A 57671-nucleotide genomic window follows, 5' to 3' on the forward strand; every position below is an offset into this window, starting at 1 on the left:
CAACTATTGTTATGTAAATTATTCCCACCAAGCAAATTCGCAAACAGGAAAAGCATTATGAAAATCTGGGATCTACCAACTCGACTTTATCACTGGCTTCAAGCCGCACTCTTTATTGGTCTTGCTGCGTCAGGGTTTAACGGACAAGGCCCTCATGTTTACTTAGGCCTCGCACTGTTCAGTCTGATTTTATGGCGCTTGGTTTGGGGAATCGTCGGCAGCGATACCAGTCGCTTTTCTCAATTTATTAGCTCCCCAAAATCGGCTTGGAATTACTTACGGGGAAAAGTACGACCAAAACCGGGCCATAATCCGTTAGGTGCGTGGATGGTGATAGGAATGATCACGACTCTGTTTGTCCAATGTATGACAGGGCTTGTTATTGCTGGTTTCTTTGATGCTATACCAGGCTCGGAACGCGTGATTACTGATGCAGTATTCGATGTGTTATGTACGGTGCATGGCATTGCAGCACGCATGTTAGTGGTCTTTGTGGTACTGCACTTGGTGGCCATTATCATCTACAAACTGCGTTCAAAACCGCTGGTTCTTGCCATGATCACAGGCAAACAAAGCCATTCAGCGTCAACGGATTATTTCAGAAATGGCAGTCAATTGGCTTTTTCATCAAATAGGAAAGCGTTGTTGGTGCTAATTGCATCGGTATTAGTTACGATGACAATAGTTGTGATATCACAGTAAAATTAGGTTGCGAAAGATGCCAGAAGAGTTTGATAGACAAAAAAGCTTTGGTTGGATGATCAATGTGATCGCCAATAAAGCGACCAAAGATTTCGACACGGAATTGAAGGAACATGGCTTAAGCATTGCACTATGGCCAACCATGATGTGTCTTTGGGAAGAAGAAGGTGTGACTCAGCGTGATATTGCTGCGAAATCCAAAGTCGAGAATTCAACAACGACACGTACATTAGACAAGTTAGAAAAGCTTGAACTGGTCGAACGCAGAGCCGATCCAAACAGTCGCCGTTCTTTCCGAATTTACTTAACGGATAAAGGTAAAGCACTTGAAGAACAACTCGTTCCTATCCCAGTTCGTTTAAACAAAGCGTTGATGAATGAGTTAGATGCTGAAGAACAGCAACAAATGCTCAAGCTACTTCAGAAAGTAGTCGCGGCAATCTGATATTACCGCGTTCACTGCTTAGCAAAGCTTATTACACTCTGAACGTGTATTGAAAAATAACCCACACTCGGCCTTACGCCGAGTGTTTTATTTTCGTCTCGACCATTTGATATAGCAAAACAGTGAAGCAATGATCACCGCCCCACCGAGCAGCTTCTGCATCTCAACACTTTCACCAAGCACACTGACACTCAGTAACAACGTCCACACAGGCTCAAGAATCATGATCAATGCCGCCACTTCCATATTCACGGAGTGCTGACCGACCGTTTGCAACAAGTAACGAATAGACGTTGCGATCACCGCAGAAACGATAAACCAGAAGACTAAGGTTTTGGTGATTTCGAACTCCGGCTGAGCTGTCATAGAAGCAAAGGCTAAACCACTCACACCCACCACAAACAGCTGCACACAGATTGATGCGATAGGTTTGATATTGGTAATCACACGCTTGTTCATCACAAAGTGAACAGACAACAACATCGATGCTAGCAAGAAGTAAATCTGACTCTGCTCAACATGCCAGCCATTGCCCAAAGTCAGCAACAGCATGCCAATAATCGCGATAGGGAAAGACATCCAAAACGCACGATTAGGTTTAACTCGAAACAAAATCCAAGACACAAAGGGGGCAATGATCATGGCTAAGCTCATGATGAATGCCCCTTCCGACAAGCTTTCTGTCACCGATACTGCAAACACCCATACCTGCAATGAGGCAGACAGCAGCAAACCCACTCCGCAAAGAGAAAGAACCTGCTTAAGCGAAAGCTTACGAATGTGATGAATACAAAACGGCAGAAGAATCAAACTCGCGACGAGGAATCGCACACCAATGAACACTGGCCCCGGCATTTCTAATACCACCAGCTTAGATGCAATCCATCCAATCCCAGCTAACAGGGTAGCAAATAGGAGGTAAAGCTCTCCGCGCATCGCTTTCATCATTTTACTTGGTCCAATAACAAAAAAAGCAACCCGACTCTGCAAGGTTGCTTTTTATAAACATTCAACAGGATCAAGATACTATCTCAATACTCTGCTTCAGGCAGCTGTTTTTAGCCTGCGTATTCTGGGTAATCAATTAAACCTTTTTCAGCACCGCCGAACAATGTGTTTGGATCGTGCGCCGCAAGTGGGTAACCATTTTGAATACGAGCTGGTAAATCTGGGTTAGCAACGAATGGACGACCAAAACCAACCATGTCAGTTACGCCTTCAGCAACCGCTTTTTCGCCACGCTCGCTATCGTATTTACCCGCATAAATCAGGACACCATCGTAAGCTTCACGAACTGCCGCTTTAAATGCTTTTGGCGTTTCAGGTGCATCGTCCCAATCGACTTCTGCAATGTGCAGGTAAACAATTTTGTATAGATTAAGTAGTGCTGCCGCCGCTGTGTAAGTCTCTACTGGCGTAGCATCAACGGTACCATTCAACGATGTGAACGGAGCAAGGCGTACACCAACACGGTCAGCGCCAATCGCTTCAACCATAGCTTCAACCACTTCGCCTAGGAAGCGTAAACGGTTTTCAATTGAACCACCGTATTCGTCAGTGCGGTTGTTTGCTTCAGAATCGATGAATTGGTTGATTAAGTAACCATTCGCGGCGTGAAGTTCAATACCATCAAAGCCTGCTTCAACCGCATTTAAAGCCGCTTGGCGATACTGTTCAACCACTTGTTTGATGTCTTCTTTCGTCATCTCACGAGGTTCAACCACATCTACAAAGCCCGGTTCATCAGTGCCGTTATCGATGAATACTTTTACGTTTTCTGCTTTAAGTGCAGAAGACGAGATTGGCTGTTCACCACCAATGTTGTCTGGGTGTGTGACACGGCCTACATGCCAAAGTTGAGCGAAGATAACGCCCTCTTTTTCATGTACGGCATCGGTGACTTTTTTCCAACCAGCAATCTGCTCATCAGAATAGATACCTGGAGTCCAAGCATAACCTTGGCCCATAGGTGAAATTTGTGTACCTTCCGCAATAATCAAACCTGCAGAAGCGCGTTGAGCGTAGTAAGCCGCCATCATGTCGTTTGCTGAATTACCAGGTTGCGTTGCGCGAGAACGCGTCATCGGTGGCATAACAATACGGTTTTTAAGCTCGATATTACCAAGTTGAATTGGTTGAAATAGTGCGTTTGTCATTGTTATATCCTCGATTAACCTAGTTGAATCAGTTCGATTTGGTAGCCGTCTGGGTCAGTAATGAAAGCAATGTGTGTTGAACCGCCTTTCACTGGTCCCGCTTCGCGAGTGACGTTGCCACCTAGCGATTTGATCTTGTCACATGCTGCGTAAATATCGTCTACACCCAATGCCAGATGACCAAACGCGCTGCCCATCTCGTACTCATTCGTATCCCAGTTGTACGTTAGCTCGATAGTCGTGCCGCCTTGTTCGTAGCCAACAAAAACCAATGTGTAGCGGTAGTCTTTGTTTTCATGGCGTTCAAGTTCCTTCATTCCCAATACCTTGGTGTAGAACTCGATAGACTTGTCTAAATCAGTAACTCGGATCATTGTGTGTAGGAATTTCATATTTCACCCTTATTAGCACCATAAGCATGGCGCCGTTATTATTTTGAGTGGAGGTTATCCACTAATCTCTGAGTGAAATAATACGATTCAGCGAGGAATTAAGGAAATTATCAAAAATTCTCAATATGATAATTTTTTATTATGAGCTTTATGACTAACACGAACTCAATGACACAAAAAAGGGAAGCCAATGCTTCCCTAGAATTAAACTCTCAATTAAAACCGCAAACGCCTATCTTTAAGCGCCTTCGACATTGCATCTGATGTACTGATGACTTGTTCTCTGAACCATTTATGAGCGGGGTCGCTGTTCTGCTTCTTCAACCAAATCAGGTAGTGAGACATCGGCTGATATTCAAAAGGCGGCTTGAACAGCTGCAAACTTAACTTTTCTTGGAACTGCACGGCCATGGATAAAGGCACCACAGTAATGTAATCAGATTGGCTACACAGCAAGATATTACTGAACAGTGAACGCCCATGAAATACGATTTTACGTTGGGACAGATCCAAAGAAGTGTAGTGATTTAAACTGCGAACTTTGCGTCGTGTTCTGTCTAATACAGCATGCTTTTCACTCAGGAACTGAACTTCGCTGATTTCACCTTGGATTCGCGGGTGATCAGCTCGACACACGATCACAAACTCGCCTTCATAAAGTGTTTCACTGACGATACTTGGGTGTTCAGGCACCACAATATCGATCATCGCATCGAACTCTTGCGTCAAAAGATCTTCGTAAATGCGCTCATCACTGTCTGGTTGATCAAACACTTCTAACGACAAATTTTGATTAGGAAGCGCCGCGAAACTATTGAGCAGCACCCACTGCAGATGTTCAGGCGCAGAGATCACAAACTTACGTTCAGAGGCTTGCTCATCAAAATTAGCCATCGACTGAAACACACCATTGAGTTCATTGATCGGCGCTTTAATTTGTTCATACAAGCTTTGCGCATAAGACGTAGGCGCAACACCTCTTCCTTTACGAACAAAAAGCTCTTGGCCAATCTCTTTCTTTAGGCGGGCTAACGCGGTACTGATGGTCGATTGGTTGGTACTGAGTTGATCCGCAGCCTTACTTAAACTGCCCTGCTCCATCACCGCAGAAAACACAGCAAGTAGGTTGAAGTTGGGGATGTCATTACTCATATATCATTACTCGTTAGGCGACCATGAGTACTATGCTATCGTAAAAGCGATAGAATGAAATAAGAATCCCTCGTTTAAAGTCCCAAATTGAGACACTAACATCCCGCGTAATTAGTTTCTTAATAGGTTTCTCCATGAAAAAACACTACCTTGCCATCACTATTGCGATGATGACGAGTAACGCGATGCTTTCAAACCCAGCATTGGCAGCGGCTCACCTTCTTCCTGAACTTGGTTCCCTCAACGCAAGTACCGCAGGCGCAGGATCGGCAGCGTTAGCTGAAAGTGCGTTAACCGCATGGACTAACCCTGCCGCTATGTCTCAGCTAGAAAACCCTGAACTCACCGTCAACCTGGCAGGCCTCTACACAGACATCAACTATTCAGACACAGACCCAAAAGAGCGGTTTGACAGTAACATTGATGCTGGTGGTTGGGCTCCGGTAGGAAGCTTCTACTTTGTCACCCCTATCAACGACAAATTTCACGCTGGCTTTGCTTTGGCTTCTCAAGGTGGTTCAGGGATCGATTATGGTGATAACTTTTCTGGGCAGCGTTTATTAAAGAATGTTGAATTCATGACTGTTCAACTGATGCCTTCGATATCTTACAAAGTGAATGAGCAGCTTTCGTTGGGTGCCTCAGTCAATGCGGAATACCTCACTGCAAACGGCGAGTTGAATCCTTTTATCGGCACTGGCGACATTGGTTCTGAACACTTATTCGAAGCAGACGCGGATGATTTCACGGTTGGCTACTCTCTTAGTGCCTTTTACCAACCGAACGAACAACACCGTTTTGGCTTTATCTACCGCTCTGAACTTGCTCATTACGGTGAAGGGGATCTTCAACATTCGGCTAGCGACACCAAGCATGATGTTTGGCTCGACTTTATCATGCCTCAACACATCCAAATTAGCGGCGTGCACGCCGTTAATAACCAATGGGACATGCTGTGGAGTGTGACTTGGTATGACCTATCAACTTGGACTGACCTCACGCTAGACATCAATGATAACTCAGTAAAAGTTGTCGACCGTAACTTTGACGATGTGTGGAACCTAGCCATAGGTACTCATTACCAAATCACCCCAACCTTGCGACTAGAAACAGGCATCAGCTACGAGACTTCGCCTCAAGATGACGCAACTCATCAATATATGGATCTTCCTGTAGGTGAAACCAAACGTATTGGCGCCGGTGCCACCTATGCGCTCAATAAGAACTGGGAACTGCGCGCTTACTACGATTACATCGATCTGGACGAGCCTGAGCTTAATTACTCGAAGGGGCAAGTTATCAATGTTCAAGGCGCTTATGACAACAGCGCACACTTCTTTGGTATGCAAGCGAACTACCGCTTCCTGTAAAGCGGTAGTCTCGACCTTTCGTCGATTATCTATGAGTCACGCACAGTGCCTGATTCATGGCCTCACTCGTGCACAACATCAAGGCCTAGCTATCCGCTAGGTCTTTCTCTATCTGTTCTTCAACTGCAATGTTTTATCCCCAATCAACATCGCATTTGATTGGGTTAGATTACACATTCAATAGAACATAAACAATACGATATTGTCTCGTTTATCATGACACTGTGTTCAGCGACATTGAGATATACATTTGAAGAATTAAAGCTACAATATTTCGAATCCAGCGCTCTACCGTAAACAGAAACCTATTTTTCCAGTATTCAAAAATCTATTATCAGTTATATGTCATCCATCATTCGTTTCTATTACTCCTTTTATTGTAAGAAGCGTGTAAAAAGATTAATTCCGCCAAATTGCTTATTGATGCTTTTATTAGTCATTTCATTGATCCAAACCAAGTTAATGAACAATGTTTTCTATCTGTATATGAGCCTTTTCAAATAAATCGACCTACCGATTTAGAGTTATAACTACTAATCGTAATTACGATATTATCAAATCGTAATTCTGGGTAGATACTGCTCAAAACTCTTCCTATTATCCTGCTAACAAATCAATTCTTAGCCCAAACAGAATGCTGACAAATGTTTTACAACACTATGTCAATTGCCATGGAAGATCCCCTCGACAGACGAGGTTTACACGTAAAGAAGACAGTAGCTAAAAGAACGAGCCTAATATTTCGTTCAACAGTGCATCGTCATTCAACCTGCGTTTCAGGCTAACAATAAGAATTGATTTGTAGAGGAGCATATTCGCTTCTTGATACCGAGAATCGGTTGTCTGGACTGAGCAATATCACTTTAAATATCATCTGTTACTTTTGTTTATTATGAGCACCAATCTACCCACATAATAGACATCTACTTTTTAAGATGTCATTAAAGGTGACTTCTAGGCTGCAAATTCTCTCTTCTTATTGATGTAGGTTGAGATATGAACTTTATAAAAATCGTTTTCCAGAAGATCTGGGCCGTTGCTATGGTCTTGATTAAATTCTGCCTGTTTATGGCGGTAATGTTTGCTGGTGCATGGGCTCTTGCACCGTTAGGCACTATCCATTCTAAAGACATCGACATGTCTCAATTCAACAACCATCCCAATGAAATGATGATGAACTTCTTCCAGATGGAGTCCTTCTCTGGTTACTTGTTCTCGGTGACCATTGCTGTGGTATTAGCCGGTGTTTACGGCATGTGGCAGTTGCATGAACTGGGTGTGCATAAAGCAAAAGAACACAAAAGCGCTCACGTACAAATCGTGTTTGCACTGTCACTTTGCGGGCTCTTCATCAGCAAAACATTCTGGGTTATCGCTTTGGTTATCGCATTGGCGAACTGGAAGCATATTGGTCAATCACTGAGTGATGTGATTCGCCGTGGTGTACAGCCTAAACAAGACGCGACCAATACAGAGACAGCCGCAGTACACGTATCACCTGAACAATCGGTAACAGAGCCGTCTCAAACACAACAGTCTCCAGTAGAACCGTCTTCAGAAGCTCAGCCTTCAAAAGAACAGGCTTCAGAAGAAAAGACTCCAACAAAACCATCCCCTACAGAAAAAGAGGTCGCATAATGAAAGAGATGATGATTCCATACATCCTAATTGTATGGTCACTGTTTGCGACAGGCGCACTTAAGAAGAACTTCAAAAACTACACGTGGGCTGCCATTGGCGGCGTAACAATCCTTGCGGTATTAGCGGTTATCTCTCGCTTGTGGGCACCCGTTGATTTAACGAACTCGACCACAGTAAAAGCACCACACGCGGTTATGTCACCTATCTTCGGCCAGCAGATCGACAAAGTGCTTGTTGATCACAACCAAATGGTTAAAGAAGGCGACATAATCTACACGCTCGTCGACATCGATTCTGCCGCAGACAAAGCAAAGATCGAATCTTCAATTGTTCAGAAAGAAGAAGAAATCAAGCAAATGACTCGGGACTTAGAGCGTGCTGAAACGTCACCTGAAATCTTCAATATGCGTGACGTAGAAAAGTACGACTCTGATCTTCGAGTGCTGCACGCTGAACTTGTTTCGTTAAAAGCCGATCTACAAAAAGTGAACTGGGCGCAAGAGAAGAAAACCATTAGAGCGGAATTTGACGGTCAGGTATCGATAGTGAATATTGCTGAAGGTTCTGTCATGGGTAACATGCACCTCTACAATACCAGCAAAAAGTTCCTTGAGATGCGCATTTCAGACCAAACTTATGGCTATGTTCAAGTAGGAGACTTCGCTGAGTTCTTCGTTGATGCCTACCCGGGGCACGTGTTCCGAGCAAAAGTACACAGCTTTAATGCCGGTACCGGTGAGTCGAGTATTTCTCCACTTCAGGGGCCACAAAGCGTCGGTCAACACGTAGTAAGAAATGGGAATGCTTTAGGTCGTACTATCGTACTTGAGATCATCGAACCAGAAGGTTACAACATCCCTATTGGTTCAACTGGCGCGGCTTGGATCTCGGCTGAGAAGCCGCATCCGTTCTGGGGCTTCATCGATGTAATCGGCGCAGCAACGGTTCGCCTACAATCTTACAAGTCTTACTTAGGTGCTTGGTAAGTACTCAGATTCTCGGTAAGTACTCAGGTTCTCGGTAAACACTTATATAACAGCCATTAGTTCCAAATTAAATGCCCTGAATTTCAGGGCATTTTTGTATCTGTCACAAGCCCCACTTACTAATTGATTTAGATCAAAATAAATCGCAAAAATAATCATTAGTTATCCAATCAATCGTAAAACCGATAGATTGAAATTCTGTTTGCGCGTAGATAGCGACCTCTCCCACCTCTATCATTTGGCTCAAGAAATCCAATTCCTGTATCCAAATATAAGGTCACTACCATGACTAATACATTCAAAAAAATGGCGCTCCCTGTTGCTATCGCGAGCGCTCTATTTGCTTCTGGTTTTGCATCTGCAACGCCAACTGTAGAAGCGACATCGAAAGTAGGCCAAGAACTTCAAACAGCAAATGCTGCGCAATACCAAAACATTGACCTTGATGCTCGCTACAAGAGCGAGGTTCTATTCGAACACAAGTCAAACATGTTCTGGGGCAAAGGCGAGCGCATCCAAGTTGTTTCGAAAACGGGCGACTCACTGGCTTACACAGAAGAATCTGATCACGTTCATCCAATCCTCACCAAGCACGGTCGTAAAATGGACCAAGCAATCATCAAAGTGGATGACAATATTTATCTTGGTTACGGCTTCGGTCTAGACACCCCTGTCATGATCGAAGGTACGGACGGCATCATCATTGTTGATCCAGGCGAGTCGGTAGAAATGGCTCAATCGGTTAAAGAACAGTTCCGTCAAATCACAGACAAGCCGGTTAAAGCCATCATCTATTCTCACAACCACATCGACCACATCTCTGGTGTGCGTGCATGGGTGACAGATGAAGAAGTAGCATCAGGCGAAGTAAAAATCATCGCTGAAGAAGGCCTAACCGCAGCAGTGGCTAACTGGTCTTCAAACCTAGGAACTCTATTTGGTCACCGTACTTCTTACACAGGTGCCAAGCACGTAGAAGAAGGTGAGCACGGCACAGTAAACGACGGCCTCGGTCCGCGCTTCATGCAAGGTGCTATCTCGTTCATTGAACCAAACCTGCTGGTACCAAGCCAAAGCCACATCGAAATCGAAATTGCTGGCGTTAAGATGCACATCGAGAACGTACCATCTGAAACTAAAGATGAGTTAGTGGTTTACTTCCCAGAGCAGAAAATCCTGCACGCGGCTGAAGTACTTCAAGGTGAGAACTTCCCTAACCTTCACACCATCCGTGGTACTAAATTCCGTGACCCATCAATGTGGTTCAAGGGCATCGACGTAATGCGTAAGTTCGACACTGAGATCATGATTAACTCTCACGGTCGTCCTGTTGAAGGTAAAGAAGCGGTATCTGACGTATTAACGGCTTATCGTGATGCGATTCAATACACGCATGACCAAACAATCCGTTACATGAACAAAGGTATGACGCCAGACGAGCTAGTTGAAGTGGTTAAACTTCCTAAGCACCTTGCTGAGCACCCTTGGTTAGGTGAGCACTACGGTACCGTTGCACACGCCGTTCGCCAGATTTACGTAGGTTACAACGGTTTCTTCGAAGCGGATCCATGGCAGCTAGAGCCAATGGCTTACGAGCAACGCGCTAAAGCATTCGTAGAGATCATGGGCGGTCGTGACAACATCATCGACACAGCAAAAGCGGCGATGAAAGCAGAGAACTACACCTTTGCAGCAGAGATTCTTTCTTACCCAATCACGGTAAATAAAGATGACATGGAAGCACGCTTACTGAAAGCACAAGCTTACAAAGCATGGTCTGCAGATCAAGTGAACATCAACTGGCGCAACTGGGCATTGAATGCTGCAGCTGAACTAGAAGGTACTCGTGATTTCTCTAACATGATCAGCTTCGCTTCTGTAGACGTACTAACTGCGCTACCAAGTAAGCAAATCTTCGATATGATGACGTCGACGCTAATCGCAGAAAACTCGTTAGACGTAAACATGATGCTAACGTACAACTTCTCTGATACTAACGAAGCATTCACTATCGAAATTCGCAACGGCATTGCTCAGTTACACGAAGAGGCAGTGAAAGGCGCAGATGTTCAAATCAACACCACTCGTGCAGTATTGAACCAAATCTTGATTGCGGGTCCAAACGCTCAACAAGTGATTGGTACCAACCTACAGTCTGGTGCATTCAAGTTCTCGAATGGCGACATCAAAGGCTTCGGTCAATTCATGAGCTACTTCGATAAGCCAATGACTCCAGAAGAGATCATGCTCATCGTTCGCTAATAGCGAGTTTGAACGGTCGCTCTTCGGCGATAGCTCTTCGACGATAGCGTGTTAGTAAACAATCAATAACACACTATCAACCAATACGTTGACCGCTTCACATGGACGACAAACAAATACAGGGACCCTTTGTGGTCCCTTTTTTTATCGTCAGGTTCGGCTGCTGGCGTCAGATTCTTAACCCTGTCATAGGTCTCGATAACCATTATGCTAAAACGATTTGCTCTGATTCTTTCGCTTACCTCTTCACTCACGTTTGCCTGCGGTCTTCACCAAGAGACAGGGTTTAGTTTAGTGACAGAGCCCGGTTCACTCGAGGTATTTGGCAACGTCATTACAGCCAGACAAGACGATGAATTCAACAACCTCAATAAGCCAGATCACTTTCGACTCTTTGCCATCAAGGCTGCGCTTGCGAAACCCCACCCAAGCAAAATTGAGTTCAACTTGTTCGAAGCAATCAAAGGTCATTACAGCCAAGTGAAACTTGAGAAGGGTGTCGATGTGTCAGGTAGAGACACTTTGCCTACTGAAGAAGATCTACTGTTAATTACTGAATTAGATGTGTTCGATGCGCTAGCAACTGGCACTATATCTTGGGATCACGCGACACTAAACGGCTTAGTGATCATCAATGGCCCACAAGATAAACGAGAGCAGCTTGAAGATTGGCTTAGTGATATTTTTGAAGGGTAATAGCTTAAAGCGGGACAGATAAAAAGTCGTCAAACCCTCGGACTTCAGAACATTGAGGGTTCAACGACAAACTTAAATCAAAAAAGCGTAGGCAACGGAATCAACTCCAGCCCCAGTACACCACTGATGCTCATCACCACCAGCAGAGAGACCTTGAAGACCGTCTTTGACCACTGGATGTAGTTAAGGCAATCGACTTTGCGGAATGTCACTTTAGTCCACATAAAACAGACTGCCGCCGACACCGCGAGGTATTCATAGCCCGCTTCTCCGAGTAGGAACAGCGCCAATGATACTGCGCCAAACGCCACAACATACGCTTTCATTTGTTGATGTGCTTTGTCGACGCCCTCTTTCACCGGTAACACTGGAATGCCTGCATCTCGATAATCTTGAAGGCGGAACATCGCGATCGCGTACGAGTGTGGCATTTGCCATAAACAGAACATCGCGAACAACAAAACCGCTTCCAAACTAATGTAATTAGTCACCGCCAAGTAGCCCACTAACGGCGGAACGGCTCCCGAAATACTGCCAACTAAAGTGCCGTAAACCGATGTACGCTTGTACCACATGGTGTAGAAAAAGACGTAAAACACATAGCCAAGCAACACCATGACCGCAGAGATCGGATTAGCGAACTGAAACAGCAGCGCTGTGCCTGCTAGCAGTAAAACCAAGGCATAGACGAACGCTACATCTGTATTGATGTTTCCTTGAACCAATTCTCGATTTTGTGTGCGCTTCATCTTTTGGTCGATGTCTCGATCAAAGATGTTGTTCACAATACAACCTGATGCAATCACAAGTCCCACACCCGCTAATGTTGTCAGTAACAACATCGCACTGGCTGGTTCTGTTTTTGCGGCGAGGAAGAACCCCGCCGCAACAGAAATCAGGTTGCCGAAAATGATGCCCGGTTTGGTGATAGACAGATATCTTTTCAGCATACCTTAGCCTACAACTTCATGTTGACGTTCATGTTGTAGATAATCCATACCGAGCCAGCGATAAGAATCAATACAACAATGGCGGTAAACATCAGTGACACCAAGTTCCAACGCCCATCGGAAGATTTCGCTTCCATATGTAAGAAGTACTTAAAGTGCACAAAAATTTGCACCAACGCGCAGCCGAACAAGATCACGTACGTTTCTGTGCTTGGTAATACATGCGCCCACACGATGTAGAACGGAATAATGGTGAGAATCAGTGACGCAATAAAGCCTTTCACATAATCCGTTGCACCACTGTCTAGATGCTGTTCCATTACATCACCCCCATTAAGTACACGATGGTAAATACACAAATCCAAACGATATCAAGGAAATGCCAGAACAGGCTTAAGCACTGGAAACGCATCGACATGTTGTCGTTCAAGCCTTTGGTTGAAAGCTGGTGATACGCCACCGCCATCCAAATCAGACCGAACGTTACGTGCAAACCGTGTGTGCCAACCAAGGTAAAGAACGCAGAAAGGAATGCGCTTTCTTGAGGGCCATAACCTTCTGCAATCAAATGATGGAACTCATACACTTCCATACAGATAAAGGCTAAGCCCAATGCGAAAGTCACTTTGATCCAGCGCTTCAGTCCGGTCACGTCTTTGCGCTTCATCGCAATCATGCCAAAACCGAAGGTGATACTACTGAACAGCAGCATCATGGTTTCGACAAACACGAACGGCAGTTCAAAGATGTCTTTACCTGTTGGCCCTGCGATAGACCCACTCTCAAGCACGGCATACGTTGCGAAAAGCGTGGCAAACAGGACACAGTCACTCATTAAGTAAACCCAGAAGCCAAACAACTTGTTGCCCGCAGCTTCGTGGTGATGATCATGCGAGTGTGCAAGATCATAAGTGTGTGACGGAGTATTAGCTTGCATACGTCGTCTCCAAATCATCTTTATTGTCGTTATTACCACTATCAGCATCACTGTCAGCGCTGTTACCACGACCAGAATGATCGCCTTTCACTGACTGTTTTTTCGCTTCTGCAAGCTGCGCACGTCGAGCCGCTTCAATCGCTTTGATCTCTTCAACTTCCACGTAGTAGTCCACATCGTCGTTGTAGCTGTGTTGAATACACGTCACCACGATGCCTACTAAGCTTGCAGCCGCTAGCCACCAGATGTACCAGATCATTGCGAAGCCAAATGCCAACGCCCATGCAGACACATAAATGCCTGTCGGTGTGTTCTTCGGCATGTGAATACGTTCGTATTCTTCTTCCTGAGTTGGATCAAACTCACCACTTTGCTTTTGATACCAGAACGAATCGATCTCATCGCCCTTAGGCAGTTTTGCAAAGTTGTAGAACGGTGGTGGTGACGATGTTGCCCATTCGAAGGTACGTCCGCCCCATGGGTCACCGGTTAGATCTCGGTTTTGGTCGCGGTCACGAACACTCACGTAAATCTGCACGAACTGACACACCACACCCATCGCAATCACGCCCGTACCTGCAGCCGCAACCGCCAGTAGTGGGAAGAACTCAGGGTTAATGTCTTGGCTCAAACGACGCGTCATGCCCATAAAACCTAGAGCGTAAAGCGGCAAGAACGCCATCAAGAAGCCGATGATCCAACAGTAGAACGCGCGTTTGCCCCAAAGCTCGTTCAGAGTGAAGCCGGTCGCTTTCGGGAACCAGTAACCAATCGCTGCAAAACAACCGAAGACAACGCCGCCGATGATCACGTTGTGGAAGTGAGCAATCAGGAATACAGAGTTATGCAGGATGAAATCCGCACCCGGAACCGCCATCAATACGCCCGTCATACCACCTACAGTAAAGGTGATTAGGAAACCGACCGTCCACATCATTGGTGTGGTAAAGCGGATACGACCTTTGTACATGGTGAATAGCCAGTTGAAGATCTTAACCCCGGTTGGGATAGAGATAATCATGGTCGCGATGCCGAAGAAGGCATTCACATTGGCGCCAGACCCCATGGTGAAGAAGTGATGCAGCCAAACCACAAACGCTAAAATAGTGATAGCCACCGTCGCCCATACCAGCGAGGTATAACCAAACAGTTTTTTACGAGAGAAGGTTGCAGTTACTTCAGAGAACACACCGAAGATAGGCAAAATTAGGATGTACACCTCAGGGTGTCCCCATGCCCAAATCAAGTTCACATACATCATCACGTTGCCACCAAGGTCATTGGTGAAGAAGTGCGTACCGATGTATCTATCCAAAGTCAGTAACGCGATGGTGACCGTTAGGATTGGGAAAGAGATGATGATCAGGATGTTGGCACACAGAGATGCCCAAGTGAACACTGGCATCTTCATCATTGGCATAGATGGAGTACGCATGCGCAAAATAGTCGCGAAGAAGTTCACACCCGTTAACGTGGTACCCACACCGGATATTTGCAGTGCCCATATCCAATAATCGACCCCGACTCCCGGGCTCGCCTCAATACCAGACAGCGGCGGATACGCCAACCAACCCGTTCGGCCAAACTCACCCAAGCCCAGTGACATGTTGGTTAGGATAATACCCACCACAAACAGCCAGAAGCTCAAGTTATTCAGATAAGGGAATGCAACATCACGAGCGCCAATTTGCAGCGGCACGATGATGTTCATCAAGCCGATAACCAGAGGCATCGCGACGAAGAAAATCATGATCACGCCGTGAGCCGTAAAGATCTGGTCGTAGTGATGTGGCGGTAAATAGCCAGTCTCACCAGCTGCAGAAAGCAATTGCTGACTGCGCATCATGACCGCATCGGCAAAGCCACGAACTAACATCACCATCGCGACCGCAATGTACATGAAGCCTAGTTTTTTGTGGTCTACAGACGTAAACCATTCATTCCATAGGTATTGCCACTTACCGGCTTTTGTTACCGCATACACCACTAAACTACCCACTAAAGCGATCATGGTTAAGGTGATCAAAATAATGGGTTCGTGGTAGGGAATTGAGTCTAGAGTTAATCTTCCAAACATGACGATTATCCTTGGGTTTCCGGCAGACAGTTCATTGAACCAGGGTGCTGGGTCACGACATCAGTGAATAAAAATGGTGGGATACTAGAAAACAGCGTCACAGGTTCAGCCACACTTGGCGCGGCCAATGAACGGAACTGCTCCCAATCTTCAATACGATCAGGACTTGCTTTCACTTTCTCCACCCAGTTTAAAAACGCCACTTGATCAGGCATGGCTGATGCGGTGAATTTCATTTGAGAGAACCCTTTACCACTGTAGTTCGATGCAAAACCTTTGAAGTCACCTTCGTGGTTCGCGATCAAATTCAGCTTGGTCACCATTCCTGGCATCGCGTAGATCTGCGAACCAAGACGCGGGATAAAGAACGCGTTCATGATGTTGTCTGAAGTTAGCTTAAACGTCACCGGTACATCTTTCGGGAACGCAACATAGTTAACCGTCGCAATGTTTTGCTCCGGATAGATGAACAGCCACTTCCAGTCCAGAGAGACCACTTCGATCACCATAGGCTTAACGTCACTCACCAGAGGCTTTGATGGCTCTAATTCGTGTGTTGTTCGCCAAGTGATGGTGGCTAGAATCGCGATGATGATGATTGGAATCGTCCATACCACCACTTCGATCTTGGTTGAGTGCGCCCAGTCAGGTGCATACTCTTCTGTGGTATTACTTTCGCGGTATCTATAGGCAAAGTAGATGGTCATCAGAATCACGGGGATGACGACGATCAGCATCAGCAACAGAGCCGTAATAATCAGCTCCTTTTCCTGAACGCCAACGCTACCTTTTGGGTCGAGCAATGCGGAGTTACATCCTTCGAGCATCAGGACGGTTCCCACCAAACCAATCCTCGACAGATTTGCTCTCGATAAAATGCGTTTATATCTTGAAGCTTCCATTAACTTTCTCGATGGTTATCCAGCCTCAGAACGAACGTCTGAGTACTGGTTGTCATGATCATTAGAATATTTATGTGTTGAGCATGTGAAACGCCGCATCTCAAAAAGCAATGCAATAAGGTTCGTTACTGCTGAGTTAAAACCACACAGAAAACATGACTTAATTGTTACATTTTGAAATACATTGTTACATTTGGCGCATTATGAAGAGTTGAAATTGAAAGCTCACCAAACAAACTTGGAAACTAACCTTCCATTTATGAAGACGAAAACTAAGAAGCAGTAAGCGATTAAGACACACATCAATTGCGTGCTACACGGATAGAGCCAGTACTGACAAGGGATTTAGAAAAAGTAGATAAACACTTGCTCACCACCAAAGCTCGGGGCAAATTCAAGGTACATTAGAAAGAACGAATAAATAGAAGTGTGACGCCCGTCAAGATTATGAATTCACATACCATTTACAAGGTATTCACTGATTAGATTATTCAAAACTTCCACTCATTCACCAACAAGATAATCAAGCATTCATCGATGCACTAATGTGACGAATTGAAAGAATATAATGACTAACAGAAAGGATAATTTGACTAATTGAGAGTGTAATAGCGGTGAAAAGACCAACAAAATGGTAGGAATTGGGATGAATTTATCGAGAATAACAACACCATAATCGAGCCAGATACGGCTCGATTATGGGCAGTTGAAGAGCAGTTAAATTGAAGAGACGTTAAATTAAAGATGCGTTAAATTGAAAAACAGTTATGCCGCTTGAGTTGCGATGGTTTTTCGCTGATTTCGAGTCATCAAGTGATAAATCACAGGTACAAAGTAGAACGAGATAAGGGTGGTTAATACTGTACCGCCGACAATCGCGACCGCAAATGGAGGCCAGAAACCGCCACCAGCAATAATCAACGGCATAAAGCCCCCAACGGTTGTAATCGTGGTCGAGCTGATATGGCGAGTACACGACATCACCGCCTCAACGACCGCATCAACATTCCCAGAGGAAGCCTCCTTGTCTAGCTTCAATTCGGTCAGAATGACAATGGCCGCGTTGATAGCTAAACCTGCAATGCCGAGCATGGCGATGATCACCGTAAAGCCGAACGGATAACCGAAAATCCACACCGACAACAACCCTAGCCCACCCGCCAACCCTGCTACCATGAAGATGATGCTGCTCATTCGGAACGAGTTGAATGACATCACCACCACCAGCACCATCAATACCACCACAACGGCGACATTCGAGATCAGGCTGTTGACTGAATTGTCTCGTTCAGCGGATTCACCACCAAAACCAATCGTGTAACCCGATGGCATCTGATAGTTTTCTAGGCGTTTTTGGAATTCATTGAGTACCGTTTGAGGCAAAACACCCGCTTCAATGTAGCCCTCAATGGTATTCACACGTTGCCCGTTACGACGAGTAATCGCGCCACGACTGGTGGTCAGTTCAAGCTCGGCCAGAGTCGAAACATTAATCCCCGTGGAATAAACATCTGAACTGATAGGCAGACGAATATTGCTTAAATGCGCTAAGTTCTCACGCGCCTCATCTGCCACACGAACACGGATTGGTACCGACTCACTGCCTTCAATCACAGAGCCACTTTCACGACCTGTCAGCGTAGTTTGCAGCATACCTGCGAACTGGTTCAATGAGATACCATTCAGCTTTGCGGTATCTTCATCGACCTTCAACCACACCTTCGGAGTACCTGGTTGCAGCGTTTCCCTTGTGTGCGTCACATGAGGAACACCCGCCAAAATCAATCGCACATCCTCACCAATCGCTTTCAACGTATCGAGGTTTTCACCATACACTCGCAGTTCAACGGGCGCGGTAAATGGAGGCCCTTGGTTAAGCTTACGTACCAAGATTTGTGCTTCCGGCACCTCTTCATCCAACACCTTTTGCAACTCAGGAATCAGCGCATTGGCTTGATCAAAGTTCTCTGTTTTCACCATAGCTTGCGAGAAGTACGGCGCATTATTTTGCCTTGCTTGCAGGTTGTAATAGAAAGATGGGAAGTTTGCACCCACGAGCCAATCGATACGCTCCACTTCAGGGTAACGATGAATGATATCGTCAATTTTTTCAGAGGTGTTTTTAGTGGCGTAAATGCTCGCTTGCGGCGGCATGTAAACCTGAATCTCAAACATGTCTCGGTCTGATGGCGGGAAGAATTGCTCAGTAAGCTGAGACATACTCCAGTAACCAGTAAACGGTACCAACAACACCAAAGCAATCGTGATGATTGGATGCGTGACACCAAAGCGGACAGAAGATGAGAACCAGCGCGTCAAAGCCGGGATTCTCAAACCCGTCATGTACCAATGGTGCTGCCCTTTCTTGTCGACATCACTGAGTTGTTTCGGCAGTAGCTTGGTCGCTAAGCCCGCAATTAAGGTGTGCGAGATGATGTAAGAGCCGATCAATGAGAAAGAAACGGTAATCGCAATACCACCGACAAATTCACCCGATGCTCCCGGCATCAAGATAATCGGGGCAAACGCCAACACGGTAGTTAAGGTTGAGCCTAATAACGGCACCCATAAATGCTTCAACGCATTCATGGTCGCTTCTGCTCGTTGTTGCCCTTTCAAACGATACGCCTGAATGGTATCGACCATCACCACCGCGTTATCAACCATGATCCCGAGCGCCACAATTAGGCCTGTCACCGACATTTGGTTAATCGGCACACCGGTCATTTTCATGATCGACAAGGTCAATAATGAGGTTAACGGCAGAGAAATTGCCACTAAGATCGCGGCACGCACACCTAAAGTGACAAACAGAACAATCAAGATCAGACCAAAACCGATCATCAAGCTTTTGCCTAAATCGTCTAAGCGAGTTTCGGTATAACCTTGCTGATTAAAGAGCACCGTCACCTTAACGTTACTTGGTAACTCTTGCTCAAATTTACCAATCAGAGCATTAGCTCGCGACGTCCAATTATCAACTCGCAGATCAGGATGCATTCTTGCCGCGACAATCACACCCGGCTCACCATCAATAATGGCAATCTGGTCTTGTGGGGTTTTCTCACCACGTTTCACAGAAGCAATGTCTTCCATGCGGATGATGTGACCGTTGCTGTCGGTGGCTATTGGCACCTGTTTAATACGTTCAATGGAATCAAGCTCAGACTTAATCTCTAAGCCAAAGCGAGAATAAGCACTGACCAATTCACCGGCAGAGTTTTTGGCGTCCGCCCCTTCTAGCGACTCAGCAATATTAGCACTTGATCGCCCTAACGCCGCTGCATCGGCCGTACGCAAACTGATTTGAATCTCTTCTTGTGGCATACCATATTCATCAACGAATTCGGTACCCGACAAAGTTCTTAGTCGCTTAGCGAGTTCTTTGGCATAACGCCCGAGTGTTAATCGGTCAGGCTCGCCTGAACCAGACCAGGTTAGAGATGCGATGGTTGTGAAAGCATAGGTATGGTCGCTATCGAGATCGGGAGAATGAGAGCCCGCAGGCAAAATGGATTCGATGTCAGATAACTTGTCGCGAGCTTGAGACCAAACCGGCTCAGGCTCGGTGATGGTGTCATTCAATTCTAAGGTGACAATAGACACGCCCGGCCTTGAGGTTGAGCTCACGAGTTTAACTTCACTCAGCTCACGCAGCTTGTTCTCGATAACCTCAGTAACTAAGGTTTCAACACGCTCGGCACTGGCGCCGGGGAAACTGGTAGTAATGTTCGCGTAACGGTTGATGATTACTGGATCTTCTGCACGTGGCAACGTCATGAACGCAGAAATACCACTCACCATCAGCAGTGCGGTCATTAAGATAAGCAGTCGAGTGTTGGAAATAGTCTCTATGATTTTCATGCTATTCCCTATTCAGCAGTAACGCTTGCTGGCTTCACGGTTTGTCCGGGAACTAAACGATGTAAACCACTGGCAATCACTTGTTCACCGTCTTCAATCGCCCCACTTACGTACGCTTGTTGATTGTTAGCAAACAACACCTGAACGCTTCGACGTTCGACCTTGTTGTCTTCACCAATCACAAAAATGTTCCACACACCGCGCAATCCATCAATCAAACCCGTTAATGGCACCCAGTAGCCTTGGTCATCAATCTGTTCGTCAAATTTCAGATAGGCAAGTTGCCCTTCTAATACCGCTGATTGTTCTGGAAACAAATAACGCAAACCGACACTGCGAGACTGTGTGTCAACCATTGCGCCCGGATTCAACAGGCTCACAGCGAATTCATCTCGCCCGACGCGAATACTTGGTGCGGAAAGTGAAGTAACCTTTTTCATTTGATGGGCAGGGATACCGATGAAGGCCTCTTTCCCTTCAGAGGCAAGCAGTGTAAGAGTTGGATTCCCTACATTCACTACATCTCCAAGCGATACATAGCGGGTTGCGATGGTCCCTGAATATGGCGCACGAACTGTCGATTTCACCAGCTTCAATTGATTGCCTTTTACCGAGGCATCAATACGCAGCAAGTTCGCCTGCAATACGCGTTGCTCACTGGTTAACGAATCAATCTCAGCTTCGGCACTGAAGCCTTTCGCTTTCAATGAACGTTGACGTTTAAGGTTCGCAGCCACCAAACTCAATTGAGCTTTGACTTCTTCAGCCTGCGCTTTCAGTTGGCTAGACTCGGTTTCCAAAAGTTGGGTATCCAGCCTGATCAACGGCTGACCCGTTGTGACTGTGTCACCGACATCCACCAGAATCTCGTTTACTTTGCCCGCCAGTTCGAAACCTAAATTGGCCTGTTGACCCGCCTTAACCACACCGACATATTCGCGTTGTACTGCATAAGAAGGAGACAGCGCCAAGGCCATCGTTTCCACCGTTAAAATGGTTTGGACGCTCGATGCCGTTTCAGCGGTTGAATCAACCGACTCTTGGGCTTGTTCCTTTTCGCCACATCCAACAAGAAAAGCCGACAACGCCACTGCCACTGCGCTTCCCTTCATCAATTTATACATACGTACTGTTCCTATGCGGTACTCAATTATGTTCTTTTTTTAGACTAACCAAATCAAACTAGACTGTCTAGTTTGATTATGTTAAAAATAAGTTTCATCGTTAATGATTGATAAAACCATCACAAAAAGCATAATGCTTAGCGTAAAACGAGACACATAGAACTGAGCACCAACAGGCACCAAGCTACGAGACAAACTAGGTAACGAGACAACACTAAGTAACGAGAAGCAAGCACGTGACTAAAATCATCAAGAGTGAACAGAAGAGATCGCAGATCTTAACCGCAGCCAGCCAACTTTTCTCTGAATATGGCTTCAAGATCAATATGGATCAGATAGCCAAAGCAGCGAACGTTTCCAAGCAAACGGTCTACTCTCACTTTAAAAACAAAGACGAACTTTTCGAAACCTGCATGCAAACCAAGTGTGCGGAGCGAGAACTCAGTCCTGCTGCCTTTGATATGGATGCTGCGGTGGGTGATGAGTTGGTGAAATTTGGTGTGAAGTTTCAAGATTTATTACTTGATGAACAATCTAGACAAACCTTTCAAAATGCCATTAGCCAAGCGAATACGCATCCAGAGATCGCCTCTATCTATTTAGAAACTGGGCCTCAGAAAACCACCAAGTTACTTGCTGATTATTTGCAGTCGAAAATAGACTCTGGTGATCTCACACTGTCGACATCAAGCTCGCCAGTCATTGCAGCCAGACAACTGCTGCTTATGTTCCATGGTAAGTCAGCGTATTGGGGATTCTTCGGACACGATAGTGGAGAATCTGAAGAAGAAAGACTTCACTACACTCGCGAATGTGTCGCGCTGTTCTTAAACGGCAATCAGCCTCGTTAATCGTTCGAGGCCCCTAGTTAATCGTTCAAGGTTCATGTCGCCGTTAACTCGCCTTTGAAGCTGACTCAAGAAGTAACTCATAGAAACGTTTAGCAGCAGGGCCTGTCTTGGCTCCTTTTGGTAAAGTCAGGTGCAGCGGAACGTGATACCCACTGCCATTTTCGACATTCAATACAGTGAGCTTGTCACTTCCTCGACTTTCAACAATGTGCTTTGGTAGTCGACAATAACCGACTCCCTGCTCTACCGCGCCAAACGCATGATCGAAATTATCCACCGTAATGCGCTGACTCGACTTCAACCAACCCACATCCTGTTTGTTGCCTTGGCTTTTAGTGCCTTGATTAGATCGTGTACCTAAATCTCGCACCACAATTTGCGGCAAAGACGACAGTTGATTCAACGACACTGAAACGGCACTTGCTAACGGATGTGAGCTAGCAACTACTGGCTCCATCATCGTAAAACCAAAGGCTTCGGCTGAGTAATTAGTAATAGGCAAGTTGATGATAGCCACATCAGCCAGTTCTTGAGTCACCATTTCCGTTGTTTTAGACAGGGATGTTTCAATCACTTGTATCGATGTGGTGTTGTTCTCCGTCAAAAATGTAGCCATCGGTTGATAAAGGCGTTCAAGGCAGCACAAGTGATCAACAGCAACCACAATTTCAGACTCAACACCTTTCGCTAGCTGTTCACTGATCAACTCTAGCTCGCGAGCTTGTTCCAACATACTGCTCGCACGGCGCAACAGTGATTTCCCATCCTCCGACAAGACCGCCCTACGACCTTCAACCTGCACTAAAGTCACGCCTAATTGGTCCTCCAATTTTCTCAGCGCATAGATCAGCGTGGTATGGCTCTTATTCAATTGTAGTGCCGCAGCCTGAATGCTGCCTGCACGGTCAATTTCGTAAAGCGTTTGCCATTGGTCGAGGGTGGTTTTCAATCTCATCGGTCTAAAATCCTGACAGTTAATAACTATATTATGAACTTTTCTGTCTGTTTTTTACAGGTAATATCTATTTCAACAGGCAATCAAGCCTCCTATGTTTTGCGAAATGACCATGAGTCTCAGCGCAATACCAAGTAACTGTTTGGAGAAATAACCATGAAATTATTACAAGTCGATTTTGAATTTAGCGGCCCATTTGGTGAAGAAATGTCAAACGCACTCGTTGACCTAGCAAAGTCTATTAACAACGAACCGGGCATGATCTGGAAAATCTGGACAGAGAACGAAGCAGAAAAACTGGGCGGCGGCGTCTACTTATTTGAAGATCAGCTGAGTGCTGAAACCTATCTGGCGATGCACGCTGCTCGCTTAAAAGAGATGGGCGTAGCGGAAGTGCGTGGGGTGATTTTTGACGTCAATCAGCCATTAACTACCATTAATAAAGGCCCAATCAACGGTTAATCAAACTTGTTCATTCTCTGAATGACAACAAAGATACTGAATCGCTAAGTCGCTAAGTCGCTAAGTAATAAGTAGAGAGATACGTAATGAACAACAAAACTTTTCTTAGCCTACACGGCATTATTTACGCAGGGTTTGCCATCGCACTGTTTTTTATGCCAACGGTAATGTGGCCCATGTATGGCGTGGAAATTAATGACAAGTACGCTTACTTTCTCTCTCAACACACAAGTATCTTTTTGGGTGGTATCGCAGCGATAAGCTGGTTGCTTAGAGACATTGAACCTGGCGTCTCAGCTAAAAAGCTCATCCAAGGTTTGGTGGTTACGAATATGCTTGGCGCCATCATCACACTGTATGCAGCGTTTACAGGAATCTTTGTTGGCTTTGGCTGGAGCGACCCAGCATTCTTCATTTCACTATCGGTACTCAGTGTTTTGCAGGCTCGTCGACAACGTTAGTTACTTACTTAACGAGCTAGCAAACACAAAGAACAAAGCCAAACAAAAAGGCACCGGTGAATTGCTCATCGGTGCCTTTCTTCAATCTAATGTAACTGCTCTCAAGAGCCAAGCATTAGAACTCTCCTCAAGAACTAGGCTTATTGTCATGCTCCACAAAAATCAGCTCATCGGTATTAAAGCCGCGCTCTTTCGACATCGCTTTGAATCTCTCCATGACCTCTGGTGCAACCTCAGGTGTTCTTGAAAGCAGCCATAAGTAATCGGTGTCTGGGCCAGAAATAAACGCATATTGGTATCCCTCTTTATCCAATTCAAACACCACATAAGCGCCGTAGAAAGGGCCAAAGAAAGACACTTTCAAATAGCCTTGTTCGCTGCCTTCAACAAAGTACGCCTTGCCTTCCGCCTCATTCCATTCGCCATCTTCATCCGAATAGCCACGGTTAATCACCTTCACACCGCCATCATCACGCAAGCTGTACTCAGCGCTGATGTTGTCTAAACCACGCTCAAACGAGTGATCCAAACGAGCCACTTCGTACCATTTCCCTAAGTATCTATCCAACTCGAACTGTTGAACGGGCTTAACCGTTTCGGGCATGCCGACACAACCACCCAATAAGATCACGCTAAGCAGCAATAATATTTTTTTCATCCTAACCTCGACTTGTTTTTATTAGTAATGCGAGTAAGTCTCTTGAAAACATAAACTTACATCCTTGGTAATACGTTAAATCCATTTTTATAGTTCACTTAACTGTAATTTATTCAGAATCTTATGTGAATCGTTTAGTCTGCGAATGAATCAATGGCGTTTCATTGCTATTCGATATTGAGTCGGTGTCACCTGTTTATAGGATTTAAACTGACGATTGAAGTTGGCTTGGTTATCGTATCCCACTTTCTCCAAGATCAAACTGACCGGCAATGACGTATTAATCAGCAAGTCGCACGCGACATTCAACCTGATCTTTTTAAGCCGTTGACTGAAGCTCTCTTTATAATGTTTTTGAAACAAGCGCCTAACGCTACTTTCACTGATATATAGGTGACTGGCTAAATCGTTAACCGAGATATCTTGAATGAAGTGATTCATTAAGAAGGCTTCGACCTTATCTAACTTATCGCTGATCTCATCACCTTCATTGCCCTTAAAGATCGGGTTGATCAACTGCACCACCTCTTGGTCATCAAGTAATACCGAAAACAATGAGAATAAGGTGAGTAACTGTTGGTGTGGTGGTTTCTCCATCACCCTATCTAACAATTCCGTTGCATTCTCTGCGGTAGCGGACGAAAACTGCAGGCCTTTCTTTGAATCTTCCAGCAATGCACGCAACGGTTCGAGCTCTCGACAACTGTCTATCAACGGCTCTATCCAGTCTTTACGAAACCAAATCACATGTGTTTCACATACTCGTTGGTCATCAGCGCTCTCTTCAGAATAAATAGCATGAGGCAAATCTGGCCCTACCAAAATCATGTGGTTGTGAAACACATCGCTTTGATGGTGCCCAATAAAACTATGGCCAACAAAGTGACGATGTATCGCTATCTCGTACTCTTCATGTCTATGCCAACCATAGCTTTTACTGTTCTCGACAATTTTCTTATAGCGCCAAGACATGCCAACTCGTTGTGGCACTTTTTCCAAGTAACCTTTCATTGCGATACTCAATGACCTTTTAATATTGAAAGTATACGTAACAAACCACCCAAGTCAGCACATTGACTGAAAAGTATTGAACATTGCGCTGACGGTACTCTTCTCTTCGTCTCCGATAAATATACTGCAAGTGAACTTAATCAGGAGAGCAACTATGGACACTTTATTATTAAAAATTCGCGATATGATTCTTGCCACACGTCAACAGTGGATCAGCGAGATCACCTACAACTACAATATTAAGGGTGACCACACCTGGAAATTCTATGGCTATAACTCTTATGACGAATATAAGAAAGATCTGCGTAAGAGCCTAAGACAAGAGCCGTAATGAAAGGCTTATTCAAACCACAATTTATTGATTAATCGCGGTTTTTATTTGTCATTCATGTAGAGTTTCACACTTGCCACTCGCTTTCTATACTTACTAAACAGTGGAACATGGAAGACATAATAATGAACAACAAGCTCACTCTGTCACGCACTGCATGGATAGCATTACTCGCAGGCTTAACCGCCGTAACGCCAGTGCTTGCACAAGCCAACACTATTGTTCAAACACAAACAGCAGTTCAAGCGCAAACATCTGTTCATAACCAAAGTGCTGACCAGATTTTTACCAATGCAGATATATACGGGCATCGTGAGTCGGACTCGATCGTTACCCATAACGGCAAGATCATCTTCATTGGTGACCAATCACAGGCGCAAACTTTTCAAGGGCAAAGTACTGATGTCATTGATTTAGACAATGCCTTTGTCTTGCCGGGATTTATTGATAACCACAATCATGTGTTTGAAGCCGCCTCAGAGCTGGGTGGCAATTGTGAACTCGACTCTGAAGCAACGCTGGAAGAGCAAATCCCCTACTTAGAAGCGTGTAAGATCAATGTTGATACCGATGGCAGAGGTTGGCTAATGGGTTATGGGTTTTCTTTGGAAGCGACTATCGATAGCGATTCTGACTATACACAGCTAGAGATCATCGACAGTATCTTCCCGGATCGCCCCGTGGTGCTTATGGAGCAGACATCACACTCGATGTGGGTCAACTCTAAAGCACTGAAAATTGCCCGAATTAGCCAACAATCTCCTGATCTACAAGGTGGCGCTTATTTAAAAGATCCTGATAGCGGCAAGCTCAATGGCATCTTATTAGACAATGCTGGCGATCAAGTGATGGAGATGGCGTGGAACAGCCAAAGCGAACTGTTTGATCAAAGCTACCAAGGGTTAATGTTCGGGCTTGAGGAAGCGGCAGCCCACGGCATCACCACCATTGGCGACGGCCGCATGTATTGGAAACGAGGTTGGTATGACGTTTGGCTAGAGGCCGAGCAAAATCAAGACTTAACGGCGCGTGTCTCGCTACGCCCTTGGGTGTACCCATCGATGGCAATTCCTTCTCAATTAGAAGTCTTTGAAAAGATGTATTCCGACGATAAAAGCCGTCTGTTACTTGTCGATCAGGTGAAAATGTACAGCGATGGCATCTTTATCAATGGCACCGCCAAAACGCTCGCACCCTACTTAGATACTTATCTACCCCAGTCTCCTAATGGCTTGAACTATATTCCGCCGGAACAAATGAAAGAGTGGCTAACTGCGCTCGAAAAAATAGGTTTTAGCGCCCACATTCATGCCATTGGTGATGGAGCGGTTCGTGAATCGCTTGATGCGATAGAAAGCATTCGCAAACAAGGTTCAACCAAGCCCTACACCCTAACCCATGTCGAATTAATCAATGATGAAGATGTGCCACGTTTTCGCCAATTAGACGTGACCGCAGATTTCCAAGTCGGCTCTGATTACGTTGCAAGGCATCAACACCAATGGGCCGAAGCTTTCCTTGGTGCTCGCCGTGCCAAAGCCATGATGAACTTAGACGCGATACTTAAGACTGATGCCAACATCACATTAAGCAGTGATTGGAACGTACACGACATCAACCCATTGGTCGGCATCGCGAACAGTTTAATCATGGGTAAAACGGGCCTAACTGATATCTACACGGCTATCGACGCTTACACGATTAATGCCGCTTCTAGCTTGGGCATCGACGACATCACTGGATCTATTGAGGTAGGAAAATCGGCGGACTTCGCGATTCTCGACCGAGACATCACCACAGTGTCAGCAAGACAAATAGCCAAAACTCAGGTGTTGATGACGGTGTTGCGAGGAAATGTGGTTTACGAAAAATAGAACCAACAAGCACGTCGAATTGGTTATCGCAACTCAAACGAAAACGAGCCAGCTTAATCAGCTGGCTCGTCTGTTATTCACATATGTATTTTATGTTGTGTTACGCGTTGGTCTTTTTTAGTGCTTTCTCATTTGATTCTTGCTTTTCATCCAGAGCAAAGTAGATCTTCGATACAATCACTTCAGCAACCAGAATCGTAAATACCACAGCGAAGAACGCTACTACACCGCCCCAAGGGCCTGTGAAGCTCACCTTGTCACCGAACATGAGGTTTATCGCTTCTAGCATGACGAATTTTGAGCCAACAAGAATAATGTATGTCGACAGTGCTCGATACACCTTAGGTGCCGTTCCAGATTTCTGTTTGAAGTAATCCGCTACCTTATGTTCTAAGCCAATAGAGAGCTTCAACAATAACTGTAGCAACAACGCCGCTATCAAAGAAATAGTGAAAGATTCAATGTTGACGAAGTCCCAGTACTCATCGAAAAAGTTAAGCACTACTAAGTCCACCAGCACGGCTAACGTGTAACCTACGAATAGACGTTGTGGAGTGTTGAACCCGTAAACTTTGTCTGATTTAGTCATTCTGTCTCTCTCTAATTTGATAAGTAGCCTTGATTTGAAATACATCTTAGCGTTCGAATCGAAGCAAAACTTACCATTTCATGACACTACTCAAAATCATTCACGACATTAATGAATCGTCATAGTGTCCTCGCGCCTCCACTTTTATTAATCCTGATCGCCCACGTATCACTGTAAAGTAAAATGGCACTCTCGAGTGATCTGCTACTACCAAGTAACCTGCCACTACCAACTAAAGAAAGAATAGAGACGCTAAATGGATGACCCTTATTTAAGCAATGAGTGTGTTAATTGAAATCTTGCGTCCAATAAGACATCTTCGATGCATCTGACTTACTGGCTTTGTATCCAATCCCCATCTTTGTGTGTCGGCTATTCATCACGTTTTGGCAGTGACCTTCGTGACCAACCCAACTATTAAGACCAGCATTGTTAACTTGCCCATCACTTCGCGGACTGGTGTAACCAAAAATAGGAATCACAACCGAATTGGATGAGAGGACAAACGCATTCTGACCAGAACTGTTCACAACAAAGTGACCTTGAGCATCTCTTCGGTACTGCTCATCTGAATTCAACTGGGCATTACTTGCCGTGTTATTGTCCCAAGCGATAGGAGCTGCTGGTGGGTAGTTACCACTCGAAAACGATGAACCAAAGGCATCACAATAACGTTGTGTCGACCTCGCACAATTTGTCGAGATAACAGATTGGTACTTGATACTGTTCTGGCTTAGATCTTCTGGAATATTCACAATTCGGCACCATTTTTCATCGGCAACGCCTTGACCGGGCATCCCCCAAATCGCGCCATTCAATAATTGATTTGTATCTAGTGAAGCGAAATCGATGAGAGTGTCGCTATTAAGCTGACCTAGATCCAAATCGATCTTTCCAGATGAAGTGTTCAACTCAAAGATCGAGGCCCCAACCTCCTTAGCTGCTGCATTAATTTTGTCGCGCTGTAATAATTCCCAAGAATCACCAAACCGCTCTTTTGACTGCTCTCCATAAGCTTGAGCGATAAAATCGTAAGTAGGTAAATTAGACTCTATCCCGCTCCCATCTTTGGAAACTACGCTGCCAACGGTTTTAAATTCCAACGAACTGTCGAACACCGCATCGTTAAACACATACGATCCCAAGTGCTCACTAGAACAAGAGTTACTTTGCATATCGTATCTATATTCAGAAATTGTACCGTCCACAAGTAACTGATGATTCTTCCTTTGCGCGCTTAATCCTGTGGTTTCGTAACAGTGCCAATCGTTAACAAAGTTGCTGCCATTATCGATAACGATTGTTGGTACAGCGATAATCACATCAACCTTCTGAGTATCTCCACTCTTGAACGCAGGCAGCTCATTTTTGACGGCAATAGATGAGAAATTTCTGATTGGATCCGTTTCTTCGATAAAACCTTCGATCGCAAAAATCATATTGTTGCTAAGAGCTTTAATGTCAGGCTGCTGAGAGGTAGATGATGAGCCGGGATTACTTGGATTACTTGGATTACTTGGAACATTAGCGTTATTAGACGTTGTGCTGTCACCTCCTGATGAACTTTCTCCTCCACAACCCGTAATAATCAGTGCTAGAAGGGCGACTGCCGAGATATTTTGTTTTTTCATGAGTTAATCCTTAACCATATATTTTTCTTGATGTAAGGATGTTGCCTCATAGAACGAACTTAAATTTCAGACCAATGTCAGAGCCCCTAAATACTGACACCGATTTAACATTTTATAAGATATTGTCAATTTAACGTTCGACCTATAAGTAGATGAACTCATTCAGTATTTTCCTTAGGCCTTCCGTTTAAGAGCCAGTTACAGTTCGGTAAATTGATTCTCAACACAAAGTGACGACGATTTGAAATACACCTTAACGTTCGAATAGGAAAAACTTAAAAATATAGAAAAGCACCAAAAGATAAGTCTCGTCATTGCTTGTCACCAAATGGCCATTCTTCAAATGCTGCGCCCCATATGATGACCCCATCAGCGACACACACTCATTTCCAAAAGGTGCAGACTATGAAAAAGCTAATCACTAACGCGAACGTATTTAACGGTGTTGATAACAACTTAATCGAGAACGTATCGATCCTGATCGAAGATAACTTGATCACTCAGATTGGAGAGATTGACCCAACGATTGCCGATGAAACGATTGATGCTCAAGGTGGCACGGTAATGCCAGGCCTGATTGATGCGCACGTTCATATCACGCTCTCTGCCTCTTTTAATGTCATTGATACGATGACGCGTGAAGAAGTGGCGATTCGCTCAGCAAAGATTTCTGAAGAGATGTTAATGCGCGGTTTTACTACCATTCGCGACGTGGCGGGTAATACGCTTGGCCTTAAAAACAGCATCGACAAGGGCTATGCCACTGGCCCACGTATTCTTCCGTCAATGGCGGCTATCTCGCAAACTTGTGGTCACTCAGATTACCGTCAAAACCAAGCGCAAGAGCGTTTAGCTAACGGGCATGAAGATTCACCAATGATGAAGCTTGGTGCAATGAAAGTGGCAGATGGTCGTTCAGAAGTCTTAAAAGCGGTTCGCGAACAGTTATTTATGGGCGCTTCTCAAATCAAGATCATGGCGGGTGGTGGCGCATCTTCAACGTTTGATCCGCTAGACACGTTGCAATTCACATCAGAAGAAATGAAAGCCGCGGTTGATGCCGCTTCTGATTATGGCACTTATGTTGCCGCGCACATCCACACCTCTGATGCGATGCGCCGAGCCGCTGAAGCGGGCGTGATGTCTTTCGAACACGCGACCATCATGGACGACGACATTGCAGAAATCATTAAAGAGAAAGGCATTTGGGTGATTCCTTCTTACTTTACCTCTTCATTGATTGCAGAGCGTAAGATCCCGCTGCCAAATGAAGAGACATACCGCAAGACAGAACGCGTAGGCAAAGCGATGTTCAAGTCAGCAGAACTGATTAAGAAATACGACATTCAGAACATTGCTTTTGGCACTGACTGTGTAGGTGAAACCAACGTTCACGCGACACAATTGAATGAACTTGGTGCGATTGAGCAAGTATTCGATACCATCACCGCACTTCGCATGGCGACATCAAACTGTGGACGCTTGTTCGAGATGTCGACCTATCAACACCCATACCAAGAAGGCAAGTTAGGTCAGATCGTTGAAGGCGCGTATGCCGACCTATTGATCATCGATGGCAACCCACTGGAAGGCGTGGCATGTGTTGCTGACACAGAGACACAAAAACTGATCATGAAAGACGGTAAGGTGTACAAAAACACGCTTTAACCTCGAAAAGCGCTCTTCCTACGCCAAACAACAAAACAACACATCTAAAGCAAATAACCGAGGTGACTAACTTGGTTGTTTGCTTTTTTTGGATCGCCTAAAGCTTATCTCGCCTTCAATTGAAAATGTTATATATCCAACTCGCGTAGTAAAATATAGACATTAACTTCCATACTACGAGTTAGTTTCCGTTTTTCGAGTTAATTCTCACTCTATGAATTAACTTTCACTCTATGAATTAATTTACATTTACGTATTACCCACCCAAATGGCATCCACCTAAAAACCACAAATGGAATATCAACTTGTAAAAATAAAACATAAACAATCTATAATTATTTCGTAAAAATACAGAATCAAGGGAATTATTTCAGCATAGATAGCTCTAACTAAATGTTAAATAATCATTTATCTGGAGGCACTATTCTAATGCAACTTTGGTAACCCCTCCCCCTTAAGTTGCACATTAAATAATTTGGATAAGTAAAAATACAATTAATAACTTTTTGTAATCAGGAATTAACAATGAGACTGTTGTTGTACTCAACATGTGGTGTTCTGAGTTTTCTAGGAATATTTGGCCTAGCTGCGTTATACATTGTTTACTAATTTGCAAACTACTTTTATAAGTTAATAAACAAATAAGAAAAAGCCCTAATAAATAGGGCTTCTTTTTATCCATCAATAAAAACAATGCAAATGTTGTAAATTATTCTATTTACTTTTCTCTTCTAGCTTAGCCTTTACTATTTGATATAGTTTTTCGTATGGCAGATAACCGGGGAGCAATGTTCCATCAATGAGCATCGCTGGTGTACCTCGAACACCCAACTTTGTAAACAAGTCATAGTTTTCAGCTACTTCAGTCGTTATTTTACTGTCTGAAGAAACGTAATCAGTGGCTTTGTTCTTCTTCGCTACTTTCATTATCGAACGAACGTTGTGAATGCCAGGCTTACTGATCAACATCTCTTCAACTGCTTTGTATTTTTCTTTGTCATTGTTCCAGACATTAAGTCCAAAAGTTGCTGAGTTCAGTGGCGAATCTCTCTCCTTTAGAGGGATATAAATATTTATCACCTTGATGTCATTAGGGAACTCATCCGCTATTTTTCGAAGAACAGGATCTAATTTTTTGCACCACGGGCAACTAAAATCAGTCATATTTACGATCGTCAGTTTTGGATGTTCGGAACCATACCAAGGGTGATGTGGGTTGTTATAAATAAAGTCATGACTCTCAGCTAACGTTTTATCAAAGCTACTTTGTTGATCTATGTAAGCAGCCAGACTGTCGTGAACCGAATCGATAATACCTTCGTTCGTTTCTAGCATTTGCGTTATCTCGGCAATTTTTTCTTGTTTTGTCATTGCGAAAGTGACGGGTGAGAAAGCCAGAGTAACCAATAGTGTGATGATGCTTTTTGTAATGAATTTCATATTTTTCCCATTAATACTTAGCTAACCAAAGTCGGGCTGCGATACCTATTGGCGTAGTAATTCCTGAAGTAACACTTGTTACTTTTCCATCATTAATAACAATGAGTGTTGGCGTTAAGGAGATTCCCCAATCGCGCGCAATTTTACCTTGAGTGTCATTAATGTTGTCGTAGCTATACCCTTTAGCATTCATATAGCGTTGAACTCTTTCATCTTTACCCGAAGTCAGTGATACACCAACGACGGGATAGCTTGATGAAAACCAATCAACCACTGGCGTCACAAATTTGCAGGCGACGCACCATGTCGTCCAAAAATAAACTAATACCGGCTCTTTCTTACTCATCTCTATTACATCTATCGGTTTACCGGATAACGACATCCCAACCATTGGCGGAACGTTCTGCATTGGAACGTCTTTTGTACGCCAATAATCAACACCAAAGACCACGACCAATGCGAACAAGGTATACAGTAATGCCGATCTCAACTTCTGCTTTTTGGTCTGAGGTTTTGCCTTAGCTTTTTTTCTCATCATTCGTCACCACCTCTTGCTTTCTCAATCGCTTCCATCACCGCATCACTGGTTAAGATGACAGGAAGCTCAATACCTTCAGGAGCGTTAGGGCCATAAACCACATTGAACGGAACACCGAACCGGTTGTGATCTTGTAGGTATGACGTGACGCTATCACTCGGTACAGTCCAATCCCCCTCCATCGGCACTACATCACCTTCAGTCAATACGCTGTAAACAGGATCTTGTAAGAGAACCCCGATCTTGTTTGCTTTACAAGTCACACACCAATCAGCGGTAACATCAACAAAAACCACTTGGCCATTCGCAACATGCTCATCAATGACTTCGGTAGACAACGCTTCCCACTCAGGTTCTGGTGGCAGCATTTTGGATGTTGCTTTCTCGACAAATAACGAGGCAGAGATAACACTCAACAGCAGCAAGGCAACAGCACCCGCAGTCTTGATTCCATGCACTTGAACCAACCTGACAAGCAATAGGCAAACACTGACCGCCAGTATTGCGTATAGCCACAATTGAGGGACATGAGGTCGAAGCAAGCTAAAGAGCCAAACGCTAGTGATTAGCATCATTCCGCCGAACAGGTATTTAACACGGTTCATCCATGCTCCTGGTTTAGGCAGCGCCAAAGCTATCGATGGGAATGCAGCAACGATGATCCATGGAAGTGCCATACCAACGGCAAGTGCGGTGAAAATACCAAACATCGTCGGGATAGTCGTGGCAAGAGCAAATGCAACGGCTGTCCCAAGAAATGGAGCAGAACATGGCGTAGCCAATAGCGTTGCGAACATGCCTTGTGTAAAGTGTCCGACGTAACTACTGTCTCCTTTGGTTGCCATCCACGTATTTGTATTCGATGAAAGACGGATCTCGAAAAGCCCTAACATGTTGGTGCTGAAAAGGGCTGTGACGATAAACATCCCACCGATAAACCAACCGTTTTGGAACTGAATTCCCCAACCGATAACGCTGCCTGATATTTTTAACACAGCCAGGAAAGTGGCGATTAACCAGAAGGATGCGAGGATGCCACTCGCAGATGCAAGGAATTGGAACCTAACCTGTTTTCTTGCCATGCCTTGAGCAGAAATAACCCCACTCAGTTTCATTCCAAGTACAGGGAATACACAGGGCATGATATTGAGAATCAACCCTCCTAATAGCGCCAAAAGCACCATACTTATCATGGAGCTATTGCCCACAATGCCGTTAGTAACAGTGGCTGGGTATTCTGTGATGAAGTCTTTGTCTTTGATGCTGACACGAATGTGCTGGTTGTTGAGATCGGGTGTGCCCATCCAGCTGCTTACGTCGTAAGTCGCAATGGCTTGGTTACCTTCAATTTCAATGTGAGGAATACCAAATTCAGCATCTTGCATTTCATCTGAATCACCATCCACGATTATATCGGGTGCAGTCCAACCAATTTGATGTGTAGCAATAACTTGAAGTTGCAACTTGTGAGCATCCCAAATCGTAGATGTGCCCTCTACAAGCGGTGAGTCTTTCGGCACTTCGCTCATTGCTTTTGCGTAGACAAGCATCGCGTCGTTATCCACAGTCATCTCACTTGGGTTAAACACCAAGTTGATGTCAAAATCCGTGAGAATACATATGGTGGTGCATGAAGACATCGTCAGCACTGCATGGAGCTCAACAGGTTTGTTCATATCATCAATATGAAGATTCATCGGAAAGATGATGTTGTGCTTGTAGCCTAGCGTATCTATGCCGAGCAAGTTGAAGCGTTGAGGAAACTTCCAAAACCATTGCAATTGCGAAACGTTCTTAGAGTCGGCCCATTTAATTTTGGGCGCAATGCCTCCTTCGCCAGGACTTCTCCAGTAAGTTTTCCATTCATCAGAAAGGTTCACTTCCAGATAACCCGCCGCGGTTTTATCTTCTTTATTAATTTGTCCTGTCATGACAAAGCGCGTTTCTACATACGGATGTAACTTGTCTTGCATCCAACCCGTGGTAACAGGAGTCATCGATTCGCTCGCACTTGTGCTCACAGTGAATGTTGAACACAACGCAACGAATAGCCAAAGCACAACAAAGCGCAATGACATTTTGCTTTTAGGCATGTCTAATTTTTCCTTAAAAAATGAATAATATGAGTGTTAGTTAAACGCTCTTATTCTCATTCTTTAAAGACACAGACCTTAAGATGGATGCGCCTACCCTTGTGGAGGATTGGCTCGGTGAAGGGAGGGAAATACGGGACAGTACTTAGCAGCCACAATACGACGACAACGAGTATGAAGTACGTGAATATAGCTTGATCATTGACTTGGTGGTGATCAAAATTTATCAGGTGTTCTGATAACTCACATTTTTGGACGGATTGGCCGTCTTGGGATTGAGATGCCCCATCAATAAAAACGCCACCATCGCTAATCTTGTTTGCCTGCACGGCAGTAGAAATAGCAGAATCACTGTTGTCATAATTTACTTTGCAGCCTTGGATAAAACTCATATTACTGGCGAGACAGAAACAGATAACCCAACCCACTAATAATAGTGCGCTACGAGTTAGCTGATGTGTGTTTCGACTTGAGATCATATCTAAACTACAGATGTCTTGTGATGGTAAACGTAGCAATACGACTTAACTCAAATAATAAAGTTCAATTTTTTTCGTATGGCCGATAATTTTCATGAATCAAAGCGATTGAGAATGGCAAGAATCGTATACCAACAATCAGTATCGGAAAGACAATAATCAGTATCGGAAAGACAATCTCTAAAGCACATCAACAATCGAAGTATCACTCGCCATTAATGAGAGTGATGCCCCAAGAGCGTTTGTTGATCGTTCATTGTCCTCACTATTGAAAATAGAGTTAGACCTCGTCGATATAGGCACAGTGGTGGATTTAACAGATCCCCCTATTGAAAAAGGGAATGCAAAACTCGGTATGTGGCAGCCACTAACATTCTTACTTGAAGATAATGCTGGGCTCTATTTTCTATCTGAATATGACCCAAATAAAGTCCCAATTCTATTTGTGCATGGGATCAATGCCACCGCGTTAGATTTTGCCCCACTGATTGAAAAAATCGACCAATCTAAATATCAAATATGGGTGTTCAACTACCATTCTGGTTTATCCCTGTCTTTGAATTCGAAAGGCTTGAACAATCTGTTACATACAGTTGTGAATGAATATAAGAACCAGCAACTACATGTTGTTGCCCACAGCATGGGTGGCTTAGTCGTGACTAACAGTATTCGCCAGTGCCGTATTGGGCAGCTATGCGATTTTGTAAGCAGCGTAACCACCATCTCTTCGCCGTTTGGTGGTGTCGAGTCAGCTAAGCAAGGGGTTGAGTACTCACCCGTAGTAATGCCTGCATGGATTGACTTAAACCCAGACGGGAAATTTATCTATTGATAACAGTAAGATTCACATCCCCCACTTTTTAGCCTTTGGTTATAACTCTGGCGATCTATTTAATACCAACAGTAACGATGGCGTCATCAATTTATCAAGCCAGTTGTCACGCCCCGCTCAATTGAATGCCGACCAAATTCGTGGTTACAACGAAAACCATCTCAGTATTTTAGATAATGATGATCTGTTTGAAGACCTGTCGAGCTTTTGGCTAACAGCAGAGCAATAACCCCTCCCTATACATAACCCGACAAACCAGTTGGCGTGAATGGTATGAACATTGGCGGTATTTGCACTGCAAGCCAACACGCCAATCTTTATTCTACTCCCATAAATCAGCACATGGAGTGACGCTAAGCCTAGCGAGCTAGGTTTCGAAACAAGGATAGTGACTTTCTAACTTGGGATAGAAACGATGACTATCAATGAATTAAAACGCAGAGATTTTTTCAAAGTTATGGGGAAAGGTGCAGTTTCTGCTGCGGCTATCTCTCTGCCTACCTTAGCGAATGCAACACCAACTTCGCCAACCAATTTGCCTTCAGATCACCAAACCGTTGACTCGCCACTTGATGCGACCGAGATGGCAAATCTGATAAGAGACAAAAAAGCCTCGCCAAAAGAATTCGTGCAAGAAGCCATCTATAAAATTCGCCAGACCAATGATCAGGTTAATGCGGTTGTTTCTGAGTGCTTTGACTTAGCGCTAGAGCGAGCAAACTCATTTAACCCGAACTCACCCTTTGCTGGCGTGCCTTTCTTGGTAAAAGATTGTGTTGATGTTGTTGGGCTTGAATGCACCCTGGGTTCGAAGCTAAACCAAGGCAGAAAACCCAACGCGACCTCTTGGTTTATTCGAGCGACTCAGAATGCAGGGCTGAACACCATTGGCATGACGAACATCCCTGAGATGATGACACTAGGCTGCACACAGAACTCCCTTTACGGCGCGACGCGCAACCCATGGGATCTAAGCCGAGGTGTTCACTCATTGACTGGCGGTGGCGCAGCGGCGATTGCAGCTGGCTATGTACCCTTAGTGCATTCTACTGATGGCGGCGGCTCTTCTCGTATGCCCGCTTCAGCGACTGGTATTTTTGGCTTTAAACCAAGTCGAGAATCTTTGATCTCAGGGCTAACTGATGGCTCAACAAACGAAGGTTTTACTCATCAATCGTTTATGTCGAGAACCGTTCGTGACGCGGCTTTGGCTGTTTCAGTCACAGAGCAACATACAAAAAATGACTTTGAGACGCCTTTTCCTCGAACCCCAATAGGAATGGTTAATGCTTCTCTTAACCGTCAGATAAAGATTGGCGTCACCCTAAAAGATATCCACGGCAGGCTCCCCGATGAAGATACGCTCGCAGCCATTCGCTCTACGGTCTCTTTGCTCGAAAGCCTTGGGCATATCGTTATCGAAGTTGAACAACCAATCCAAGATGGCGATGTGTTCATGCGTAACTATATGGGCGTATTTGGAAACAAGATGGCAAGCTTTGCTGAGCAATTCGACCGCTTAGGTATGCCGCTAGAATCGATGCCAGACAAAGTCAGCGACAACGTCGTCTATTTAGCTCGCACGATGCAAGCTCGCTTAAAAGCCACTCCTAGCTTGTATATCGACTCTCAAGAACGATGCCGAAACTTCGCGACCAATCACAACCGAGAGTTCTTTAAAAACATCGACATTTGGCTCACCCCTTGTGCAAACCATGTTCCTTTGGACATCGCATATTTCGACCAGAAAGCGCATTCCGGCAAAGAGATATGGGCACGTTCAGAGAAATTAATGTCCTACACACCAATCGAAAACGTGGCAGGCAATCCGGCGATGTCGGTTCCCTTGTATTGGAACAAGCAGAACCTTCCTGTTGGTAGCCATTTTTCCGCAGCAAGAGGCAACGACCGCCTGCTATTTGAATTGGCCTATCAACTAGAACACGCCAAGTCTTGGGCAAACAAAAAAGCCCCAATAGCACTTTAAGAAGCAATTCACTTTCAAGAGCTATTTATTTTCAAGAGCTATTCGATTTCGAAATCAGTTCGATTAAAAAACTATTCAAGTACGAGTCTTTTGATGAAACATATTATTTTCCTATTCTTGGCAAGCCTGACGCTCGCACCACACTCATTCGCAGCTCTAGCACCAAGCGAAGGCTTCAGTGGCAACATGACCTTCCTAACTGGCTTCACCGCAAACTCAAGTAACCTCGATGTTGGTCAAAGCAACCATCAATCTCAAGCCGATTTAATGTCGTCGGGTAACACGGAAGCCGAGGGAATGGTCGCGGTTTTGGGTTCGGTGCAATACACCTTTGGCGCTTTGAATCACAAACAGTTTTTCTTAGGTACCTCAAGAGACGACATCATCACAGGTACGTTGGCATTTGAAGTTGGATATAGGCAGCAAGTGGAAAGCGGAATGGTGGTCGATTTTTCTATCTTGCCGACTCTGATATCAGGCGAAGTATGGGATGACCCTTATGCTGTTGACTCAAATAGGAAAGAAACCGACCTCACTGGCACTGTGGTTCGAATGCAGCTTTCAAGAATAATGGGCTCGAACTTTAATCTCGATGTCGCTTCTGGTGAGTCAGACGTTAAAAAAGAAAACACCGGCCTAAAGGGGCTTGGATTAACCGAAGAAGAACGCGCATTGATGATTCGAGAACGAAAGTACTTTTATCTCAAATCTGGTTACCAGTACTTCTTGAAAGATGGGTCAGGCATTCTCACACCTTCAATGAATGTTTTCTCTTCAGATTCTGAGGGTGATGCACTGTCGTTCTTGAGCCTTGGCGCGGAAATCAACCTAGCAAAAAGATACGGGAATCATGGTCTTGCTTTAACACTCAATGCAGCAAAACGCAGCTATGATAAAGAGAACCCAATCTTTAATAAAACACGCGAAGACAAAGACTTTGGCGCCTTCGTTGCTTATGAATACGCTAATATCTTTGATGCAAAAAACTGGTCTCTGGTGTCACTACTCGGCGCGAAGACAACGAATTCAAATATTGAGTATTACCAATCATCGCAATATGTGGTTTCAGTCGGTGTTGATTACAAATTCTAAGGTTGAACTGAGGTTTTCATTACTTGTAACCCGTAAACAAATCCTTTAATTTGGACATATTACCGAAAAGAACACTCTTCAATCGCCAGCAATAACAGGGAGTTATGGTGGAAAGTTTTAGTACTCAATTGCCCATATTTTGGTTTAAAACTTTAGATTCTGCTATTCAGGCTAGAATTGGAGACAGCAGCGATATCTGGTCGGGAGCAGAGGTCTATAAACAACTTTGCTCCGCCGAATCGATCTCGGCTTATCAGCTTCAAACCGCCATCACCAATATCTACCAACGCTTTGATCATGAACTGATCGACCTATTTGATGAGTCCGCCCGCTACTTCGATGAGCTTGAAATGGGCGCGCCGGTAATGGCCATGCTCACCGCGCCAGATCTCGCCAGCTTTTGCCAACTGTTGAGTCGATACTCCATTCATATACATCCGTTACTGAAAATTTTCAGCCGTGAAACCGAGAGTGGTGAAGTCGAGCTTTGGGGTGTCACACCCGAGTACATTGACGAAACTACACTGATGACACACATCAGCTTGGGGCTCTATTTCAGTATTATGATCAAGCTCGTTCGCAGGTACCTTAATGCGCCGAATCAAAAACTCGCCATTCACATCCACAAGAACACCATCGGTGATGAGTTCTTGAGCATCTATGAGCGTGTCTTTAATGTTGAAATGAAGGAGGGCTTCCCCGCCCGCTATCTCCTTTTTCCTAACGATCTTGTTCAAGCAAAACCTCGTCAATTCCAAGCTGACTTTCATGCAGAGTTAGTACGAATCGCCGACCAACAGATGGAAAAAACGTTAAAAACTAACCTGATCTACAAAGTGAATGAAACGTTCAAAGTGCTCGCGGTGAAAGACACCAACCTAGATAGCGTGGCGAGTAATCTTCATATCAGCCCTCGAACCCTGAATCGTAAGCTTAAACAACAAGGTGTGAGCTTTCGTCGTTTGTTCGATAAATACCGACTTGAACTGAGCATGACTTTACTGAATCAAAACGACGGCAATATTACCTATGTGGCTCACGAGCTTGGCTTCTCAGACTCGAGCGCATTCAGTCGAGCATTCAAGAATTGGACTGGGCACTCTCCTACTGAACTCAGGTCGTAACAATAAATCTCGCACCCCATATCACTAAGCAACGAACGACATTGTTCTTACTTGTTTTTTTGTTCTTACATATTTTCGATTCTCATGTATTATGTGCGCCCATAATTGTATGACAAATATGTAGCGCCGTTTCTGTATGACCAAAGCCACCAACCACGCGATTTTACTCTTAGTATTCGCCAACCTGCTCGCCTCCTTTTCAGACGTCTCACTCAAAGTGCTGAACGGTGAAGTGCCCACGTTCCAATATGTGTTTATCCGCCAACTATTGAGCGTGATGTTGCTGCTTCCTTTTTGGCTAAAGCTACCCAAAGAGACACGCATGCAAGGTGGCTGTCGCATCAACTTCTTACGAGCTCAATTCATCCTAGTAGGTAGTGGCTGCGCAATGATTGCTATCACACACCTAACGTTGGCGACCGCAAATGCGATGTTCTATGTTGGGCCCATTCTTATGCTCCCGCTTTCTATTGTTTTACTGAAAGAGAAGCCGACATCATCAAAAGTGGTGGCGACATTGATTGGTTTCGTGGGTGTGTTAATCGTGTTGCGTCCAGAGCAATTTCACTGGGCCGCTATTGCAGGCTTAGGCAGTGCGCTCGCGATGGGTGTCGGCAATATTTTGATTAAACGTCTTCACGCAGAACAACACATTATCTCGACACTATTTTGGACCAGTGTGATGACTCTACCGCTGGCGTTGGCTCTTGCTCTGCCTGCATGGGCGGCGATTGAATGGCGTCATGTTGGGTGGATTATGGCAATCAACCTATTTGTTCTGGGATACCATGCCCTTGTGGTGGTGGCTTATAAAAAAGCGCCAGCAAACCAAATTGCTCTCGCAGAATATTCGGGGTTGGTGTTTGTGACCCTATTTGGCGTGATGTGGTTTGACGAGATTCCAGACATGTTAACCCTTGTCGGTATTAGCCTGATCGTCATTCCTATGATGCCAATAAAGTGGAAGAAGTACTTCAGCAGGTCAAATCAAACGGCTCTTGATGTAGAAGCCAATCAGCCTAAGCCTTAATCGTCGGCAGCATCATTAAAGCGCATTGAGCTAACCCACTTTCGACTTATTCAAACTAGAAAAGGGACCGGTATTTCTACCCGTCCCTTTTTATTTTCGTTTGTGTAAGGTATTACTTAAGCTTGAACACCAACACTTTGTTATATGCCGTCACCATCAGTAAGTCTTGCTGTTTCCCGCCAATTTCTAGGTTGCTGATATGGCCCGCATCGATAGCAATGAAGTCTATTTGCTTACCGTCTTTATCGAACACACCCACTCCACCATGCGCTGCAACAAAGAGGTTGTCATCGGCATCAACAGCAACGCCATCAACCATAGGTTCAGAGCCAGACTCAGCTTTCACTTGAGCAAATTGCGTCTTATTGCTGAGTGACTGTCCATCAACATCAAATCGGTATACCCAGCCATCAGATGTGTCGGCAACGTATAACAAAGATTCATCAGAAGAAAAAGCGATGCCGTTTGGTAACTTGAACTCTCCAGTGATCAACTTTAGATCACCATTTAGGTAACGATAAACGCCATTAACCGCTTGCTCTGGTTCTGCCTTTGCTGGGCCGTAACCTTGGATACCAAACGGAGGATCGGTAAACCACACGCTTCCATCGCTATTAACGGTTAAATCGTTCGGGCTATTAAGCAGCTTGCCGTTATACGTTGCAGCGACAATCACTTTCTCTCCGTTGCCCTGACGGTACGACAGCTTTCTATCATGGCGGGCAGCCCACAGGTTGCCTTTGGCATCAATATCGAGACCATTGGCATAGCCAGAATTGTCATCAAAAACGCTCAACTTGCCGTTAAGATCGTAAGAATAGGTTGTGTTATTTGGAATATCGCTAAACAAGAAACGTTGATGTTTCACATTCCATGTTGGGCCTTCAACAAAGCCGAATGAGTCTCCAACCAATGTTGGGTTGCTTTCTACAACAGAGGCAGCTGAAACATTCATAGAGGCAGCCATTGCAGCGGTAATAAGTAGTAATTTGTTCATTGTTCTTCTCCTTTCTGTTTACGTTTTGAATCTTAGTTTCTTGAAGGAGTGAGAAAAACAGTACAAAATGACTTCACTGTTTACTAAATGGTGTTAATGATGAATTTGATTTATATGCAGACCTACTTGACTGTTGCCGAAGAGCAAAGCTTCACCAAGGCCGCTGAAGTATTGGATGTGTCAAAAGGTTTGGTGTCTCGGCATGTACAACGACTCGAAGAAACATTGAATTCTAAACTGTTTCACAGAACGACTCGTTCTATCAGCCTCACGGAAGTAGGCGAAGAGTTATATTCCAAAGCAAAACAAATTCAACTGTTGGCAACCGAAGCCGAAATGCGTGTATTAGACATGACACAGGAAGTGGCAGGCGATTTAAAAATTACCGCCCCGATAGAGTTTGGACGTGCGCTTTGTCGTCATATCATTCCGACTTTCAAGCAAGAGTACCCAAAAGTAGATTTGATTCTCGACTTTGGGCCGATGAAAAAGAAGATAGAGTCTGGTGACTTTGACATTGCTTTCCGAGCTTACGATGAACTGCCTAATGATGTGATTGCCAACGATCTCGGGCATATCCGCAATGTTCTCGTTTGCAGTGCGGATTACGCATCAACTTACCCACTCGCCACCACCAAAGACATCCATAAATGCAGCTTCATTCTTAACAGTCAAAATGAACATTGGAATCAGCTGGAGTTGATCAATGGCGAACAAACCTACCATGTTGAAGTCACCGGAAGCGTTAGTTCGAATACTTACAGTTCAATTTTAGAGTTAGCAATGCAAGGGATAGGTGTCGCCAGCTTGCCGTTCTATCAAGTTGAAGAGCAGCTCAAACAAGGTGAGCTTATTCACGTGTTCCCAGAATGGTCGATAAAAGCCCAGAAGCTAAGCCTTATCTATGCTCAAAGAAGGGTGACACCGCAGAAGTTGGTCACTTTTAACCGAGCGGTAAAAGAGTGGTTGGAATCGAATAACGCCTATACGTTGTGAGTCTTAGAACGCTGAATCTTTCAATTGGAATGCATGTGCGTTCCATTCATATCAGGCGCAATCACAATACTTTTCAATAGCTGATAGGCTGCCGTGTGTTCGTCGATTTTGAAACACCCTCCCCCTCAAGTTGAGTTCATCACCCCCTCTAGATTAACGACCGAGGGGGAGAATCTTCTTTGGCGCTGAATGTGAAAATGCGCATGTAACGATCGGTATTCTGTTCCTCCCCTTTCCACTAAGCACAATGAATCGAAGATGCGGATTAAGGGGAGATTAGGAGGAAATTAGAGGTTTGGCTAACACGGATTTGCTCCAAAGTGAGTTTCAAACTTTGTTGTCACAATTTTCTTTGGATAGGCACGTTGATTGAATTTAATTTTATTCTCATACATTCCACTCTATTAACACGAAAGGAACGGAAATAAAATTTCAAATTTTAATATCCTTTTACATTTAGCGATGTCCTCTTCCGACTTAGTCTCAGGGCTACAGCACACCATATATTCAATTCCATCTCTCTTAAATTTAAGCGCATCCCTGCAACAAGCGGGAGTCAAAAGAGAGATATCATAGCTACCTGTTTTAGGTGTATGCATCTTTCGATACCAAGTATGAGGGTCAGTATCAAAGTCCCCCAAAAGCTCTCATGCAACTTTAGCAAAAAATAGTTAATGAAATGGGTTCATTCTTAACTAAATAAAACGAAATTTCCAAGTCATTAAATTATTTTTGAAAAATTAATTAGCTAATGCTGAACGTGATTCATCAATCATTATACGGGCAAAAAACAATCAAATTAATGAAGTGAATCACATCTGTTTGTTCAGCAATTTGATCCTGAAATCATTATCTGTAGCTTATTAGCTGAATCGATTCAGCTTGAATATTACAACTAAAAGGATCAAATTATGAAACTAAAACCTCTTATCGCTGCTCTTACTTTTATTACTCCGCTTTATGTTTCAGCAGCTGAATTTACCCTAACAGATATCGCTACAAATACTTATATTGAAAATTGGGATATTACAAACCAAAAACTTGGTTTCGAAAACACTCAATTTAGTATAGAGAAATTACGTTTACATGGCGGTAAACAAGAAAGTGTTGACCTCATTGTTATAAACAATGGTGAACTGGAAGTGACCTTAGTACCAACGAGAGGCATGGGGATTTTTAATGTAAAAAAAGATGGAAAGCGAATTCTAGGTTGGGATTCACCAGTAAAAGAGATAGTTAATCCAGTCTACATCGATTTAGAAAGTCGTAATGGACTTGGTTGGTTGGATGGTTTCAATGAAATGATGGTGCGCTGTGGTTATGAATGGACAGGACATCCTGGATTAGATAACAACGGGCAATTATTAAGTTTACATGGCAGAGCACAAAATACACCAAGTTCAACAATAAAGGTCATCATAGATGATACAGCCCCACACAAAATTACAATTGAAGGAACAGTTTCTGAACGAACCTTTAAAAAGGCAGAGTTAGTTACCAAAACGTCCTTCTCAATAACTCCTGGAGAGAATAGATTTACTGTTAATGACACTCTAACGAATAACTCTGATTATGACGATGAATACCAAATTATTTATCATTCAAATTTTGGCCGTCCTATATTAGAACAGGGATCAAAAGTATATGCAGCTGCTAGTGAAATTTCGCCGTTTAATAGATATGCAGAAAAAGGGCTGGAAGATTGGCAAACCTATTTAGGACCAACTAAAGGTTATGATGAAATGGTATACAACCTAAAACCGCTAGCTGATCAGAATGGAAATACATTAGCCGTATTACATAATAAAGCGGGTAATTTAGGCGTATCGATGCAATACAATACTAATCAATTACCAGTTTTAACGATCTGGAAAAACACCGATACTTTACAACAAGGTTATGTTACCGGTATTGAGCCTGGCACTAGTTATGCCTACAACACTAAATACCAACGCCCTTTGGGACTAGTCCCAACGATTAATTCAGGTGAAAGTAAGAACTTTGATATTACTTACACTGTGTTATCTTCTTCAAAAGAAGTAAATAGTGCTGTTAACGATGTAAACAAGCTTCTTGATGGTAAAAAAATACAACAAGTAACAGAGCCAATAGTAGATTTAAGCCAAGTTAAATAAGCAGGATTAGTCTAGACTAAAATTGTTCATCAGTGAGTCGGCGGATTATCTACCGACTCATTTTTGTCCAGAAGCTTCGTAGGATGAATTTTTACCTTTGGTACTTCCTATCTCGAAAGTGCCCCAAACGTTTCATTAGGTATGGCACGAGTAATACAACTAGCTAATGTGAAAAACAGGTACATTGCTCACCAAACAGCGATAAAAAAATTCGTTTCCAAATTTTGAAATAGACCCAGTAAAGCGCAGTGTTATTTTTTGTTATTGTGGATCTACATGCCCAGAACAAGTATAGGACTGACCATCAACACCACGAATAGCGATCTGGTAGTTCAGCGCCAATCCATTGCCGACGATGTCTGACAGGCCCTCAGTTTCTGGATTGTTCATGCGATCGTGGTACATCTGACAAACGTGTTCTTCACCATGCCATTTTGATTGCACCTCTTCGATTCCATCAGCCTCGATGTCTACGCGAGCAACTCCATTTGTGCGCTTGGCTGCTTTGGTCGTGATGATCGTCGTCGTCATTGATGTATAACGGATACCATCGATTTTCGAACTGGCTTCGGTAAGTTGGTCGTGGTCTGCGTGTGTGATAATTGGGTCAGACACGAAGGCGTTCGCAGCCTTTACCTTCAAGCTGGTACAGCCAGTAATTGTCATAAGTGCAAGTGCGATAGCTGTTAAACCAATGGTTTTGATTGAGGTCATTTCATTGTCCTGTTAGTCATTCTGTCTGGGGTTCACTATAAACAATAAAACACTGTATTATTAGTTCAAACTATGAATACTAACTTACCGATAATGGAAGGCCGCGACTAAGATTGGTTACTTGTTTAAGACTGCTCTAAGCCTAACTCTTCACGTGGTTGGTCGTGAATGTCCTTGGGGGTTCGTGTCATAAAGAGCTATGTTAGATCTGGGTTATCCATAAGCTTTGTTAATTTAGAAAAAGCGCAACTCAATTTTATCCAAATCCAATTCAACACACCCAAAACAAAAAGGGATTGGTATCTCTACCAATCCCTTCACTACTTATTTATAAAGTAACAGCTCTTACTCTCTACAAACTCTCAATTGCCTTTTGTACCGCAGGGCCAATCTGACGCTTGCGTGAAGTGACGCCTTCTAGGGTCAGCATATCGCTTGTTGGTTCGGCATTGAAAGCTGACTTAATGACTTGGTAGTCGCTTTCGTCCACCCACAATAGGTTAGCTTCTTTGTTCTTAGTGTCTGTGATAGAGAAGAACAGATGGTCCAAGCCGTTCTCTTCTTTGTAGGCTTTCATAGCCGCCAAAAGCTCATCTTTTCGGTCAATCAATTGCTGAGCCGTTAGCGTTTCAGCCACACCGATACCCACCTGTTTGCCACCGTATTTAAAGTTTTTGTAATCCAGCGTCAGAATGGTTTCAGAAGAAAGATGACTGAGATCCGACTTAGCAATCAGCATCTGTTGACCGAAATCTTCGATATGTGAAATACCTGCAACTTTTGCCAGCTTTTCAGCATATTCACGATCATGCTCAGTAGTGGTTAATGATTGGAATACCACAGTGTCAGAAAGGATTGCGCCTAAGCCTACACAAGCAAGGTGCTTAGGTAGTGTCACATCCAGCTTTTCAGCGTTGCCAGCAAGAATAGTGGCAGCCGATCCCCAGCCTCGAATATCCATCTCGACAATTTGTGGTGTGTTAATCGGTGAGCCACCAATGGCGTGATGATCAACCACAGCAACAATCGATGCTTGGTCAATGGTTGGCGCTAGCTGAGTGACTTGATTGAAGTCTACCAGCCCCACTCGGTATGAAGAGTAATCTGTCTCTACGCGTGGTGATTCCGCATTACAGTAGTTCAAGATGAAAGTGGATTCTGGATTGATAGGCTCAGGTACTGCCTAGGTTAAGGTGCCCTGTCCACACTAGATCCTCAGCATTATCATTGGCTAATTGTTGAACTGTGTTATGGTAATTAAATAATCCAAGCGTTTGAATTTTTTGGTAGGAAGTATATTAAAAATGGTCAAGAGTTGCTACTATGTAAAGATATTAAATCGAATGAGAACAGATAAATGCTATTTAATAGCTATATTTTTATATTTATATTCCTTCCTATATCGATGGTTATTTACAATTTTAAATTTGGAGATGTTTATAAAAAATTAGTTTTTTCTAGCCTTCTATTTTATTCTTATTGGAACCCTTCATTTTTATCAATATTGTGCCTAAGCATAGTTTTTAATTATTACGTTAGTAAAAAAATAAAAAACAAAATAGCCCTAACTATCGCAATAATAATAAACATATTCGTTTTAGGTTACTATAAGTATTTCAATTTTATAATAGACAATGTCAATAGTTTACTATTAATTAACATTGATAATGAAAAAATATTTTTACCCCTCGCAATTTCATTTTTCACATTCCAACAAATTGCTTATTTGGTAGACAACTACAAAAATAAACTTGATTATAGTTTTTGGCAATATGCAGCATTCGTTTCATTTTTCCCACAGCTAATTGCAGGCCCAATAGTACATCATAATGAAATACTACCGCAGATTGAAAAATCTCATATTAAGTCGGAGAACATATCAAAAGGGTCTTACTTTTTTTCAATCGGATTGTTTAAAAAGGTTGTAATCGCAGATACATTTAGTTTATATGTGGATAATGGATATGCTAATTACTCAACACTAACAACTATTGAAGCTTGGGTTACGTCCCTATCATATAGCCTCCAACTCTATTTTGATTTCAGTGGCTATTGTGATATGGCTATAGGATTAGCTATTATATTTGGGATCAAATTACCTTTAAATTTCAACAGTCCTTATAAATCTTTAAATATACAAGATTTCTGGAGGCGATGGCACATAACATTAGGTTCTTTTTTAAGAGATTATATTTACATACCACTTGGAGGGAATAAAAAGTCGAAAGTATTTATTTCTATGAACCTTATAATTACTTTTGTAATAGGTGGCATTTGGCATGGTGCAGGTTGGACGTTTGTTCTCTGGGGGCTTATTCATGGTTTGGCTTTAGTAACACACCGAGCTTGGAGTGATTCAGGGTTAAAAATACCAAACCTACTAGCTATATTAGTTACATTTTCGTTTATTAATTTCACTTGGGTTTTATTTAGAGCGGAAAACATAGAAGTTGCATTTACTATTTTAAAGACAATGTGCAATATTACAGAACTTAATCGTGACGTTGAATATACTCCAATATTATTAACATTTACCGGACTAGTTGTGGTTTTTTCAGTAAAGAATATACACGAGTGCGAGTTTAAACCCTCATTTTTTAAAGCCATTATTTCTACAATTTGTTTTGTTAGTGCTTTAATATTATTCACTAAAGAAAGCTCATTCCTATATTTCAACTTTTGATAAATAAAATAATGAAGAACAGAACATATATTTTTACATTTATAACATTGTCATTTTCATTGTACTTCTCAATTCAATTGATAATAATTGAAAACCTATCTTATATTTTTAACGAAGAGCTCCCAATGTGGGAGGAAGTTAAAGTAAATTCAAAAAAAAATTTCAACACCAATATTGATGTCATTATCGGTGACTCTAGAGCTAAAGCCGGGTTGATACCGAATCGATTAGGTATCAATTGGTACAATTTTTCGATTGGTGGAGCAACTCCAATTGAAGGCTACTATACATTAGAACACCTGATTAATAGCGGCAATAGAATTGATAACATAATACTGAGTTACGGTCCTTTACACTTAATAAATCAATACACATTTTGGCATCGCAATGCTAAGTTTCATTTTCTGACGCCTTATCAGCATATTAAAATCGACAGTTTAGCTAGTAACTTAAAAGACCCAATTTTTGGCACAGATAAAAATTGGTATGACTACTGGTTAAAACCAGGAGTTTATTTCGGTGACATAAAAGATTCTCTAGTAAAACTGAATGAAAATCATAAAAAAAACATTAAAGTTTCGGAAATTCTACACTTATCGAAAGGGCATTATTTTTTTGGTAAAAACGAATCATCATCGGGCTATAACCAAGAAGCCAATATGGATGGTATATTCAAAGCAAGTCCAGTATTAAATGACTACCTAGATAAAACTATAAATCTCGCAAAGTCAGAAAATATTGATATTTTTTGGGTAACTGCACCTTACAACCAATCGTCAATGAATAAAATAGAAGATGAGTTCAATACGGGGTTTGATAACTATATAAGAGGGAAAACAGATCTAATACCACTAACGCTATCACACTCACTTCCCGATCACTGCTTTGGCGACCCAAGTCATATATATAGATGTTCAGATAGTTTTAGTGAGTCAATATCTAAAAAAATAAATAGCATAATTAGTAAGAAAAATGGAATCAAATCGATGTAACCCGAACTAGCTTTGGAGGTGGATAAAAAGATGATAAATGAGTGGGAACAAGATAAGCAAAAAAAGCGGGGTTGATATTGTCTCTTTAGTGACTAGCTATTACAACTATTCTCAACGCCAAACGCGCGCTACAAGGATTTATCAAGTCTGCAGTTGCAATTCTCACTTCGAGAAAAGGAACTGCATTCTTTTTCCGTAATCTTGCGGTCGGCTGTTAAAAGTTCTATGACCGAATAAAGTTACGATGTTCGATAACATTCCCCTAGGAAATGGCTATGTATCAAATAAAGTATTTGATGACTGGTCAGCTAAGCCTCGGAAATTGCCTTAATTAATCGAACTTTTCGTATGGTATAGGAAATATCTAAAACTGTTAAAATTAATTTAGAAAAACCTCTAGTAAATGTATATTACGTCCTATTCACTAGCTATCTTTTAGTAACAAAAAAACCCCAATCAGGACAAAAAAAATACCAAACATAGTTGTACTATTTATTTCCATTTCTTGATAGTACTTAGAGTGGAGTATCAAGACCAAAGTAGTTATACCTGTCATAACTATATATGCTAAGTAAACAGGTGAGTTCTTAAGTGCCAGCGCATAAAAAATGAACGCAAATGCATAAGAAAGTAAAGACATAGACACAAAAAAAACATACTTGTACCCAACTTCCAATCCAATAGTTTTTTTTAGAAGAATACCTGCTGACGCATTAGCAAATGCACCTAAAAGCATTGGTATGAAACTAATCATAATGAGAAAACACTGTCAAATAATGAGCGTAAGGTCCAGAAGAATACTCTTCTTTATGAACTAAGCTAAGTCTATGTTCGCACATCACCTTGATCAAATAGTCTGTATCAATATGTTCGATCCATTCTCTAGCTAGAATTAAATCATGCAATTGATTTACTGCCTTTTTATAAAATGGCTTGGTGCTCATATCTTTAATTATTAGCATTCCATCAGGAGCAAGCTTTTTCGTCACCTCAGATATAAATTCATTCAAATCTTTATATTTCACATGATGGAGGACATCAATGACAACTATAATATCAAATAATTTTTTAGAATCTAGCTGTTTAAAACTCTGAATATATTCATGTGTTGTTGATTCAAAAACTATATTTTGATTGTTCGCATTTAATAGTGCTTTCTTTGCCTCAGCTAATGATGCGGGATTAGTATCTAGTCCGACATAGCTGATTCCCTTTTTAAATACTGTATTTTTCAAACCGAACCAGCCACTACCGCAACCTACATCAAGAATTGAATAATCCCCCTCAGGAAGAAACCTTTCAATAGGCCTGAATGGGCATATCTTTTCCCGATATGTCTGTTTTATTTTACTCAAAAAGCTAGCATTATTGTATAATTTAGTTACCAGTTCTTTATCTTTCATTTTTACCCTCTCAACCAATAACAACTAAAGAATCAACTCTGTGCATAAATGTGTATATAATGAAAATTTGCAAACCAATACAACATAAAATAAACGAGTAGTGCAGTCTTGATATCACTGGCAATATAAACATAAATATAGCCAAAACCCAATGTAAAACGTAAAGATATTGTTCATAAGAAAATACACTATGCAATGTGAAATTATATAAAATAACCAAAAATGATACTACAAACAACTCTTTCTCAGCTGGCTTAGGTGATAGCTTTGATACAATTAATGATGTTATCATAATAGCTATGGCTATCCAAGTGCCACTAACGATCTTATTCTTAATAAAGCTTAAGCCTGCTAATTTATCATGATCAATATATCTAATTTCAATACCATTTGGAATAAATGAAAAATAAAATGTATTTAATAGATTTTTCAATTTATTAATTACATCCGTTCTTTCTAAAGATAAATAATCAATAATCCACTCAGGCTTACCCTCATTACCATATACATTCCCCTTAAAAAAGTATGTATACGATATATAAAGGAGCAGAATAAAAGCGACAGATACAATTGAAATTATAGCGGTCTTTCTTAAGGAAATAATCAAGCTATCTTTTCTTACGTAACATTTATAAACAAAATAATATATTGAAAATATTATGACATTAGTGATTGTAATAGATGCAGCAAAAATTGAAATACACAGCCATATAGGGTCAGAACTTCTTTTATCAAAAATGGACTTAACAAAATAGTAGTTAATTAAAATTATTGATAACAACCCTTGCGGATAAGTGCTAGGCATTACACCAAAAATGAAATTACAAAAAGATAAAGAGAATACAATGGTTATTAGCGAACTCTTCAACTTACAAAAATTGAAGCATAGTGTTTTATAGAAAAAAAACAACATCACAGACATCATAAATGGTGATACTATGAGAGACATATATTCAGGATTAAAACCCATAAATTTAGCCATAACATTTATAGGGATAGATACTAACTCTAAAAATAAATGAGTGTATGCATTTCGTGTTGAACCGCCTAAAACACTATATGCCATTGATGCTATATTAGCATTTGGATCATCATCAAAAAATACATTATATATACTATAATAGCCTTTATCGTAAAAGGAAAAGGCGACAAATACCATGAACAAAAAATAAGAAAATAAGCAAATTAATAAAAAACTATCAAACTTGCTAATTGCTCTAAACTTCGAGATACTCATTGTAATTAAATATATTCCTTTTAAATTAATGGGAAGCAATCATAAAAGATAACAACCACATCTATATTTATACCATTTAGATGTGTATAATACCAACAAGAAGCCAGTTATGTACATATTTACGAGAAAAAATGTCACCTTTAATACGAATAGTACGACCAAAGCAATGGATTAAGAACGCCTTTGTGTTTGCTCCCCTCATATTCTCAGGTATGTTCGAAGACATAACCGCCATACTGTCAACACTTTTAGTGTTTGTTGTTTTTTGTTTAGCTTCTTCTGCTACCTATGTGCTAAATGACTATCACGATGTCGAAAAGGATAAAAAACACCCCATAAAATCAAAAACAAGACCTCTAGCATCAGGAGAGTTGGCGAAAAAAGATGCCCGTATTTTGATGATTATCTTATACGCTGGTGTATTAATGTCAGTATACATTGAACCAAGTATAACCTCCGCTATTATTGGTTACCTTCTATTAAACATAGCATATACCTTTTATTTAAAGAACCAACCTGTGCTAGATATATTCACCATTTCAATAGGATTCGTATTACGAGTATATGCTGGCGCAGTAATACTTCAAGTCCCACTATCCTCTTGGATGTTTATTACAACCTTATCTCTTTCTTTATTTTTGGCGTCAATAAAACGAAAACAAGAGCTAGACAATAATAACGGAGATGGGGATACAAGAAAAGTTCTACATTATTACACTCCAAACCTCGTAGACAAGTACGCCGAAATGTCTGCGACATGTGCTATTTTATTTTACAGTTTATTCGTAATGTCTGACAAACCAAGCCTGTCTTACACTATTCCTTTTGTTTTGTTCGGCTTATATAGGTATTGGTTTATTGTTGAAAGCAAAAAATCCGGAGAATCTCCTACCGATGCCTTATTCTCAGACGTACCGCTTCAGATAACCATAATTAGTTGGGTTATTGCCTGTATTTATTATTTAAACATTTAAGTGAGAGAAAAATTTTGGATTTAAGCTATATAATCACTCCTTTTTTTGCTTGGTTAGTTGCTGGGTGTATGAAGTTTTCACTAAATACTATCAAAGAACGCCGTTTAGCATTCAATCTGATTGGGTACGGTGGGATGCCAAGTAACCACAGCAGTATTGTCAGCAGTGCGGTCGCTATTATCATTCTTAAAGAGGGAATAAACACACCTATCCTTGTCGTTGCACTCACAGTAGCATTTATTGTCATGCTTGATGCCAACAGTCTAAGAAAACAAGTCGGAAAACATGCAAATACTATCAATAAGTTGAGTAAGGAAACTTCGCTCCCTCGCTTAAGGGAAAGAATGGGACACTCAAAGCTAGAAATCTTAGCTGGAATCTTTACAGGATTCTTTTCTGCATTTATTGTTTACATATTCACAGCTTAACAAGTAGATAAAATATGGAGCTACATAAGGATTAGTGCTTGACCTATTTAGTCAAAGCGTGGTGGGATGGTCTTTATCGGATGCGCCCTATACTGAACAACATCTATAGAATGTGCCGCAGCCCTCGTAGAGTTGGTTATTCTGTCCCTCCTCTTTTCCGGAGATGAAGTTAAAGGAGAGTCTTAAAGGCAATTAGTATTTGTACCTGAAGGTATTACTATCATCAACAATCTCGATTTTGACAGGCACGGTGCCTTGTTTAACGTTGCCGATTTTTGCAAATGCCTTGTGCGACAGGTCGATCACTCGGCCTTTTACATAAGGGCCTCGATCGTTAATTTTCACATCAACAGACTTGTTATTGTCTGTATTGGTCACTCTCACGATAGTGCCGAATGGCAAGGTTTTATGAGCCGCAGTATTCGCATTCATATTATACGTCTCACCACTTGCTGTGAGCCTTCCATGGAATTTATCGCCATACCAAGAAGCTTTACCAGCAAGAGCATGTGACTTGGCATATTCCTTTGTTTTAGAACTGCCGACAGCCGACGTTGAGGTGCATCCGGCTAATATCATAAGGATAAGAGCGGTAAAGATAATATGTAATTTTTTCATATGGTTTGTGTGCGCTAATCTCTGCATGTTTCTCTATTTTCGTTGTTGTTGGTTAGTAATATAATACTGAGTATAGTCACTGCTCAGCCAAGGCTACCATTCGGTATGATGACGGGATGTTTTCATGAACGACACTTTCTTCCGTCATATTCATGAAAGGTTTTATCGTCAAAACGTCAACTTTAACAACGTCTTAAATTTGTACATTTCTCAATCACCCGCATATAGATAAGCTACTGATCCAAACAAAAAGGATTGGTATCTCGACCAACCCTCTTACCGTTTCACTAAGGCTATTTTCAAGTTCATTTAAACGGGGTCAAAATTATCGTTACTGACTAGACGCTTAAGAAGCGGTCGCAGTTCATCAATCAAAATATTGAGTTGGGTCTGGTAGTATTCATGAGCTTTTTTCCAATTGCCACGGTCATTTAGTTTGAACTTCATCTTGGGCAAGATTATTTTCCTGTCAGTATCGACCCAAATCGCCTCTCCCAATAATGACTCTTGAAAAAGACTCTTGGATAAGCGTATATCTTGGTAAAGTTTTTCTCCTTGTGGGCTTTTAGCAAAACGGGCAAATACACCTACCTCCCCATTATCAAGCTTATACACTGTAATCCAACTCACAGAAGTAGTAGGTGGTAACTGGAAGGATATATGGCTTTGGGTTGACGCTGTAGGAAGAGGTTGAGTCTTATCATTTAGTTTGATATTAAGAAGAAATACACGCCAGAATGTTTCATTAAATTCAGAACGATCTTGAGCTTTCTGCATTAATGGAGAGTTTTGAGGAGGGGCATCCTCGATAAGTTCGACTACATGGTCACTCGAGTGATTTTCTATAGATATAACATGCCTTTGAATTATATTCGTTTTATGCAATACCTGCGGTTGTACAAGAAAATGCTTGTCATTCATATGGAAGACACGCATTTCAACCATTGCAAATGTAAACTCCATTGATGCGTTTCGGTTTAAAAACTCCTTAATATCAAACGCACCTTCTCGAATTCCATCACCAACAATTAGCAGTAGAAAGCGCCCTCGTTTCAAATTCTTTTGTACGGCATCAATAAAATTGGCTTCATAAACGTTTTTGTCGATGTCATGAACGAAATCATAAAGTGAACGACCGTTTGTACTTTTTTTAATACTCTCATCGAGCATCATATAATCCATAGACACAAGATCTTTCGCATAATCCAGAATCTGCCCCATAACTTCTCGTCTTGATTCTGGATTTCGATATAGCTTCACTTCAGTAATAACTAATCGTCCCGTACTAGTAACATGTAGACAATCAACCCTACCGGATCGCGTTGGTAGCTCCATGCACACAGGAAAAGCCCCTACATAATCAGGTTCAATCTCATAAAACGGCAGCAGTCGCTCATTTTTAAATATCAGTTCTTGGAGCCACTTTTCACTGTAATAGCTATTATCCATGATATTCACTCGTTGAAGAGCTGAGGTGCTATTATCAGGAGCAACAACAATAGGGGCGTTGTCGGTATTCATATCTTTCCCTTATATTTAATAACCACACAAGGCTAAGCCTAATTTATACCCTCGAATCAAAAGGGATCTTTATTTATAATCATTTAGCACAAGTTGCATATCATATTGTTTTAAGGCCACCCTATTGCTCATTTTACAAGCAAGAGCTAACGACTCATCGACTTGGCCGCAAACAATCACTCCTTTACAGCTCCGATCGGCTTTGTTGCGT

General features: G+C 42.7%; 48 protein-coding genes and 2 pseudogenes. 24 read left to right on the top strand and 26 right to left on the bottom strand.

Annotation, left to right across the window (positions count from 1 at the left end; genetic code table 11):
- Positions 1-57: 57 nt before the first annotated feature.
- Together AACT19_RS04915 and AACT19_RS04920 are read left to right on the top strand one after the other, a co-directional pair.
- On the top strand, positions 58-702 hold the full coding sequence (locus AACT19_RS04915) for a cytochrome b/b6 domain-containing protein (protein WP_076645540.1): 645 nt from the start codon (positions 58-60) through the stop codon (positions 700-702).
- A 16-nt stretch (positions 703-718) separates the two neighbouring features.
- Positions 719-1147: a MarR family winged helix-turn-helix transcriptional regulator gene (locus tag AACT19_RS04920; RefSeq protein ID WP_017091366.1), complete on the top strand. Its 429-nt coding sequence runs from the start codon at positions 719-721 to the stop codon at positions 1145-1147.
- 87 nt (positions 1148-1234) lie between these two features.
- On the opposite strand, the gene AACT19_RS04925 is transcribed toward AACT19_RS04920, so the two are convergent.
- The 4 genes from AACT19_RS04925 to AACT19_RS04940 form a co-directional block, all read right to left on the bottom strand.
- Positions 1235-2095 carry a DMT family transporter gene (locus AACT19_RS04925; protein ID WP_076645542.1) on the bottom strand — a complete coding sequence of 287 codons (861 nt, stop codon included), beginning with the start codon at positions 2093-2095 and terminating at the stop codon, positions 1235-1237.
- A gap of 110 nt (positions 2096-2205) precedes the next feature.
- Entirely contained in the window at positions 2206-3303 is a 1098-nt protein-coding gene (locus AACT19_RS04930) for an alkene reductase (protein WP_076645544.1), read from the bottom strand.
- Positions 3304-3317: 14 nt separating this feature from the next.
- A complete protein-coding gene (gloA, locus tag AACT19_RS04935) occupies positions 3318-3695 on the bottom strand; it encodes a lactoylglutathione lyase (protein WP_004736293.1) in 378 nt (125 codons plus the stop codon).
- 216 nt (positions 3696-3911) lie between these two features.
- Positions 3912-4847: a LysR family transcriptional regulator gene (locus tag AACT19_RS04940; protein ID WP_076645546.1), complete on the bottom strand. Its 936-nt coding sequence runs from the start codon at positions 4845-4847 to the stop codon at positions 3912-3914.
- Positions 4848-4981: 134 nt separating this feature from the next.
- Here AACT19_RS04940 and AACT19_RS04945 point away from each other — a divergent pair, with 134 nt between their 5' ends.
- The 5 genes from AACT19_RS04945 to AACT19_RS04965 all read left to right on the top strand — a co-directional run bounded on the left by AACT19_RS04945 (position 4982) and on the right by AACT19_RS04965 (position 11802).
- Positions 4982-6217: an OmpP1/FadL family transporter gene (locus tag AACT19_RS04945; protein WP_076645548.1), complete on the top strand. Its 1236-nt coding sequence runs from the start codon at positions 4982-4984 to the stop codon at positions 6215-6217.
- A 996-nt stretch (positions 6218-7213) separates the two neighbouring features.
- A complete protein-coding gene (locus AACT19_RS04950) occupies positions 7214-7855 on the top strand; it encodes a magnesium transporter (RefSeq protein ID WP_076645550.1) in 642 nt (213 codons plus the stop codon).
- Positions 7855-8844: an efflux RND transporter periplasmic adaptor subunit gene (locus AACT19_RS04955; RefSeq protein WP_004736298.1), complete on the top strand. Its 990-nt coding sequence runs from the start codon at positions 7855-7857 to the stop codon at positions 8842-8844. Before AACT19_RS04950 ends, AACT19_RS04955 begins: the two co-directional genes overlap by 1 nt.
- Positions 8845-9129: 285 nt before the next feature.
- The gene (locus AACT19_RS04960) at positions 9130-11106 is read left to right on the top strand and encodes an alkyl sulfatase dimerization domain-containing protein (protein WP_017091899.1); all 1977 of its coding nucleotides are present in this window, start codon (positions 9130-9132) and stop codon (positions 11104-11106) included.
- A 207-nt stretch (positions 11107-11313) separates the two neighbouring features.
- Positions 11314-11802 carry a hypothetical protein gene (locus AACT19_RS04965; protein WP_076645552.1) on the top strand — a complete coding sequence of 163 codons (489 nt, stop codon included), beginning with the start codon at positions 11314-11316 and terminating at the stop codon, positions 11800-11802.
- Positions 11803-11879: 77 nt separating this feature from the next.
- Here the strand turns inward: AACT19_RS04965 and cyoE are convergent, their stop codons facing one another.
- The 7 genes from cyoE to AACT19_RS05000 all read right to left on the bottom strand — a co-directional run bounded on the left by cyoE (position 11880) and on the right by AACT19_RS05000 (position 21656).
- Entirely contained in the window at positions 11880-12752 is an 873-nt protein-coding gene (cyoE, locus tag AACT19_RS04970; protein WP_076645554.1) for a heme o synthase, read from the bottom strand.
- 8 nt (positions 12753-12760) lie between these two features.
- A complete protein-coding gene (gene cyoD / locus AACT19_RS04975; protein ID WP_004736302.1) occupies positions 12761-13072 on the bottom strand; it encodes a cytochrome o ubiquinol oxidase subunit IV in 312 nt (103 codons plus the stop codon).
- The gene (gene cyoC, locus AACT19_RS04980) at positions 13072-13689 is read right to left on the bottom strand and encodes a cytochrome o ubiquinol oxidase subunit III (RefSeq protein WP_004736303.1); all 618 of its coding nucleotides are present in this window, start codon (positions 13687-13689) and stop codon (positions 13072-13074) included. Before cyoC ends, cyoD begins: the two co-directional genes overlap by 1 nt.
- On the bottom strand, positions 13679-15766 hold the full coding sequence (gene cyoB / locus AACT19_RS04985; RefSeq protein WP_017078918.1) for a cytochrome o ubiquinol oxidase subunit I: 2088 nt from the start codon (positions 15764-15766) through the stop codon (positions 13679-13681). The genes cyoC and cyoB overlap by 11 nt, the downstream gene beginning before the upstream one ends.
- A 5-nt stretch (positions 15767-15771) precedes the next feature.
- Positions 15772-16668, bottom strand: coding sequence for a ubiquinol oxidase subunit II (cyoA, locus tag AACT19_RS04990; RefSeq protein ID WP_081324494.1), 897 nt, complete (start codon positions 16666-16668; stop codon positions 15772-15774).
- Positions 16669-17433: 765 nt separating this feature from the next.
- Positions 17434-20532: an efflux RND transporter permease subunit gene (locus AACT19_RS04995; protein ID WP_076645558.1), complete on the bottom strand. Its 3099-nt coding sequence runs from the start codon at positions 20530-20532 to the stop codon at positions 17434-17436.
- An 8-nt stretch (positions 20533-20540) separates the two neighbouring features.
- Positions 20541-21656 (bottom strand): efflux RND transporter periplasmic adaptor subunit, encoded by a 1116-nt coding sequence (locus tag AACT19_RS05000; protein WP_076645560.1) that lies wholly within the window; start codon positions 21654-21656, stop codon positions 20541-20543.
- 236 nt (positions 21657-21892) lie between these two features.
- Between AACT19_RS05000 and AACT19_RS05005 the strand changes: the two genes are divergently transcribed.
- Positions 21893-22507 (top strand): TetR/AcrR family transcriptional regulator, encoded by a 615-nt coding sequence (locus AACT19_RS05005; RefSeq protein WP_017078915.1) that lies wholly within the window; start codon positions 21893-21895, stop codon positions 22505-22507.
- Positions 22508-22550: 43 nt separating this feature from the next.
- On the opposite strand, the gene AACT19_RS05010 is transcribed toward AACT19_RS05005, so the two are convergent.
- Positions 22551-23462 carry a LysR family transcriptional regulator gene (locus AACT19_RS05010; protein WP_076645562.1) on the bottom strand — a complete coding sequence of 304 codons (912 nt, stop codon included), beginning with the start codon at positions 23460-23462 and terminating at the stop codon, positions 22551-22553.
- Between the two features lie 156 nt (positions 23463-23618).
- Between AACT19_RS05010 and AACT19_RS05015 the strand changes: the two genes are divergently transcribed.
- Together AACT19_RS05015 and AACT19_RS05020 are read left to right on the top strand one after the other, a co-directional pair.
- A complete protein-coding gene (locus AACT19_RS05015) occupies positions 23619-23924 on the top strand; it encodes a monooxygenase (RefSeq protein WP_017089138.1) in 306 nt (101 codons plus the stop codon).
- An 86-nt stretch (positions 23925-24010) separates the two neighbouring features.
- The gene (locus AACT19_RS05020) at positions 24011-24385 is read left to right on the top strand and encodes a hypothetical protein (RefSeq protein WP_076645564.1); all 375 of its coding nucleotides are present in this window, start codon (positions 24011-24013) and stop codon (positions 24383-24385) included.
- Between the two features lie 127 nt (positions 24386-24512).
- Here the strand turns inward: AACT19_RS05020 and AACT19_RS05025 are convergent, their stop codons facing one another.
- Complete coding sequence (locus tag AACT19_RS05025; RefSeq protein ID WP_076645566.1) at positions 24513-25043, bottom strand: lipocalin family protein; 531 nt, start codon at positions 25041-25043, stop codon at positions 24513-24515.
- 150 nt (positions 25044-25193) lie between these two features.
- The gene (locus tag AACT19_RS05030) at positions 25194-26054 is read right to left on the bottom strand and encodes a helix-turn-helix transcriptional regulator (RefSeq protein ID WP_076645568.1); all 861 of its coding nucleotides are present in this window, start codon (positions 26052-26054) and stop codon (positions 25194-25196) included.
- 154 nt (positions 26055-26208) lie between these two features.
- Between AACT19_RS05030 and AACT19_RS05035 the strand changes: the two genes are divergently transcribed.
- Together AACT19_RS05035 and AACT19_RS05040 are read left to right on the top strand one after the other, a co-directional pair.
- Positions 26209-26385 (top strand): hypothetical protein, encoded by a 177-nt coding sequence (locus AACT19_RS05035; protein ID WP_165689837.1) that lies wholly within the window; start codon positions 26209-26211, stop codon positions 26383-26385.
- A gap of 125 nt (positions 26386-26510) precedes the next feature.
- Entirely contained in the window at positions 26511-28259 is a 1749-nt protein-coding gene (locus AACT19_RS05040) for an amidohydrolase (protein WP_076645570.1), read from the top strand.
- 100 nt (positions 28260-28359) lie between these two features.
- On the opposite strand, the gene AACT19_RS05045 is transcribed toward AACT19_RS05040, so the two are convergent.
- Complete coding sequence (locus AACT19_RS05045) at positions 28360-28848, bottom strand: hypothetical protein (protein WP_069597250.1); 489 nt, start codon at positions 28846-28848, stop codon at positions 28360-28362.
- Positions 28849-29135: 287 nt separating this feature from the next.
- Positions 29136-30479, bottom strand: a complete 1344-nt coding sequence (locus AACT19_RS05050) for a CAP domain-containing protein (RefSeq protein WP_076645572.1) — start codon at positions 30477-30479, stop codon at positions 29136-29138.
- A gap of 405 nt (positions 30480-30884) precedes the next feature.
- On the opposite strand from AACT19_RS05050, the gene AACT19_RS05055 reads away from it, so the two are divergent.
- The gene (locus AACT19_RS05055) at positions 30885-32147 is read left to right on the top strand and encodes a metal-dependent hydrolase family protein (protein WP_076645574.1); all 1263 of its coding nucleotides are present in this window, start codon (positions 30885-30887) and stop codon (positions 32145-32147) included.
- A gap of 714 nt (positions 32148-32861) precedes the next feature.
- On the opposite strand, the gene AACT19_RS05060 is transcribed toward AACT19_RS05055, so the two are convergent.
- The 3 genes from AACT19_RS05060 to AACT19_RS05070 are packed head-to-tail and all read right to left on the bottom strand — an operon-like array spanning position 32862 to position 36218.
- On the bottom strand, positions 32862-33587 hold the full coding sequence (locus AACT19_RS05060; RefSeq protein WP_004736328.1) for a DsbA family protein: 726 nt from the start codon (positions 33585-33587) through the stop codon (positions 32862-32864).
- A 10-nt stretch (positions 33588-33597) separates the two neighbouring features.
- A complete protein-coding gene (locus tag AACT19_RS05065; RefSeq protein WP_017084628.1) occupies positions 33598-34125 on the bottom strand; it encodes a protein disulfide oxidoreductase in 528 nt (175 codons plus the stop codon).
- Positions 34122-36218, bottom strand: coding sequence for a protein-disulfide reductase DsbD family protein (locus tag AACT19_RS05070; RefSeq protein WP_076645576.1), 2097 nt, complete (start codon positions 36216-36218; stop codon positions 34122-34124). Before AACT19_RS05070 ends, AACT19_RS05065 begins: the two co-directional genes overlap by 4 nt.
- A 669-nt stretch (positions 36219-36887) precedes the next feature.
- Between AACT19_RS05070 and AACT19_RS05075 the strand changes: the two are divergent.
- The 5 genes and pseudogenes from AACT19_RS05075 to AACT19_RS05095 form a co-directional block, all read left to right on the top strand.
- A pseudogene (locus AACT19_RS05075) lies at positions 36888-37758 on the top strand (lipase family alpha/beta hydrolase); the annotation flags it as partial.
- Positions 37759-37944: 186 nt separating this feature from the next.
- Positions 37945-39516, top strand: a complete 1572-nt coding sequence (locus AACT19_RS05080; protein ID WP_076645578.1) for an amidase — start codon at positions 37945-37947, stop codon at positions 39514-39516.
- 93 nt (positions 39517-39609) lie between these two features.
- Complete coding sequence (locus AACT19_RS05085; RefSeq protein WP_017084624.1) at positions 39610-40608, top strand: DUF2860 family protein; 999 nt, start codon at positions 39610-39612, stop codon at positions 40606-40608.
- 104 nt (positions 40609-40712) lie between these two features.
- On the top strand, positions 40713-41732 hold the full coding sequence (locus AACT19_RS05090; RefSeq protein WP_076645580.1) for a helix-turn-helix domain-containing protein: 1020 nt from the start codon (positions 40713-40715) through the stop codon (positions 41730-41732).
- A gap of 136 nt (positions 41733-41868) precedes the next feature.
- Positions 41869-42762 carry a DMT family transporter gene (locus AACT19_RS05095; protein ID WP_076645582.1) on the top strand — a complete coding sequence of 298 codons (894 nt, stop codon included), beginning with the start codon at positions 41869-41871 and terminating at the stop codon, positions 42760-42762.
- Between the two features lie 112 nt (positions 42763-42874).
- Here the strand turns inward: AACT19_RS05095 and AACT19_RS05100 are convergent, their stop codons facing one another.
- On the bottom strand, positions 42875-43759 hold the full coding sequence (locus AACT19_RS05100; RefSeq protein WP_076645584.1) for an SMP-30/gluconolactonase/LRE family protein: 885 nt from the start codon (positions 43757-43759) through the stop codon (positions 42875-42877).
- A gap of 99 nt (positions 43760-43858) precedes the next feature.
- Between AACT19_RS05100 and AACT19_RS05105 the strand changes: the two genes are divergently transcribed.
- Together AACT19_RS05105 and AACT19_RS05110 are read left to right on the top strand one after the other, a co-directional pair.
- A complete protein-coding gene (locus AACT19_RS05105; protein WP_076645586.1) occupies positions 43859-44755 on the top strand; it encodes a LysR family transcriptional regulator in 897 nt (298 codons plus the stop codon).
- Positions 44756-45666: 911 nt separating this feature from the next.
- Positions 45667-46890: an aldose 1-epimerase family protein gene (locus AACT19_RS05110; protein ID WP_076645588.1), complete on the top strand. Its 1224-nt coding sequence runs from the start codon at positions 45667-45669 to the stop codon at positions 46888-46890.
- Positions 46891-47151: 261 nt separating this feature from the next.
- Here AACT19_RS05110 and AACT19_RS05115 read toward each other — a convergent pair whose 3' ends face one another.
- Positions 47152-47604: a hypothetical protein gene (locus AACT19_RS05115; RefSeq protein ID WP_017089087.1), complete on the bottom strand. Its 453-nt coding sequence runs from the start codon at positions 47602-47604 to the stop codon at positions 47152-47154.
- Between the two features lie 352 nt (positions 47605-47956).
- A pseudogene (locus tag AACT19_RS05120) lies at positions 47957-48884 on the bottom strand (manganese-dependent inorganic pyrophosphatase).
- Positions 48885-48961: 77 nt separating this feature from the next.
- On the opposite strand from AACT19_RS05120, the gene AACT19_RS05125 reads away from it, so the two are divergent.
- Both AACT19_RS05125 and AACT19_RS05130 read left to right on the top strand, forming a co-directional pair.
- Positions 48962-50287: an MBOAT family O-acyltransferase gene (locus AACT19_RS05125; protein WP_076645590.1), complete on the top strand. Its 1326-nt coding sequence runs from the start codon at positions 48962-48964 to the stop codon at positions 50285-50287.
- A 125-nt stretch (positions 50288-50412) separates the two neighbouring features.
- Positions 50413-51279 carry a DUF1574 family protein gene (locus tag AACT19_RS05130; protein ID WP_076645592.1) on the top strand — a complete coding sequence of 289 codons (867 nt, stop codon included), beginning with the start codon at positions 50413-50415 and terminating at the stop codon, positions 51277-51279.
- Positions 51280-52025: 746 nt separating this feature from the next.
- On the opposite strand, the gene AACT19_RS05135 is transcribed toward AACT19_RS05130, so the two are convergent.
- Together AACT19_RS05135 and AACT19_RS05140 are read right to left on the bottom strand one after the other, a co-directional pair.
- On the bottom strand, positions 52026-52682 hold the full coding sequence (locus tag AACT19_RS05135; protein ID WP_004736352.1) for a class I SAM-dependent methyltransferase: 657 nt from the start codon (positions 52680-52682) through the stop codon (positions 52026-52028).
- Positions 52683-52692: 10 nt separating this feature from the next.
- On the bottom strand, positions 52693-53919 hold the full coding sequence (locus tag AACT19_RS05140) for a hypothetical protein (protein WP_076645594.1): 1227 nt from the start codon (positions 53917-53919) through the stop codon (positions 52693-52695).
- Positions 53920-54050: 131 nt separating this feature from the next.
- Between AACT19_RS05140 and AACT19_RS05145 the strand changes: the two genes are divergently transcribed.
- Positions 54051-54893 carry a decaprenyl-phosphate phosphoribosyltransferase gene (locus tag AACT19_RS05145; protein WP_017092541.1) on the top strand — a complete coding sequence of 281 codons (843 nt, stop codon included), beginning with the start codon at positions 54051-54053 and terminating at the stop codon, positions 54891-54893.
- A 14-nt stretch (positions 54894-54907) separates the two neighbouring features.
- Positions 54908-55321, top strand: coding sequence for a divergent PAP2 family protein (locus AACT19_RS05150; protein ID WP_017092542.1), 414 nt, complete (start codon positions 54908-54910; stop codon positions 55319-55321).
- Between the two features lie 192 nt (positions 55322-55513).
- Here the strand turns inward: AACT19_RS05150 and AACT19_RS05155 are convergent, their stop codons facing one another.
- Together AACT19_RS05155 and AACT19_RS05160 are read right to left on the bottom strand one after the other, a co-directional pair.
- Complete coding sequence (locus AACT19_RS05155) at positions 55514-55966, bottom strand: septal ring lytic transglycosylase RlpA family protein (protein ID WP_004736356.1); 453 nt, start codon at positions 55964-55966, stop codon at positions 55514-55516.
- A gap of 282 nt (positions 55967-56248) precedes the next feature.
- Positions 56249-57460: a hypothetical protein gene (locus tag AACT19_RS05160; RefSeq protein WP_065607704.1), complete on the bottom strand. Its 1212-nt coding sequence runs from the start codon at positions 57458-57460 to the stop codon at positions 56249-56251.
- Between the last annotated feature and the right edge of the window lie 211 nt (positions 57461-57671).

This window comes from Vibrio sp. 10N.222.47.A9, assembly GCF_963872585.1.
Classification (GTDB): domain Bacteria; phylum Pseudomonadota; class Gammaproteobacteria; order Enterobacterales; family Vibrionaceae; genus Vibrio; species Vibrio splendidus.

Excerpts from the sequence above, each read along its gene's own strand:
- AACT19_RS05145 (WP_017092541.1), top strand. The coding sequence starts at position 54,051 with ATGTCACCTTTAATACGAATAGTACGACCAAAGCAATGGATTAAGAAC.
- AACT19_RS05040 (WP_076645570.1), top strand. The coding sequence starts at position 26,511 with ATGAACAACAAGCTCACTCTGTCACGCACTGCATGGATAGCATTACTC.
- AACT19_RS05045 (WP_069597250.1), bottom strand. The coding sequence starts at position 28,848 with ATGACTAAATCAGACAAAGTTTACGGGTTCAACACTCCACAACGTCTA.
- AACT19_RS04950 (WP_076645550.1), top strand. The coding sequence starts at position 7,214 with ATGAACTTTATAAAAATCGTTTTCCAGAAGATCTGGGCCGTTGCTATG.
- AACT19_RS05110 (WP_076645588.1), top strand. The coding sequence starts at position 45,667 with ATGAAACTAAAACCTCTTATCGCTGCTCTTACTTTTATTACTCCGCTT.
- AACT19_RS05115 (WP_017089087.1), bottom strand. The coding sequence starts at position 47,604 with ATGACCTCAATCAAAACCATTGGTTTAACAGCTATCGCACTTGCACTT.
- cyoE (WP_076645554.1), bottom strand. The coding sequence starts at position 12,752 with ATGCTGAAAAGATATCTGTCTATCACCAAACCGGGCATCATTTTCGGC.
- AACT19_RS04920 (WP_017091366.1), top strand. The coding sequence starts at position 719 with ATGCCAGAAGAGTTTGATAGACAAAAAAGCTTTGGTTGGATGATCAAT.
- AACT19_RS04945 (WP_076645548.1), top strand. The coding sequence starts at position 4,982 with ATGAAAAAACACTACCTTGCCATCACTATTGCGATGATGACGAGTAAC.
- AACT19_RS05060 (WP_004736328.1), bottom strand. The coding sequence starts at position 33,587 with ATGAAATTCATTACAAAAAGCATCATCACACTATTGGTTACTCTGGCT.
- AACT19_RS04965 (WP_076645552.1), top strand. The coding sequence starts at position 11,314 with ATGCTAAAACGATTTGCTCTGATTCTTTCGCTTACCTCTTCACTCACG.
- AACT19_RS05140 (WP_076645594.1), bottom strand. The coding sequence starts at position 53,919 with ATGAGTATCTCGAAGTTTAGAGCAATTAGCAAGTTTGATAGTTTTTTA.
- AACT19_RS05035 (WP_165689837.1), top strand. The coding sequence starts at position 26,209 with ATGGACACTTTATTATTAAAAATTCGCGATATGATTCTTGCCACACGT.
- AACT19_RS05025 (WP_076645566.1), bottom strand. The coding sequence starts at position 25,043 with ATGAAAAAAATATTATTGCTGCTTAGCGTGATCTTATTGGGTGGTTGT.
- cyoC (WP_004736303.1), bottom strand. The coding sequence starts at position 13,689 with ATGCAAGCTAATACTCCGTCACACACTTATGATCTTGCACACTCGCAT.
- AACT19_RS05020 (WP_076645564.1), top strand. The coding sequence starts at position 24,011 with ATGAACAACAAAACTTTTCTTAGCCTACACGGCATTATTTACGCAGGG.
- AACT19_RS05000 (WP_076645560.1), bottom strand. The coding sequence starts at position 21,656 with ATGTATAAATTGATGAAGGGAAGCGCAGTGGCAGTGGCGTTGTCGGCT.
- AACT19_RS04925 (WP_076645542.1), bottom strand. The coding sequence starts at position 2,095 with ATGATGAAAGCGATGCGCGGAGAGCTTTACCTCCTATTTGCTACCCTG.
- AACT19_RS05015 (WP_017089138.1), top strand. The coding sequence starts at position 23,619 with ATGAAATTATTACAAGTCGATTTTGAATTTAGCGGCCCATTTGGTGAA.
- AACT19_RS05160 (WP_065607704.1), bottom strand. The coding sequence starts at position 57,460 with ATGAATACCGACAACGCCCCTATTGTTGTTGCTCCTGATAATAGCACC.
- AACT19_RS05135 (WP_004736352.1), bottom strand. The coding sequence starts at position 52,682 with ATGAAAGATAAAGAACTGGTAACTAAATTATACAATAATGCTAGCTTT.
- cyoA (WP_081324494.1), bottom strand. The coding sequence starts at position 16,668 with ATGGAAGCTTCAAGATATAAACGCATTTTATCGAGAGCAAATCTGTCG.
- cyoD (WP_004736302.1), bottom strand. The coding sequence starts at position 13,072 with ATGGAACAGCATCTAGACAGTGGTGCAACGGATTATGTGAAAGGCTTT.
- AACT19_RS05085 (WP_017084624.1), top strand. The coding sequence starts at position 39,610 with ATGAAACATATTATTTTCCTATTCTTGGCAAGCCTGACGCTCGCACCA.
- AACT19_RS05100 (WP_076645584.1), bottom strand. The coding sequence starts at position 43,759 with ATGAACAAATTACTACTTATTACCGCTGCAATGGCTGCCTCTATGAAT.
- AACT19_RS05130 (WP_076645592.1), top strand. The coding sequence starts at position 50,413 with ATGTGGGAGGAAGTTAAAGTAAATTCAAAAAAAAATTTCAACACCAAT.
- AACT19_RS05080 (WP_076645578.1), top strand. The coding sequence starts at position 37,945 with ATGACTATCAATGAATTAAAACGCAGAGATTTTTTCAAAGTTATGGGG.
- AACT19_RS05125 (WP_076645590.1), top strand. The coding sequence starts at position 48,962 with ATGCTATTTAATAGCTATATTTTTATATTTATATTCCTTCCTATATCG.
- gloA (WP_004736293.1), bottom strand. The coding sequence starts at position 3,695 with ATGAAATTCCTACACACAATGATCCGAGTTACTGATTTAGACAAGTCT.
- AACT19_RS05070 (WP_076645576.1), bottom strand. The coding sequence starts at position 36,218 with ATGCCTAAAAGCAAAATGTCATTGCGCTTTGTTGTGCTTTGGCTATTC.
- AACT19_RS05090 (WP_076645580.1), top strand. The coding sequence starts at position 40,713 with ATGGTGGAAAGTTTTAGTACTCAATTGCCCATATTTTGGTTTAAAACT.
- AACT19_RS05105 (WP_076645586.1), top strand. The coding sequence starts at position 43,859 with ATGAATTTGATTTATATGCAGACCTACTTGACTGTTGCCGAAGAGCAA.
- cyoB (WP_017078918.1), bottom strand. The coding sequence starts at position 15,766 with ATGTTTGGAAGATTAACTCTAGACTCAATTCCCTACCACGAACCCATT.
- AACT19_RS05030 (WP_076645568.1), bottom strand. The coding sequence starts at position 26,054 with ATGAAAGGTTACTTGGAAAAAGTGCCACAACGAGTTGGCATGTCTTGG.
- AACT19_RS05055 (WP_076645574.1), top strand. The coding sequence starts at position 30,885 with ATGAAAAAGCTAATCACTAACGCGAACGTATTTAACGGTGTTGATAAC.
- AACT19_RS04955 (WP_004736298.1), top strand. The coding sequence starts at position 7,855 with ATGAAAGAGATGATGATTCCATACATCCTAATTGTATGGTCACTGTTT.
- AACT19_RS05065 (WP_017084628.1), bottom strand. The coding sequence starts at position 34,125 with ATGATGAGAAAAAAAGCTAAGGCAAAACCTCAGACCAAAAAGCAGAAG.
- AACT19_RS04930 (WP_076645544.1), bottom strand. The coding sequence starts at position 3,303 with ATGACAAACGCACTATTTCAACCAATTCAACTTGGTAATATCGAGCTT.
- AACT19_RS04940 (WP_076645546.1), bottom strand. The coding sequence starts at position 4,847 with ATGAGTAATGACATCCCCAACTTCAACCTACTTGCTGTGTTTTCTGCG.
- AACT19_RS05155 (WP_004736356.1), bottom strand. The coding sequence starts at position 55,966 with ATGCAGAGATTAGCGCACACAAACCATATGAAAAAATTACATATTATC.
- AACT19_RS04915 (WP_076645540.1), top strand. The coding sequence starts at position 58 with ATGAAAATCTGGGATCTACCAACTCGACTTTATCACTGGCTTCAAGCC.
- AACT19_RS04960 (WP_017091899.1), top strand. The coding sequence starts at position 9,130 with ATGACTAATACATTCAAAAAAATGGCGCTCCCTGTTGCTATCGCGAGC.
- AACT19_RS05010 (WP_076645562.1), bottom strand. The coding sequence starts at position 23,462 with ATGAGATTGAAAACCACCCTCGACCAATGGCAAACGCTTTACGAAATT.
- AACT19_RS05050 (WP_076645572.1), bottom strand. The coding sequence starts at position 30,479 with ATGAAAAAACAAAATATCTCGGCAGTCGCCCTTCTAGCACTGATTATT.
- AACT19_RS05095 (WP_076645582.1), top strand. The coding sequence starts at position 41,869 with ATGACCAAAGCCACCAACCACGCGATTTTACTCTTAGTATTCGCCAAC.
- AACT19_RS04995 (WP_076645558.1), bottom strand. The coding sequence starts at position 20,532 with ATGAAAATCATAGAGACTATTTCCAACACTCGACTGCTTATCTTAATG.